This window comes from Caballeronia sp. dw_19, from assembly GCF_018449515.1.
Taxonomy (GTDB): Bacteria; Pseudomonadota; Gammaproteobacteria; order Burkholderiales; family Burkholderiaceae; genus Caballeronia.
On the sequence record NZ_JAAVUQ010000007.1, the window covers coordinates 1 to 57,671 of the forward strand.

General features: G+C 61.5%; 54 protein-coding genes, 1 tRNA gene and 1 pseudogene (1 of these 56 running past the window's edge). 9 read left to right on the top strand and 47 right to left on the bottom strand.

Features of this window, described 5'->3' with window-relative positions; all coding sequences use genetic code 11:
- Positions 1-87: 87 nt before the first annotated feature.
- On the bottom strand, positions 88-789 hold the full coding sequence (locus HB376_RS11865; RefSeq protein ID WP_213763870.1) for an ABC transporter ATP-binding protein: 702 nt from the start codon (positions 787-789) through the stop codon (positions 88-90).
- 64 nt (positions 790-853) lie between these two features.
- Between HB376_RS11865 and HB376_RS11870 the strand changes: the two genes are divergently transcribed.
- Positions 854-1,492, top strand: coding sequence for an arylesterase (locus HB376_RS11870; RefSeq protein WP_255631312.1), 639 nt, complete (start codon positions 854-856; stop codon positions 1,490-1,492).
- 165 nt (positions 1,493-1,657) lie between these two features.
- A complete protein-coding gene (locus tag HB376_RS11875; RefSeq protein ID WP_213763872.1) occupies positions 1,658-1,996 on the top strand; it encodes a hypothetical protein in 339 nt (112 codons plus the stop codon).
- 138 nt (positions 1,997-2,134) lie between these two features.
- On the opposite strand, the gene HB376_RS11880 is transcribed toward HB376_RS11875, so the two are convergent.
- From HB376_RS11880 to HB376_RS11895, 4 genes are all read right to left on the bottom strand, one after another.
- On the bottom strand, positions 2,135-4,063 hold the full coding sequence (locus HB376_RS11880) for a SurA N-terminal domain-containing protein (RefSeq protein WP_213763873.1): 1,929 nt from the start codon (positions 4,061-4,063) through the stop codon (positions 2,135-2,137).
- Between the two features lie 90 nt (positions 4,064-4,153).
- Positions 4,154-4,230: transfer RNA gene (locus HB376_RS11885), tRNA-Asp, on the bottom strand.
- Between the two features lie 404 nt (positions 4,231-4,634).
- Positions 4,635-5,927 (bottom strand): MFS transporter, encoded by a 1,293-nt coding sequence (locus tag HB376_RS11890; protein ID WP_213763874.1) that lies wholly within the window; start codon positions 5,925-5,927, stop codon positions 4,635-4,637.
- 298 nt (positions 5,928-6,225) lie between these two features.
- Positions 6,226-7,473: an NAD(P)/FAD-dependent oxidoreductase gene (locus HB376_RS11895; RefSeq protein WP_213763875.1), complete on the bottom strand. Its 1,248-nt coding sequence runs from the start codon at positions 7,471-7,473 to the stop codon at positions 6,226-6,228.
- Positions 7,474-7,636: 163 nt separating this feature from the next.
- Between HB376_RS11895 and HB376_RS11900 the strand changes: the two genes are divergently transcribed.
- Positions 7,637-8,374 (top strand): methyltransferase domain-containing protein, encoded by a 738-nt coding sequence (locus HB376_RS11900; protein WP_213763876.1) that lies wholly within the window; start codon positions 7,637-7,639, stop codon positions 8,372-8,374.
- 87 nt (positions 8,375-8,461) lie between these two features.
- Here the strand turns inward: HB376_RS11900 and HB376_RS11905 are convergent, their stop codons facing one another.
- From HB376_RS11905 to HB376_RS12060, 32 genes are all read right to left on the bottom strand, one after another.
- A complete protein-coding gene (locus tag HB376_RS11905; RefSeq protein ID WP_213763877.1) occupies positions 8,462-9,706 on the bottom strand; it encodes a beta-ketoacyl synthase N-terminal-like domain-containing protein in 1,245 nt (414 codons plus the stop codon).
- Entirely contained in the window at positions 9,703-10,929 is a 1,227-nt protein-coding gene (locus tag HB376_RS11910) for a beta-ketoacyl-ACP synthase (RefSeq protein ID WP_213763878.1), read from the bottom strand. The genes HB376_RS11905 and HB376_RS11910 overlap by 4 nt, the downstream gene beginning before the upstream one ends.
- Positions 10,929-11,654: a 3-ketoacyl-ACP reductase FabG2 gene (locus HB376_RS11915; protein ID WP_213763879.1), complete on the bottom strand. Its 726-nt coding sequence runs from the start codon at positions 11,652-11,654 to the stop codon at positions 10,929-10,931. Before HB376_RS11915 ends, HB376_RS11910 begins: the two co-directional genes overlap by 1 nt.
- Entirely contained in the window at positions 11,651-12,166 is a 516-nt protein-coding gene (locus HB376_RS11920; RefSeq protein ID WP_213764124.1) for a hotdog family protein, read from the bottom strand. The genes HB376_RS11915 and HB376_RS11920 overlap by 4 nt, the downstream gene beginning before the upstream one ends.
- Entirely contained in the window at positions 12,166-13,350 is a 1,185-nt protein-coding gene (locus tag HB376_RS11925) for a beta-ketoacyl-[acyl-carrier-protein] synthase family protein (protein WP_213763880.1), read from the bottom strand. The genes HB376_RS11920 and HB376_RS11925 overlap by 1 nt, the downstream gene beginning before the upstream one ends.
- Complete coding sequence (locus HB376_RS11930; RefSeq protein ID WP_213764125.1) at positions 13,347-15,755, bottom strand: MMPL family transporter; 2,409 nt, start codon at positions 15,753-15,755, stop codon at positions 13,347-13,349. Before HB376_RS11930 ends, HB376_RS11925 begins: the two co-directional genes overlap by 4 nt.
- Positions 15,755-16,348 carry an outer membrane lipoprotein carrier protein LolA gene (locus HB376_RS11935; protein WP_255631314.1) on the bottom strand — a complete coding sequence of 198 codons (594 nt, stop codon included), beginning with the start codon at positions 16,346-16,348 and terminating at the stop codon, positions 15,755-15,757. Before HB376_RS11935 ends, HB376_RS11930 begins: the two co-directional genes overlap by 1 nt.
- A 41-nt stretch (positions 16,349-16,389) precedes the next feature.
- Positions 16,390-16,827 (bottom strand): thioesterase family protein, encoded by a 438-nt coding sequence (locus HB376_RS11940; RefSeq protein ID WP_213763882.1) that lies wholly within the window; start codon positions 16,825-16,827, stop codon positions 16,390-16,392.
- The gene (locus HB376_RS11945) at positions 16,820-18,409 is read right to left on the bottom strand and encodes an aromatic amino acid ammonia-lyase (RefSeq protein ID WP_213763883.1); all 1,590 of its coding nucleotides are present in this window, start codon (positions 18,407-18,409) and stop codon (positions 16,820-16,822) included. The genes HB376_RS11940 and HB376_RS11945 overlap by 8 nt, the downstream gene beginning before the upstream one ends.
- A complete protein-coding gene (locus HB376_RS11950; protein ID WP_213763884.1) occupies positions 18,396-20,123 on the bottom strand; it encodes a glycosyltransferase family 2 protein in 1,728 nt (575 codons plus the stop codon). The genes HB376_RS11945 and HB376_RS11950 overlap by 14 nt, the downstream gene beginning before the upstream one ends.
- Positions 20,120-21,808: an AMP-binding protein gene (locus HB376_RS11955; protein WP_213764126.1), complete on the bottom strand. Its 1,689-nt coding sequence runs from the start codon at positions 21,806-21,808 to the stop codon at positions 20,120-20,122. Before HB376_RS11955 ends, HB376_RS11950 begins: the two co-directional genes overlap by 4 nt.
- Positions 21,805-22,479, bottom strand: a complete 675-nt coding sequence (locus HB376_RS11960) for a hypothetical protein (RefSeq protein WP_213763885.1) — start codon at positions 22,477-22,479, stop codon at positions 21,805-21,807. Before HB376_RS11960 ends, HB376_RS11955 begins: the two co-directional genes overlap by 4 nt.
- Positions 22,479-22,730, bottom strand: coding sequence for an acyl carrier protein (locus HB376_RS11965; protein ID WP_031359256.1), 252 nt, complete (start codon positions 22,728-22,730; stop codon positions 22,479-22,481). The genes HB376_RS11960 and HB376_RS11965 overlap by 1 nt, the downstream gene beginning before the upstream one ends.
- Complete coding sequence (locus HB376_RS11970) at positions 22,727-23,032, bottom strand: phosphopantetheine-binding protein (RefSeq protein ID WP_213763886.1); 306 nt, start codon at positions 23,030-23,032, stop codon at positions 22,727-22,729. Before HB376_RS11970 ends, HB376_RS11965 begins: the two co-directional genes overlap by 4 nt.
- Complete coding sequence (locus tag HB376_RS11975; protein ID WP_213763887.1) at positions 23,007-23,816, bottom strand: 1-acyl-sn-glycerol-3-phosphate acyltransferase; 810 nt, start codon at positions 23,814-23,816, stop codon at positions 23,007-23,009. Before HB376_RS11975 ends, HB376_RS11970 begins: the two co-directional genes overlap by 26 nt.
- Positions 23,800-24,528: a beta-ketoacyl synthase chain length factor gene (locus tag HB376_RS11980; protein WP_213763888.1), complete on the bottom strand. Its 729-nt coding sequence runs from the start codon at positions 24,526-24,528 to the stop codon at positions 23,800-23,802. Before HB376_RS11980 ends, HB376_RS11975 begins: the two co-directional genes overlap by 17 nt.
- Before the next feature lie 663 nt (positions 24,529-25,191).
- The gene (locus HB376_RS11985; RefSeq protein ID WP_213763889.1) at positions 25,192-26,094 is read right to left on the bottom strand and encodes a polysaccharide deacetylase family protein; all 903 of its coding nucleotides are present in this window, start codon (positions 26,092-26,094) and stop codon (positions 25,192-25,194) included.
- Between the two features lie 170 nt (positions 26,095-26,264).
- On the bottom strand, positions 26,265-27,323 hold the full coding sequence (locus tag HB376_RS11990) for a HoxN/HupN/NixA family nickel/cobalt transporter (RefSeq protein WP_213764127.1): 1,059 nt from the start codon (positions 27,321-27,323) through the stop codon (positions 26,265-26,267).
- A gap of 57 nt (positions 27,324-27,380) precedes the next feature.
- Positions 27,381-28,334, bottom strand: coding sequence for a hydrogenase nickel incorporation protein HypB (hypB, locus tag HB376_RS11995; protein WP_346730478.1), 954 nt, complete (start codon positions 28,332-28,334; stop codon positions 27,381-27,383).
- Between the two features lie 38 nt (positions 28,335-28,372).
- On the bottom strand, positions 28,373-28,702 hold the full coding sequence (gene hypA / locus HB376_RS12000) for a hydrogenase maturation nickel metallochaperone HypA (RefSeq protein ID WP_213763891.1): 330 nt from the start codon (positions 28,700-28,702) through the stop codon (positions 28,373-28,375).
- Positions 28,703-28,739: 37 nt separating this feature from the next.
- Positions 28,740-29,786, bottom strand: coding sequence for a hydrogenase expression/formation protein HypE (gene hypE, locus HB376_RS12005; RefSeq protein ID WP_213763892.1), 1,047 nt, complete (start codon positions 29,784-29,786; stop codon positions 28,740-28,742).
- Positions 29,783-30,967, bottom strand: coding sequence for a hydrogenase formation protein HypD (gene hypD, locus HB376_RS12010; protein WP_213763893.1), 1,185 nt, complete (start codon positions 30,965-30,967; stop codon positions 29,783-29,785). Before hypD ends, hypE begins: the two co-directional genes overlap by 4 nt.
- Positions 30,964-31,671, bottom strand: a complete 708-nt coding sequence (locus tag HB376_RS12015; RefSeq protein ID WP_213763894.1) for an SIS domain-containing protein — start codon at positions 31,669-31,671, stop codon at positions 30,964-30,966. Before HB376_RS12015 ends, hypD begins: the two co-directional genes overlap by 4 nt.
- A complete protein-coding gene (locus tag HB376_RS12020; protein ID WP_213763895.1) occupies positions 31,664-31,993 on the bottom strand; it encodes a HypC/HybG/HupF family hydrogenase formation chaperone in 330 nt (109 codons plus the stop codon). Before HB376_RS12020 ends, HB376_RS12015 begins: the two co-directional genes overlap by 8 nt.
- Entirely contained in the window at positions 31,984-34,398 is a 2,415-nt protein-coding gene (gene hypF, locus HB376_RS12025; RefSeq protein ID WP_213763896.1) for a carbamoyltransferase HypF, read from the bottom strand. The genes HB376_RS12020 and hypF overlap by 10 nt, the downstream gene beginning before the upstream one ends.
- Before the next feature lie 112 nt (positions 34,399-34,510).
- Positions 34,511-35,074: a hydrogenase maturation protease gene (locus HB376_RS12030; protein WP_213763897.1), complete on the bottom strand. Its 564-nt coding sequence runs from the start codon at positions 35,072-35,074 to the stop codon at positions 34,511-34,513.
- Complete coding sequence (locus HB376_RS12035) at positions 35,071-36,477, bottom strand: hypothetical protein (RefSeq protein WP_213763898.1); 1,407 nt, start codon at positions 36,475-36,477, stop codon at positions 35,071-35,073. Before HB376_RS12035 ends, HB376_RS12030 begins: the two co-directional genes overlap by 4 nt.
- Positions 36,474-37,169, bottom strand: a complete 696-nt coding sequence (locus tag HB376_RS12040; protein ID WP_213763899.1) for a DUF6084 family protein — start codon at positions 37,167-37,169, stop codon at positions 36,474-36,476. Before HB376_RS12040 ends, HB376_RS12035 begins: the two co-directional genes overlap by 4 nt.
- Positions 37,162-37,818 carry a DUF5947 family protein gene (locus tag HB376_RS12045; RefSeq protein WP_213763900.1) on the bottom strand — a complete coding sequence of 219 codons (657 nt, stop codon included), beginning with the start codon at positions 37,816-37,818 and terminating at the stop codon, positions 37,162-37,164. The genes HB376_RS12040 and HB376_RS12045 overlap by 8 nt, the downstream gene beginning before the upstream one ends.
- Complete coding sequence (locus tag HB376_RS12050) at positions 37,815-38,354, bottom strand: NifU family protein (RefSeq protein WP_213763901.1); 540 nt, start codon at positions 38,352-38,354, stop codon at positions 37,815-37,817. Before HB376_RS12050 ends, HB376_RS12045 begins: the two co-directional genes overlap by 4 nt.
- Positions 38,351-40,177 (bottom strand): nickel-dependent hydrogenase large subunit, encoded by a 1,827-nt coding sequence (locus tag HB376_RS12055; RefSeq protein WP_213763902.1) that lies wholly within the window; start codon positions 40,175-40,177, stop codon positions 38,351-38,353. Before HB376_RS12055 ends, HB376_RS12050 begins: the two co-directional genes overlap by 4 nt.
- 89 nt (positions 40,178-40,266) lie before the next feature.
- Complete coding sequence (locus HB376_RS12060; protein WP_213763903.1) at positions 40,267-41,325, bottom strand: hypothetical protein; 1,059 nt, start codon at positions 41,323-41,325, stop codon at positions 40,267-40,269.
- 854 nt (positions 41,326-42,179) lie between these two features.
- On the opposite strand from HB376_RS12060, the gene HB376_RS12065 reads away from it, so the two are divergent.
- The gene (locus HB376_RS12065; protein ID WP_213763904.1) at positions 42,180-43,088 is read left to right on the top strand and encodes a glycosyltransferase family 9 protein; all 909 of its coding nucleotides are present in this window, start codon (positions 42,180-42,182) and stop codon (positions 43,086-43,088) included.
- A 4-nt stretch (positions 43,089-43,092) separates the two neighbouring features.
- On the top strand, positions 43,093-44,025 hold the full coding sequence (locus HB376_RS12070) for a glycosyltransferase family 9 protein (protein WP_213763905.1): 933 nt from the start codon (positions 43,093-43,095) through the stop codon (positions 44,023-44,025).
- 46 nt (positions 44,026-44,071) lie between these two features.
- On the opposite strand, the gene HB376_RS12075 is transcribed toward HB376_RS12070, so the two are convergent.
- Entirely contained in the window at positions 44,072-44,872 is an 801-nt protein-coding gene (locus HB376_RS12075; RefSeq protein ID WP_213763906.1) for a response regulator transcription factor, read from the bottom strand.
- 1,024 nt (positions 44,873-45,896) lie between these two features.
- Positions 45,897-46,262: a DUF2866 domain-containing protein gene (locus HB376_RS12080; RefSeq protein ID WP_213763907.1), complete on the bottom strand. Its 366-nt coding sequence runs from the start codon at positions 46,260-46,262 to the stop codon at positions 45,897-45,899.
- 188 nt (positions 46,263-46,450) lie between these two features.
- On the opposite strand from HB376_RS12080, the gene HB376_RS12085 reads away from it, so the two are divergent.
- Positions 46,451-48,223 carry an ATP-binding protein gene (locus tag HB376_RS12085; protein WP_255631298.1) on the top strand — a complete coding sequence of 591 codons (1,773 nt, stop codon included), beginning with the start codon at positions 46,451-46,453 and terminating at the stop codon, positions 48,221-48,223.
- Complete coding sequence (locus HB376_RS12090; protein WP_213763908.1) at positions 48,220-48,912, top strand: response regulator; 693 nt, start codon at positions 48,220-48,222, stop codon at positions 48,910-48,912. Before HB376_RS12085 ends, HB376_RS12090 begins: the two co-directional genes overlap by 4 nt.
- 47 nt (positions 48,913-48,959) lie before the next feature.
- Here HB376_RS12090 and denD read toward each other — a convergent pair whose 3' ends face one another.
- The 6 genes from denD to HB376_RS12120 form a co-directional block, all read right to left on the bottom strand.
- Positions 48,960-49,925, bottom strand: coding sequence for a D-erythronate dehydrogenase (gene denD, locus HB376_RS12095; protein ID WP_213763909.1), 966 nt, complete (start codon positions 49,923-49,925; stop codon positions 48,960-48,962).
- A 7-nt stretch (positions 49,926-49,932) separates the two neighbouring features.
- Entirely contained in the window at positions 49,933-50,730 is a 798-nt protein-coding gene (otnI, locus tag HB376_RS12100) for a 2-oxo-tetronate isomerase (protein WP_213763910.1), read from the bottom strand.
- 180 nt (positions 50,731-50,910) lie between these two features.
- Entirely contained in the window at positions 50,911-51,564 is a 654-nt protein-coding gene (locus HB376_RS12105; protein WP_213763911.1) for an aldolase, read from the bottom strand.
- Positions 51,565-51,566: 2 nt separating this feature from the next.
- The gene (gene otnK, locus HB376_RS12110; protein ID WP_213763912.1) at positions 51,567-52,859 is read right to left on the bottom strand and encodes a 3-oxo-tetronate kinase; all 1,293 of its coding nucleotides are present in this window, start codon (positions 52,857-52,859) and stop codon (positions 51,567-51,569) included.
- Positions 52,859-53,761, bottom strand: a complete 903-nt coding sequence (gene ltnD, locus HB376_RS12115) for an L-threonate dehydrogenase (protein WP_213763913.1) — start codon at positions 53,759-53,761, stop codon at positions 52,859-52,861. Before ltnD ends, otnK begins: the two co-directional genes overlap by 1 nt.
- Positions 53,762-53,785: 24 nt before the next feature.
- The gene (locus HB376_RS12120) at positions 53,786-54,490 is read right to left on the bottom strand and encodes a FadR/GntR family transcriptional regulator (protein ID WP_213763914.1); all 705 of its coding nucleotides are present in this window, start codon (positions 54,488-54,490) and stop codon (positions 53,786-53,788) included.
- Positions 54,491-54,811: 321 nt separating this feature from the next.
- Between HB376_RS12120 and HB376_RS12125 the strand changes: the two genes are divergently transcribed.
- A complete protein-coding gene (locus HB376_RS12125; protein ID WP_213763915.1) occupies positions 54,812-55,750 on the top strand; it encodes a DMT family transporter in 939 nt (312 codons plus the stop codon).
- Between the two features lie 47 nt (positions 55,751-55,797).
- Here the strand turns inward: HB376_RS12125 and HB376_RS12130 are convergent, their stop codons facing one another.
- Positions 55,798-56,151 carry a DUF1428 domain-containing protein gene (locus HB376_RS12130; RefSeq protein ID WP_213763916.1) on the bottom strand — a complete coding sequence of 118 codons (354 nt, stop codon included), beginning with the start codon at positions 56,149-56,151 and terminating at the stop codon, positions 55,798-55,800.
- A 387-nt stretch (positions 56,152-56,538) separates the two neighbouring features.
- Here HB376_RS12130 and HB376_RS12135 point away from each other — a divergent pair, with 387 nt between their 5' ends.
- Complete coding sequence (locus tag HB376_RS12135; protein ID WP_213763917.1) at positions 56,539-57,600, top strand: hypothetical protein; 1,062 nt, start codon at positions 56,539-56,541, stop codon at positions 57,598-57,600.
- A 13-nt stretch (positions 57,601-57,613) separates the two neighbouring features.
- On the opposite strand, the pseudogene HB376_RS12140 reads toward HB376_RS12135, so the two are convergent.
- Positions 57,614-57,671 (bottom strand): annotated as a pseudogene (locus HB376_RS12140) (MFS transporter); its annotated part runs 111 nt beyond the window's last position; the annotation flags it as partial.

The following is a 57,671-nucleotide window of genomic DNA, read 5'->3' on the forward strand; positions in this document are numbered from 1 at the left end:
TGACCCCCGACCGCTAACGCAGAAACCACCAACCCCGACACCAACCCCAACCACTACGACCACCCCCGAGTGCGAACGAAACCAAACCTACACACTCAGACCATTCACAAGGCGCCCTGCTTCTATTGTCACCGTCGCATCGCATCGCTCGGCCAGTTCGGTATCATGCGTAACGAGGATGAGCGTAGCGCCATTGCGCCGGTTCATCTCGAACATCAGGTCAATGATTGCATAACCTGTTGCCGCATCAAGACTGCCAGTGGGTTCATCGGCGAAAAGCACCGCCGGATGCGTGACAAACGCGCGCGCAAGCGCCACGCGTTGTTGCTCGCCGCCGGATAACAGCTTGGGATAGTGCCCAGTCCGCTGACCGAGGCCGACTTGTTCAAGCAGGTCACGTGCACGAATCACGATCTCCTTGTGCGGCACGTCGCCGCGCAATTCCAGCGGCAACATCACGTTCTCGAGTGCGCTCAGATGCGGCATCAACTGGAACGACTGGAACACGAATCCCACCGAGCCGCTGCGCAATGCCGCGCGTTCGTCTTCGTTCAGCGCGCCCAGGTCGCGCCCGAGCAAGCGAACCGTGCCCGCCGTCGCGCTGTCCAATCCCGCAAGCAGACCGAGCAGCGTGGACTTGCCGGACCCCGATGCGCCGACTATGGCGACACTGCTGCCCTTTTCGATCGACAGGTCGATCTGATCGAGGATGATCAATTCGCCCGTCGCGTCCTTCACCCGCTTGCTTAAACCCCGTACTTCAATGACTGGTTCGATATTGTTTTGCATGGAGAGACTTAAGGTGAACTGGACAACGCGCGCCACGCTGGCACCGCTGGCATTGGTTGCATGCATGAGCGCTACGCCGGCTTATGCGGCGCAAGACGCGGCTGTGGCTACGATTGCAGCGACCGCCACGGCCACAGCCCGCAAACCGTCGATCGTGGTCCTCGGCGACAGCATTTCCGCGGAATACGGCCTGCCCCGCGATACAGGCTGGGTAGCGTTGCTGCGCTCGAAGCTTCCGCAAGAGCACTTCGATTATAGCGTCGCCAATTCAAGCATCAGCGGCGACACCACCAGCGGCGGCCTCGCCCGCCTGCCCGCTGCGCTCAACCGGCTCAAGCCGAACATAGTCATTGTGGAACTCGGCGCCAACGACGCGCTGCGCGGCGTGCCGCTCGCGACCACCGAGGCGAACTTGCGGACCATCATCGAGAAATCACAGGCCGCCAACGCGAAAGTTTTACTCGTGGGGATGTACGTTCCGCCTAACTATGGCCCCGACTATTCGCAAAAGTTTCACGGCGTCTATGAACAATTGTCCAAAGAAAAACAGGTGCCGCTCGTCCCGTTCCTGCTGGCTGGCATTGAAAACAAGCCCGAAATGTTTCAGGCAGATCAGATTCATCCGACCCCTCAGGCCCAGCCTTTGCTATTGAACAACGTCTGGCCAGTTTTAAGACCTTTGCTGGGCGCGCCATCGAAATGACGGGGGATTTAACTGATTGAAGCAATTCATCGATATAACCCTGTCAGCGCGTCGCCTGGTTGGCTTTTAGCCATGCGCGGAATACGGCCACGATTCAGTAATCAAGATTTTCGCGTAACCCTGAAAAACCCCGGCTCCGCTGTGAGCGCATTGAAAGGAGGTAACGTGAAATATTTACCAATTCTCGCTTTGACCGTCGCGATCTCGGCTTGCGCCGCTCCGTCCCCTGGCGTTAGCCAGGTCGGCACGAGCCAGCAACCGCCGAAGGTTGTCGCACAATGTATCGCGCAGAAATGGGCCGATAAATCACAGCAACAAGTGGTGTCTCAAGACACGCTCGCGAACGACATGGCATCCAATGTCTACGTTCCGGGTCAGCAACCGCCGGACGGCGCAGCTGCCATCGTTCGCCCCAACTATTCGGGCCCAGGTACATGGGTCGGTTTCCACACTGCGGGCTCGGCCGGCAGCGATGCTACCGGCGACATCCAGGCATGCCTCTAATCTCGGTGCAGGTCTCGTAACGCTTGCATCGGACGCCTTCTGTTATTTTCCTGGACTCTCAGAAGAAGCCCGATATGAAAAAACCCCGCTGGTTTTCACCGGCGGGGTTTTTTTATTGTGCGGATCAAATTGCACGGATCATTGCGACTGATCGGACGTGGTGGGCACGTTGGTTATCTTCACCTTCGAGCGCGCCTTCAATGACTCGAGGTACGACTCCATCTCGGCTTGCGCGTAGACCTGCGCGACTTGCTGCTGCGCGCCGGTAAGACGGTCCGCAGTCACCGGATCAGGCTTCTCGATACCATTCACGCGATAGATAGCGTACCCGTCCGCGCCAAGATCGACGCCAACATAAGCCGGCAGCTTCGACGAATCGGCCTTGAAGATAGCGGCGAGCGCGGCGGGCGGCATGCCCTGCGCGTCGTTACGCGACACCTTCGATACCGACGAAAAACCGGCAGTCGAGTTCGACTTCTGCAGCTCGGCCAGCTTGGCTTCGCCATCTTTGCGAGCGGCCTGGGCCGCTTCTTCCGCCACAACCTTCGTGCGCACCGCGTCCTTGATGGTGTCGAGTGCGGGCACGGCCGCCGCTTTATAGTCTGTCACACGGCCTGCGATCAGCGTGCTGTTGCCGATATCGATAGCCTGCGTGTTGTTGTGCTGCTTCACCGCGTCCGGCGCGAATATGGCTGCGAGGAACTTCGAATTGTTCAGCGGGCTGTCAGGCGGCAGCTTCGGATCCGGCTTCGATCCAAGCGTCGCAGTCTGGATTTGCAGCTTGTATTTGTCGGCGGCGGGTTGCAGCGACTTCGACTGTTCGTACACCGTCGAGGTGAAGCCTTCCGCGTCGTCAGCCAGGCTTTTCGCCGCTTGCTGCGCGACCACTTCCTTCGTGATTGCGTCTTTCACTTCGTCGAACGGCTGCGTAACGGACGGCTTCACGTCGGTTGCTTCGATGATGTGATAACCGAAATCCGTCTGCACAATCCCACTGATTTCGCCCTTCTTCAGGCCGAACGCGGCGTCGTCGAATGCCTGGCCGCCAGCGATCATGCCGCGGCTGAAATACCCCAGGTCACCGCCTTTTGCCGCCGATCCCGGGTCCTGCGAATTCTTCTCCGCAATCTCCGCGAACTGGTCCGGATGCGCCTTGACTTGCGCGAGCAGTGTTTCGGCTTGTTGCTTGGCCTTCGCTTTGTCGGCGGCGCTTGCGTCTTTCGGCGCCGTGATCAGGATGTGGCTGACCCGCACTTGCGCCTGCGTCTTGAAGCGCGCGATGTTGTCGTCGTAGTACTTCTTGAGGTCCGCGTCAGACGGCTTGAGTGCTGCCGACAACGTAGCCGGCGACATCACCAGATACTGGATGGTCGCAGATTCGGGCGTGGCGAACTCAGCACTGTGCGCGTCGTAATACGACTTCACTTGCGCGTCGGTGGGCTGGATCTTTGCGGTGTAGTCGACGGTACGGAGCGCGAGACCTTGAACGTCGCGGCGCTGCTCGGCGATCTCGGTCAGCGTTTGCGCCAAGGTCTTCGACGTGAACGCCGTGGACTGGATGCTCGCCGGAATCTGGTCCGAAGCCAGGCCATAACGTACGCGCTCGTCGTACTGCTCAGGCGTCATGCCCTGCATCGCGAGCAATTGCTTGTACTGGTCCACGTCAATGGAGCCGTCAGGCTTGCGCAGCGAAGCGATGGTCGGATCGGCCAGCAATGCACGGCGTACCGCTGCGTCGGAGGCGGTCAGGTGAAGGCGCTGGGTTTCGTCGGCGAGCATGCGCTGTTGCACGAGGCTGTCGATCAGCGACGCGCGCATTTCCGGCGTTTCGAACATCTTCGGGTCGAACTGGGCGCCGAGCATCTGCCGCGCGCGATCGACTTGCTGACGCATCGCGCCGTCGTACTCGACACGCGTGATCTTGTGGCCGTTGACGCTGGCGACGTTGGCGTTTTCGTCGAAGAAACTGCTGAAGCCCTGGATACCCACAATTCCCAATCCTGGCACGACGATCAGGATCAACAGGGCCATCATCAGGCGTTGGTGATTACGGAAAAAGTCGAGCATGCGTGACGATTCTGCCTAATACGAAACGCCCGATGTTACAGCAGCGGGCAATAAAAAAGGCGAACCGGAGTTCGCCTTTCTCGTGAATGCTGGCGGAGTGGACGGGACTCGAACCCGCGACCCCCGGCGTGACAGGCCGGTATTCTAACCAACTGAACTACCACTCCTTTTTTACATCTTTTGCAACGATCCAGGCCCGAGTCCGCGCAGCCGATTATTTCAATCATTTGCAACAACCCGCGGGCCGATTGAACTGGAAAACGGTGTGCCGGAAGGTTTGATCAACACCCTGCCAGCCTTGTTCCACAACCGTTTGCTCAATCGGGGACGAAGTATACAACGAAAAATCATACGATGCGAAATTTTCTCATGCGACGCAGCAAAGACTGCTTCCGCGAGAATCGCTCCAGTGGGATTCCACCGGGCCGCGAAGCTAATCGCCGTTGGCACCCGCTGGGCCGTTGAAGCCCGTTGAGGCCGATAGCGACGGTGAAAAGAGAAGATTCCAATTAGCTCGCGGGGGGGGCATTTCATGGCCATCGCGAAATGCACCCCCGGCACGAACGCTGCGTCAACGTCCCCCCACTCCCTGCGACGCGGCTACGTCGAGCGACGGGGCGCCCGGAATCTGAAGCGGCTCGATCTTGCCCACGATCACCAGATAACTGAACGCGCCGAGGAAACAGAAACCGCCCGCGACGATCAGCGGAATGGTGAACGACCCTTTGGTGAGTGCCAGCATGAGGCCGGTGAACGTGGTGATCACGATGCCCGCGAGGTTCGACGCAAAGTTCTGGATGCCGCCGATAGACGCGACATAATCCGGCGTGGGCGCCACGTCGCCGGGAAGCGACCAGATGCTCGCAGCGGCGAATGCAAGGCTGCCATAAGCAATTCCAAACGATGCAAGCATCACATACGTGCTGGTCGTAAACGCCGACAGCGTGATGATCGACGAAAGCAGCATGCCGCCGACCATGCAGGTCTTGCGCGACTTCGTCAGGCTCCAGCCGCGCTTATAGAGCGCGTCCGAAACGATGCCGCCGAGCCAGCCGCCCGGAATGGAAATGAGCGCGGGAATCATGCCAAGGGTGCCGAGCGACTTGAGCGAAAAACCGCGCGTCTGCACGAGATAACTCGGGAACCACGTGATGAAAAAGTAGATCACGAAGTTCAGGCAGAAGAACCCGAGCATCATGCCCCACAGCGTGCGATGCCTGAAGAGCGAGGCCCACGTGACGTTCTGGCCAGACGTTTTTCCGCGCGGCGCAGGCGTTGTGTTTTCCGCGCCGGTCAGATCTCCACGCGACGGATTGCGGTAGATCAGGAACCAGCCAAGCACCCACAGCAGGCCGACCGCACCCGTCGCGACGAACGATGCTTCCCAGCCGAAGCCGCTGATGATCAGCGCGACAATCGGAATGGAGAGCGCCGAGCCGACCCGCGAGCCGCTATCGAAGATACTGGTAGCGAACGCGCGCTGCGCCGGTTTGAACCATTGCGCGACCAGCTTCGTACACGCCGGATAAGCGCCCGCTTCACCCATGCCGAGCATCAGGCGGCAGCCGAACATGCCCGCCACGCTCGTGGTCGCCGCCGTGAGCGCGGTGAACACCGACCACCAGCCAACCGCAAGCGGCAATGCAATGCGCGCGCCGGCTTTATCGACGAACCAGCCGAACGGCATTTGCATCAGCGCGTAGGTCCAGAAAAAGCCGCTCATCACGAGGCCCATTTGCGCCGGGCCAATGTTGAGCGCCTTCTCTATTTGAGGGGCGGCGACTGCGAGGTTCGCGCGATCGACATAGTTGATCGCGATTGCCAGGAAGCATAGAAATATGACCATCCAACGCATCTTGCGCATGCTTTGTCTCCTCCGGTACGGCTCGTTTTTTATCTACGATGCTCGGGTCCTGGCGATGCGGCGAGTGAACGCAGCATCGGCCCGGTCAAGCATGGTGTGTGCGCTTGGCCGGGGCGTTACATGCTACTCGGTAAATGCGGGTGTTTGCACGGTCGGCGCTATCGGTCAGGGTGTTCCCTGACCGATGCCCGAACTCTTACAACAAGAAAGCTTCATTGCATAGCAATGGCTGTTCGCGCCAACAAGCCGCATGCATGGCGACAACGGACGTCCTGATTTCAGTGCGATTTGTGTCCCCTCAGGACCCCTTGCATACCGCATGAAGCGCGTTGAGCCTTCGCACCGGATCGGCCACGTACGGATTCGATTCATCCCATGCGTAACCCGCCAGCACGGCGCTGATAAAACGCTGAATATGCGGTGTTTTATGCGGATAAAAGATGATGTCCTGCAACTCGCCGGTGTACCACCGCTCGACGAATGCACGGAACGTATCAATCCCTTTTCGTAGCGGCACATCGTACGCTGCCTGCCAGTCGGGCGTCTCTCCGTTGAGCTGCCGCTCGAGTGTTTGTACCGCCAGATGCGCGGAGCGCAGCGCGATGGTCACACCCGATGAAAACACCGGGTCAAGGAACTCGCCGGCATTACCGAGCAGCGCGTACCCGGGACCATGCAGCCGCTCGACGTTGGCCGAATACCCGCCGATATGCCTTACCGGCATCAGGAACGGCGCCTCCCCGATGAGCCCATTGAGCGTCGGCTCCTGCTGGATCAGCGCGCGCAGTTTTGCATCGCGTTCGTTCTCGGGACAGTCGAGGAAACTCGCTTCGGCTACGCACCCGACCGACGAGCGTCCGCCTGCCAGCGGAATCATCCAGAACCATACATTGTGATGCTCCGGATGCGTCGCAACACAGATCTTGTTGCGGTCCGTCGCGCCTGCCGGGATGCCGTCTTGCACATGCGTAAAGATGGCCGCACGCGTGGGCATGCGAGTGGGCGCCTCGAGATTCAGGAGACGCGGCAATACACGGCCGAAGCCGCTTGCATCGAGTACAAAACGCGCTTGCACCTGGTACTCGACTCCCGCTTCATCGATCACGTCCAGCACGGGCGCGGTGCCGGTTTGCATCGCCTGCACGGTGTGGCCGAAACGCACTTCGGCGCCCTGGTTTGCGGCGCAGCGGATCAGCAGATCGTCGAATACCGCGCGTTCGACCTGGTAGGTCGTGCCCCATCCCGGCGAATGTTTATCGCGGAAATCGAAGGACGACGACTGGTCGCGATAAATAAAATGCGCGCCGTTCTTGTACTGGAACCCGGCCTCGACGACGGCCTGCAGCATGCCGGCCTCCTCAAGGTATGCCATGCTCTGCGGCAACAGGCTCTCGCCGACCGAAAAGCGCGGAAAATGCTGGCGTTCGAGCACGAGCACCGAACGGCCCGCCTTTCTGAGCAGCGCAGCCGCGACCGCCCCCGAGGGGCCTGCGCCGATGATGGCTACATCGACGGTCGTGTCTTGTTTCGAAGAATCAGTATTCAAGTGTGCCTCGCTTAGGCCCTGGGGCTGTCTGTGGAATTTCTTGCGGCGCACGTTGCTGGATCATTTCCGTGGATCAGTTGCCCGCTCTTGCTTCAATGCGTGTCATGCTTGCGATTACAATGACGTGCGCCCTGCTCGCATCCTTTGTTGCCGGAGAGAAATCGTGTCGTTATCCGAAATATCCAGCGTTGCATACGTGCCGGAGACAGCCTTCGGGCTCTGGTTTCTGCGTACCGCCACGTGGGAGCATCACGTGCTGCGCGTAGCGATCAATGATCTCAAGCGCCTGGTCGATACCACCCTGCCCGTGGCTCCGGTGATCGTCGATGTGGGCTGCGGGCAAGGTCAGTCGTTCCGGCTGCTTGGCAACGCGTTCAGGGCCGGCCGGATCATCGGAGTCGATTTCCATGAGCCTTCGCTCGTGGAAGCCCGGAATGCGGCGCAGGCTTGCTCGCAGGACGGCGACTGGGCGACCGAGATCGAGTTGCTGCGCGGCGACTGCGCACGCCTGCCCTTGCCCGATGCAAGCGCCGACATCGTGTTCTGCCATCAGACCTTTCATCATCTCGTGGATCAAGACCGCTCCCTGAGTGAATTTCGCCGGGTACTGAAACCCGGCGGGGTTTTGCTGTTCGCTGAATCCACCGATGCGTATATCAAGTCCTGGGTGATCCGCTTGCTGTTTCGCCATCCCATGCATGTGCAAAAAAGCGCCGACGCTTACCTCGACATGATCCGCAACGCCGGCTTCGCATTCAGTTCACAAAACGTTTCCATGCCCTACCTGTGGTGGAGTCGTGCGGCGGACTTCGGGCTCCTTGAACGGCTTGGGTTGCATCGGCCGCTGCCGGGCAAGCGCCGTGAAACGCTGGTCAATGTGGCTGCGATCAAGGCCGGTTGAATCCACTGATCGCAGCTTGCTTCAATTTCAGGGTTGACGCGCGCCAAGCACAACACCATCCCCACGCACTCGCAAGGCCACCGCTTTTCAAGCACCCTGCCACGCATCGAAGATCAGGCTGGCGCAACTGCCGCCGAAGCCGAATGAAATCGACATCGCGGTGTCTATCTTCATCGGTCGCGATGTGCGCACGAGCGGCATGCCACTCACGCATGGATCGGGCATTTCGATCGGCCCTGTCCCGGCGACAAAACCATCGCGCATCATCAGCAAGGTGTAGATCGCTTCGTGCACGCCACAGGCTCCAAGCGGATGGCCGGACAATCCCTTCGTCGATGAAAACAGCGGGATGTCATCGCCAAATACATCACACAACGCATTCAGTTCTTCAACGTCGCCAAGCGGCGTGGCGGGCGCGTGCGTGTTGATATACGACGGACGTGTGCCAGCTTCGTCGAGTGCGCCACGCATGGCGCGCGCGATGCCCGATGCATGCGGACTCACCATGCCCGCGCCGTCCGTGCAATGGCCGAAGCCTGTCAGTTCGGCGTAAATGCGTGCGCCCCGCGACAACGCGTGGTCCAGCGACTCGAGCACCAGCACGCCGCCGCCCGACGCAATCACGAAACCATCGCGCGTGCTGTCATAAGGACGCGAAGCACGTTCCGGCGCGTCGTTAAAACGCCTCGACAATGCACCCATTGCGTCGAACAACAGGGTCATGTTGTCGTGCAAACCTTCGCTGCCGCCCGCGAGTACGATCTGCTGGCGGCCGGTCTGGATCAGTTGCATCGCCTGGCCGATCGCCAGGGCAGATGTGGTGCAGGCCGACGACGGCGAATAGGTCATGCCCTCCAGCCCGAACACCTGGGCCACGTTCGCCGATGTGGTGCTGCCCATCACTTGCGGGACCGCATACGGCGGCACTTTCTCGATACCGCGCGCGTGGGCAATCGTCATGGCTGCGTCATAGGCCGAGATCGTACCGGTGCCCGAACCGATCACCGCGCCGGCACGCGGCGAACGCAACAGGGAGAGATCGAGGTTGGCGTCGTGTATTGCCTTGTGCGCTGAATGGCATGCAAAACGCGCCGTATCGCCCATGAAACGCTCGAGCTTGCGATCGAACGGCGGTTCGCCTGCAGTCGATGCCACGCCCGCCACCTGACTTGCCAGACCACGTTCACGCCACGCCTCGACGCGGGTAATGCCGCTTCGCCCCTCGCGCAAGGCAGCGGAGACTTCATCGAGCGTATTACCCAGGCACGACACAATGCCCATGCCCGTCACGACCACGCGTGACAAGCCACGGGGGGCAGGCACAACGCTCATGGCACGCGCCTGAAAATCAGCGACGTGTTGATGCCGCCGAACGCGAAGTTGTTGCTCATGACATATTCGGCGTCGATCGTGCGGCCGCTATCCACGATGTAGTCGAGCGCCGCGCAAGCCGGATCGACCTGTGTCAGGTTCAGCGTCGGCGCATACCAGTTGCGCTTCATCATCTCGATGGTCCACCACGCCTCCAGCGCGCCGCACGCGCCCAGCGTATGGCCGACATAACTCTTCAGCGAACTGATCGGCAAACGCTCGCCGAAGGTCTGCGCGCTCGCGTGGCTTTCGGCTACATCGCCGCGATCCGTCGACGTCCCATGCGCGTTGACGTAGGCAATGGCTTCAGCCGGAAGCTGCGCGTCGCGCAGCGCGAGCTGCATGGCGAAGGCCATGGTCCCGGCCGATGGCTGCGTCATATGCGCGCCGTCCGAGTTGCAACCAAAGCCTACGATCTCTGCATGAATGCGCGCCCCGCGTGCAAGCGCGTGTTCATACTCTTCGAGCACCAGGGTCGCCGCGCCTTCACCGACCACGAGACCATCACGGGCGACATCGAAGGGGCGCGGCGTCAGGTGCGGCTCGTCGTTGCGCGTGCTGGTGGCATAGAGCGTGTCGAACACGGCGACGGCCGGCCCCGACAACTCCTCAGCGCCGCCCGCGAGCATCAGCGTCTGCTTGCCGGCGGCAATCATCTCGTAGGCGTAGCCAATTGCCTGGCTGCCCGATGCACACGCGCACGATGTCGGCACAATGCGACCCTTCAGGTCCCAGAACAGGCTCACGTTGACGGCCGTGGTATGCGGCATCATCTGCACATAGCTATTCGAGGTCACGTCGCTCATCGAACCGGTTTCGACCATCTTGCCGAATGCGCGAATCGGCTGGACCGATCCGGACGACGATCCGTAGGCCACGCCCATGCGGCCGTCCTTGATCGTGAGGTCGTCGGCGAGACCCGCATCGGCCAGCGCCAGTTCGCTCGCGCGCACCGAATACAGGGACACGGGGCCCATCGAACGGGTTTTCTTGCGCGGGTAATGAGCTGGCGCGGTGAAGGCGGGCAAGGGGCACGCGAGTCGCGTATGCAGCAGCTCGAAGTAGTCCCACTCGGGCATCCGGCGCACGGCGTTGCGGCCGCTTCGCAAGTTTGCCTCGATCTCGTCCCAGGCGTTGCCGAATGCCGTGACACCGCCCATGCCAGTAATGACGACGCGCTTCATCAGATCATCCCGCCATTGACGCCGATCACCTGCCGCGTGATATACGAGGCCGCATCCGACATCAGGAAGCTGACCACGGACGCCACTTCGGCCGGTTGCCCGACGCGGTTCATCGGTACCGTCTTCAATGCCTGTTCGAGCGGTACACCCTCAAGCATGCCAGTGTCGATCAATCCGGGGGCCACGCAATTGACGGTGATGTTGCGGGTCGCCAGTTCGACGGCGAGCGCCTTCGTGGCGCCGATAAGTCCGGCCTTCGCCGCGCTGTAGTTCACCTGGCCGCGATTGCCCATCACACCCGAGACAGAGGCGATTGTCACGATGCGGCCGCCCTGCTTCGCGCGCACAAGCGGCATGGTCAACGGATGCACGACGTTATAGAAAGAGTCGAGACCGGTTTCGATCACGATGTCCCAATCCTCTTCGGTGAGCGCCGGGAACGCCGCGTCACGCGTCACGCCCGCGCAACAGACGATGCCGTAATACGCGCCATGGGTGGCCACGTCGGCTTCGAGCACTTCGCGGCATGCGGCGCGGTCTCGTACATCGAATTGCAGCACGCGCGCCGTGCCGCCCTGCGCGGCAATGCCGGTCGCGACCGCTTCGGCTTCGGCGCGGCCGCTGCGGCAATGCACGGAAACCGTGAAGCCGTCTGCCGCGAGTTGATACGCTATCGCGCGGCCGATGCCGCGACTTGCGCCCGTTACAAGAACACGCCGGCTCATGATCCGAAACTCCCTTCGATGAATGACTGAAAATCAGCCGGTTGATACACCTTGATGACGGCCTCGGCGCAGCACACGCTGCCGCGATTCTGTTCGTGGTCGTGTTCCTGATCGTGATGGATCGAGCATTCGTACGCGCCGTGGCCTTCGTCGCCGCGCAGCAGTTCTTTCACTTCGATGCGCAACCAGGCACCGCGCGCGAATACCGGTACATGCGCCTCGTACCGGCGCGACCCGAGCAGTACGCCGGGACGTGCCCGACCGCCTGCGCGCATCGCGAGTAAAGCAACGTGCGCGGCGATTGCCTGCGCCATCAGTTCGATGCCGATCCACGCCGGCATCGCGCCGTCGGCATCGGCGTACCAGGCATCCGCGCGAACGCTTGCGTAAGCGGTCAGGGTTTCGTCCGTGCAGGCGCTGACGCCGTCGAGCAGCAGCATCGTGCCCCGGTGCGGCAAGATCGTTTCAATGGGGCCGAAGCCGTTGTCATTCATTTGGGTCGTCATGGTCATCATCGGCCGAGAATCAGACTGACATTGCTGCCGCCGAACGCAAACGAATTGCTCATCACGTACTGCGCGCCCGCCATGCGCGGCAGATAACGCTCGTTTTCGACCAGATCGAGCGGCGGCAACGCAGGGTCGACTTCTCCGTCCCACAGATGACGCGGTAAAGCGACGTTGTCGCGTGCGAGTGTAAGCCACGCGAACCCCAGCTCAGTCGCGCCCGCTGCGCCGAGTTGATGCCCGGTCAGCGGCTTGGTGCCGCTGACCGCGACGCCATCCTTGAACACCCGCGCCATCAGGTGCGCTTCCATGTCGTCGTTCTTGCGCGTCGCCGTTGCGTGGAGGTTCACATAAGCAATGTCAGCCGGAGCAAGACCGGCGTCCGCCAGTGCTGCGCGCAGTGCGATTTCACCGCCCGCGCCGTGTGGATCGGGTGCGGAAATGTGATGTGCATCGCTTGATTCACCCACGCCCGCGAGCACGACCGGGCCTTCGTCGCGGCTCATCAGGAACACGGCCGCGCCCTCGCCCACGTTGATCCCGTTGCGATTGCGGCTCATCGGATTGGAGCGGACCGCACTCGTCGATTCGAGCGACGCGAAGCCCTGCACAGTTAATTCGCATAACGAATCTACACCGCCGACTACAACCGCATCGCACAGGTGCAACTGGAGTAACCTGCGCGCGGAGACGAACGCCTTGGCGCTCGATGTGCATGCGGTCGAGATCGTGAATGCCGGGCCATGAAGGTCGAGCGCTGCGGCGGCGAACGGCGCCACCGTACCGATTTCCACTTGCCGGTAGTCGAAGCCCACGGGCAACTTGCCTGCTTGTGCCTGATACACAAACGCAGCCTCGGCCGCTTCAATACCCGATGTACTCGTGCCAAGCACCACGCCAATCCGATGCGCGCCGTAACGCTCGCGAGCGGCTTCTACCGCCGGCGCGATCTGGGCAAGCGCCGCGAGCAGCAGCCGGTTATTGCGGCAGTCATAACGCGCGAGTGATTCCGGGGGCGCGAGATCGAGCGGCACGATAACGCTGCCGGCGAATGCATCGCCGATGCCGGTATGGATCGTTCCCATGCCGGGCGACACGCCGGCCGCGAGCGCCGGCACGATCGAGTCGATGCCGCCTCCTAGTGCATTGATCAAGCCAAGCGCGTGTAGATAAACCCGTGGCCCGTTCATGCGGCCCTCCTTCGTTCCGATGGCATGCCGATAGGCGCAAGCAGCACTGATACCGCGATGCCCAGCGCCAGTGTCGCGCCAAAACTCTTCAGCGCGGGCATCGCGCTCATGGCGAGCAGGCCGAAGGAAAGCAGCGTGGTTGCCGCCGACAGCAGCACGCCCGTCCATACGGCACCAAGATCGGCGTCGGCGCGCGCGGCGCCTTCGCGCAGGAATACGGCGTAGTTTGCGCCCACGCCGAGTACAAGCATCAATGCCAGCCAGTTGAAGAGATTCAGCGGCACGCCGGCGTAGCCGAATACGGCGAGCGTTACGCCTACCGCCAGCAAGACCGGCAGAGTGACGATAATGCCGCCGAGCGGCCGGTAACGCGCCATCATCAACAAGAGCACTAACAGGAGCGCGCCAGCAAGCCAGATGCCGCTATCGACACGATAAGCGCCGAACAGCGTGGATACACTCGCAGCTTTATCGACGAAGGTGACGCCTGCCAGCATGTGCGCCGTGGCAATCAGCGCGGGCAGGTTCGCCGGCGTAACGCCTTGCGGAATTACGACAGAAGCGTATCCGCCCGACGTCGATGCCGGGTCAACTCTGCCGAGCCACAAGTGACGGAACGGTTGCGACCACGGCGCTGCAAGCCAGCTATCGACACTCAGTACCGCATGGTCCGACTTCGCGTAGGCTGCGAGCCACGCGTCGGCGACTTCATCGCGGAAACCGGCTTGAACAAGTGTCGCGCGCAACGCGGACGGATCGTTGAATACGCGTTGACTGAGCAGGGTACGGTCCTCGCCCTGCCGCTTCGCCGACGGAACGAATGACGTTACTGATTGCCAGCTACTCAGCCTGGCCGCGCCTGTCAAACCGTCGAGCTTCGCGCTCAGTGCTTCAGCGCGCTCCAGCACGATTTCGGGCGTCTCGCCGCGCACGACGAAGAACTGTGTGCTGTTGTCGAAGCCGACCGCGTCGCGGACCTTCTGTTCCTGCACCATGAGCACAGGATCGCGCTGGATCAGCAGATGGATGTCGTCGTCGCTCGTGAGCCGTAGCCAGCCCGGCACGGCGACGATGAGCAGCAGAGCCGCTACGCCCCATGCTCGCCGTCCGCCGATCACTGCACGCCATGCGCCAAGCAGACGTGCCGCCCCGGCGAATACGCGCTGCGGACTACGCTTGGGTGCACGGACCAGCAACGCCGGCAACAGCCACAATACCGACGCAAACGCGGTACATATCCCCACAATCGCAAAACATGCAATTTGCTTGAGCGCAGGGAACGGGACCCACGTGAGGATGGCGTAACCCAGTAGGCTTGTCGTCAATGCGACTGTCAACGCCGGCCGCACGGTGCGCGCGCCGCGCTGCGCATCCCAGTCACGCCCCGCACCGAGATACACCACAAAGTACTGGATCGAATAGTCGACCGCCTCGCCGATCAAACTCGCGCCGAACACAAGCGTCAGCAGATGCAGCTTGCCGAATATCAGCATGGTGGCGGCGAGCGCGCAGACAATGCCGAGCGCTGTCGAGACGAAGCCGAGCAGGATCAGCCGCAGCGAACGGAACACCCACAACATCAGCAACGCAATTCCGCAGAGCGATGCGATACCGATTAAATGCACCTCGCGCTCTGAAGCAGCGCGCGCCGCCTCCGCGTAGAAAACTGCGCCGGTGCGGGCTAACGTGACATCGGGAAAACTTTGTTTAAGAGCACTTTCGCCGCCAGCCACGGCTTCGTGGACCGCATGCTGGACCTTCGATTCGTACGCCGAACCCGGCAACGTCGCCATCACAAGAACACTGGTCGCATTGCCGCGATGCGCCACCAGCAAACCGTCTTCAACCTCCAGGTTCGAGGTCGCAAGCGGCAAGCCCGCAAGCCAGTGTTCGAGCCAGCCGAACGGATCGTCGGCGAGTTGGGTCGCGAGGCCGCCGCGCAGCGGGCTGTAGAGGCGTCGCGCGAGTGTGTCGTGCAAGGAGACCGTGCCGTCTGCAAGCGCGGTGCGATCGGCAGGTGCAAGCAAGCCGAATCGATACGGCATGTACAGCCCGGCGATATTCGATAAATCGAATGGAGGCAGCTCCGCCGTCACCGAGCCGAACGCTTTACTTGCCGACAACGCCGCCCCAAGCTGTTTCGCTGCGGCTTTCGCGTGCGCTGCATCGTTGCTGGTCACAAGGAAAACCGTACGATCACCCAGCGCGGTCGCCAGGGTATCGACCGCTTTTTCAGCGACCGGATCTGCTTCCGTTGCGGGCAATAACGCGAGCAGGTTTGTCTGCAGCGGCGACGGCCCGGCAAATCGCCACACGCAATAAAGCGTTGCGACGAGCGCGAGCAGCAGCCAACCGACGCGCACGCCCCACGCCGGTTTTGCGACTTGTGACTGCGGCACCTGCATCATGGCGCTCCGAACAGCGTGCGATCGGCCGGCGGCAACTCACTCACCGCCGCGCTGTTCGCAAAGTCGATGCGCGTAACGTCGCCATTCGCAAGCGTGATGCGCAGCGCCTGCAAATAATCCCCGCCGCTCATCTCAAGGCCCTTGATCGACTGGGCGAGTTGCGGTTGATTCGGCGTCAGTTGCATGCGCCATTGCGCCGGTGTGCCGTCCGCGTGCACGTCGAATTGTGCGTAGAGCGCCGAGAGATCGCCACCTAGCATCGCGCGCATCATCCGGGAAACCTGTGCCACGCCGCGCACGCCGCTGCCACTATTCGAGTTCGTCCGCTGGCCGCTGGCGTTGACCTCGCTCACACCGGTATCGGTGATGACGTAGGTCGCTTTGTACGGTGTATCGATCTGCCAGATCACGCCGCGTTCGCGGAAGAAAACCAGCGAGCCCGTGCTGACTAGAGGCTGTTTCATCGCGGAGAGCGTTTGGGTTTGCGTGAATTGCGCGCGAACGCCCAACGCTTGCGCGAGATGCCCCGCTATCTGCGAAACAAGACCCGTATTGCTCGCCAATGCGGGCTGCGCCGCGAACACCGGCATGGACAACGAGATAAACAAAGACGCAACGGCGCCAAGCCAGTTCAACGTGCCCATGCGCGCTCCAGTTTCTCGATCACCACGGGCGGCGATACGAACTGCAATTCTTGCGTCGCGGCGTGAATGGCAACCTGGATCGTATAGCCCTTGGTCAGCCGCTCGCCTGAAGCGGCATCGACAATCTCGTAACCAATCTTCAGGCGGTTTTCATATTCCAGCAACTGCGCGCGTACCTCGATCTGCTGCCCGTAGGTAGCCGGGCGCACGTACTTGAGATGCACTTCGACGATGGGCCACAGATAACCCGATTCCTGCATCTCGCGATAGTCGTAGTCGAACACCCGCAGCAGCGCGGCCCGGCCGATCTCGAAGTACTTCAAGTAGTGGCCATGCCAGCAGACGTTCATGGCGTCGACGTCGTGGAACGGTACTTCAACTGGCGCACTCGCCGTCAGGACCTTGGGGGCCGCAGCTTCACTCATGCTGATCCTCGCTACGGTAACCTGCGACCAACTCACACGCCGCGATCCGCGCAGTCAATGCGCGCAGGTCGCTTTCGAGCGCGCGGTCTTCATCGACGAACGGCGATCCGGCTGTCACGCTATCCATAAATTTACGCAACGGCGGGGGGATGGGTGTCGTATTGTTGATGCGCAGACGCAAGCGCGCCGCCTGCACAGTAGCGAGCGTATGGGCCGCGGCGACTTGCTCGGTCAGCTCCAGGATCCGCAGGCAATCACGTGCGGCGATCGTGCCCATGCTCACCTTGTCCTGGTTATGCGCTTCGGTCGAGCGCGAGAATACGCTGGCCGGCATGGTCAGTTTGAGCGCTTCCGCGGTCCATGCCGACGACGATATCTGCACCGCCTTGAAGCCGTGATTGATCGATGCCCGCTCGGGCGCCGCGCCCGACAAACTGCGCGGCAGGCCGTTGTTGAATTTATCGTCGACGAGAAGCGCTAGTTGGCGATCCATCAAATCGGCAAGATTCGCGACGGCCACTTTCAGCGCGTCCATCGCGAAGGCAATATGGCCGCCGTAGAAGTTCCCGCCATGCAGCACGCGTTCACCATCGGGATCGATCAGCGGATTATCGTTGGCGCTGTTCAGTTCGTTCTCGACATCGCGACGCACCCACGACAGCGCATCGCGCGCAACGCCGATCACGTGCGGCGCACAGCGGATGGAATAGCGATCCTGCAAGCGATGCCCCGGCGTGTCCTCGCGGCCGGCGAGATCCTCGCGAATCCATGCCGCGGCTTCGGCCTGCCCCGCGTGTGGTTTGACTTCGAACAGCATGGGATCGAAGTGCGCGGCGCGGCCGTCGAGCGCGACGGTGGACAACGCGGTCAGGCGGGCGGCGAGCCGCGTCAGATGACCGGCACGGGCGAATGCGAGGCACGCGAGGCCCGTCATGACCGCCGTGCCGTTCATCAGCGCGAGCCCTTCTTTCGGCGCGAGCGTGAGCGGTGTGTGGCCAAGCTCGGCCCAGACGCTGCGGGCATCGCATAACTCGTCGCGGAAACGGACGTCGCGCTCGCCAACCAGCGCGGCCGCTACGTACGACAACGGCGTCAGGTCACCGCTTGCCCCCACCGATCCCTCCGATGGAATCCGCGGCAGCACGCGATGATTGATCAGGTCGGCAAGCCGTTCAAGCAGCACGTGCCGTACTCCCGAAAACCCGTATGCCAGCGAATTGAGCCGCGCGGCGATGACAGCGAGCGTCTGCGCGTCGTCGAGATGCTGGCCCATGCCACAGCCGTGATAACGCAGCAATTGCAGGGGCAGGACTTCGACCAGTTCCATGGGTACATCGACCACGCACGAGTCGCCGTAACCGGTGTTGACCCCATAGACGGTTGCGCCCTGAGCCAGATGGCGGCGCAGGAATTCGGCGCCGCGTTCAATCCGTGCGCGCCACGCCGGATCCGCGCTCAAAGCGACAGGCGTTCGCCGATGGGCAATCGATACAACCTCTTCGATCGTCAGCCGCCTGCCGCCGATCACGATGGCTTCCTCGGCTATACAAGCTGGCTCGCCGCCAAGATCATGTTCGGCCATTCGCGTCTCCATTTCCGTTACCCTTGGGACGCGCCCAGAAATCGAAAAAATTGAACCATTGATAAGGCGCCTTGCGGCAATAGTGTTCGAGACGCAACGCATAACGCTGCGCCCAATCCTCGAGATGCTGCGCACGTTCCCGGCGCGGCAGCTCGATGCGCTGCGCGAACGGCTCGAAGTAGAGCCTGTAGCCCTGCTCTTCCTTCAGGCAGAAAAACAGGTACACGGGGCAACCGAGCGCGTGGGCCAGCACGTAAGGACCTTGCGCGAAAGGCGCCGTCGAACCAAGAAACTGCGCCTCGGTCGTGCGGCCGGAATCATGCGCGGGCACGCGGTCGCCGACGATCACCAGAAGCTCGCCTGCCTCCACCCGATCCTGCATCATCATCGCCGTCTCGGGGCCGAAGTCGCTGACCTCGACAAGACGTTGCGCGAACGCGCTATTCGCCGATGCCAGCACGCTGTTGAAACGACGCGCGTGCTCCGTATAGACAACCGCGGTGATCTTCGCATGCGCCCCGCGCGTGGCAAGCGCCCGGGTCATCTCGAGGTTGCCGAGATGCGCACCGATCACAAGTGCGCCGCGGCCGCTGGCGTTCAACGCTTCGAACGCGGCCGGGTCGTCGAACTTCACGTCGTCCATGCTGACGCGACCCGACCATGCAGCGAGTTTATCGAAGCCGGAGCGCGCGAACGCCAGCATGTGTTTATACGCGGACCACCATCCTGGCCGAGGCGTTCCATCCTGCGGCGCTGCCTGCTGGAGATGCATGAAATAAGTGTGCGATGCAGCGCGTGCACGGCTCCCGGTCAGCAGAAAATACGCGACGATCGGATGCAGCCACAATGCGGTGAAGCGCGTGCCGAAGAGACGGCAGCTAAGCGCAAGCAAGGACATGCCGAGATGGCTGCCGCGTTCCGCGATATGCCACCAGTGCTGCTCGTTTTCATTCGATGAAGTTTCAGAAGCGCGCGGCATCAGCTTGTGTGCAAGCAACATTGGCAGCCGCGCCAGCATGCCCACAACGAGCCGCGTGTGGGTCCGGCTGATGCGCACGTTGTCCCACAGCACGTCGAAGTGCGAAACGCCGTCGCTCGCATAGGTGACGCGCGTCGGGATCGAACGGAACACGGTCCGGCGCCAGTACAGCCGCACCAGTATCTCGATGTCGAAATCCATTCGCGTCGGCAACTTGACGTCATCAATCAACGCGCAAACCACGTCGAGCGGATACAGGCGAAAACCGCACATCGAATCGCGGATCGTGAACGAAAGCGTTTCTATCCATACCCACACATGCGTCAGATAACGGCCGTAGAGACGCGACTTCGGCACGGAGTCGTCGTAGACGGGGCGACCGAGAATCACCGCGTGAGGTTCCGCGCGCGCGGCCTCGATGAAGCGCGGTACATCGGCGCCGTCATGCTGTCCGTCCGCGTCGATCTGCAAGCCATGCGTGAAACCAGCTTTGCGCGCCGCTCGCAGGCCCGCCATCACCGCCGCGCCCTTGCCGCCGTTTATTGGCAACCGGATCAGCGTGAGCGTGTCCGCGAACTGTTGGTGAAGCGTGGCGAGTACATCCTGGGTGGCCTGGTCGCTGCCGTCATCGACGATAAAAAGTGGCAACCCATGCACGCTGAGATTCGCGACGGTCGCACCGATCGCGTCCTTGTGGTTGTAGATCGGGATAATGATGCACGGCACAAAGCTCATGCGATCCCCCGATAAACAATCACACCGGACGTGCACTCTCTGTGCCCAAGCCGATACGCAAATTGCACCCGCCAGCGCGACGCGTCATGCGTCAACGTGAGATCGAGCAGCGCGCCGGGTGGCACCGGGGCCTTGAACTTCAACTGCTCGATCGATGCCAGCATGCGTACGTCCGGTACTTGCTCGGCGGCTAATCGCATCGCCCAGTCGATCTGTACAACGCCCGGCAGGATCGGCAAGCCGGGGAAGTGGCCGGCGAAATGAACCAGCGTCGGGGGCACGCGAAGTTCGTAGTGCAGCGCGGTCTCGCTGCGCACTTCGGAGAGCACTTCCACGCCGTCCGCGCGTGCATCGAACGCAGCGGCGACGGCCGCCGCCGGCAACTTCCCACGCGCATCAAACGGAAGTGTGAAACGAAAACGCCAGAAACGCGGCAGCACGACGATATCGAAATACGCCGCAAGGTGGCGGCGCAAGATCTTGGCGAGCGCCACGCGTCCTCGTTCCAGCAGCGCTTCACTACCAGCTTCAGTGAGCACCACCACCGCGCCGACACGCTCGCGCGACATCCGTTCAAGCGACACAACCGCCCCCTGCGCCACATACGGATGCAGTCCGAGGCGCGCTTCGAGTTCGGGTAGCGACACGCGCTTGCCGTCCAGCTTGATCACGCGATCGAGACGGCCTTGCAGACGAAAGCGCCCGTCCGTATCAAACGCGATGGTGTCGTCGGTACGATACCAATCGTCATGGCCCAGATGCGGTGAACGCAGGTTGAGCACACCGTCGTCACCGCGATGAACCTCGATACCGCTCAACGCTTGCCACGCATCCGTCTGATCCTGCCGACGCCAGGCAATACCCCCCGTTTCCGTGCTGCCGTAGATCTCGACGGGCGCCGCGCCGAACGCCGCGGCATATTTGCTCGCCGCGTCCGCCGCAAGCGGACCGCCCGATGAAAAAAACACACGGGGCGCAGGACTCAAACTGGCGAAACCATCGAGTTCAGGCCAGCGCGATAGTTGCGCCGGCGTGGAGACCACGACCGTGGATTCCGGCACGCACTGTGCAATCCGCGCCTGCAAATGTTGCGGTTCGATGCTGAGCGCGCGGTCGAATGCCCGTCCGGCCGCGAGCGGCCAGAACACGCGAAACAGCAGCCCGTAGATATGATGATGCGCGACGCTGCCGAGCACGGTTGCGTCGCCAACAAGCACGCCCCACTGCGCCTCGAGCGTATGAACTTCGGCGTTGAATTGCGCGAGCGTCTTGCGGATCGGCTTCGGTGTGCCACTGCTGCCGGAGGTGTACAGCGTGAGCGGCGCATGTGGGTCGATCGAGGCAAAAGATCCGATGTACTCCGAACCAGACACCAGCGCGGGCATGTCCGCATCGGTTAGTACGGCATCGTAGGCACTCGATAGATCGGCCAGATAACCGGGCGCTGCGTGTGCTGGAATGACCGGTTCCCTGCCGCAGGCGAATAACGCAAACAGCGCGCAGGCGAAGTCGAACGGATCGTCAATGCACAATGCATAGCGTCGCGCCGGCTGCTCGCTTAAACGCGCGGCGATGGCTTGCACTCGCGCGAGGAACGCAGAGAAATCGAGCACGTCGGCGCCGTCGCGGCAAACCGGCGTGCCGGCGTCACGCCTGGCCCACAACAGCTCGTGCAACGCGATCATGCCGCCTCCGAGCGCGCGGCGCGCGGCAGCACGGCCACGTAGCGCCATACGATCTCTCCAACCAGCAGCACCCCTATCAGGCCATACGCGATTGCGCCGTTGTAGAGCGACCACGCAGCACGCGTCCAGAACAACGCGGTATAGGCGGAAAACGCACCGTTCAGCGTGAAGAACACGCACCACATTTGCGTGACCCGGCGCGTGTATCGCACGGCATGCGCGCCAAGCGCCGGTTTGCCCATGCGCGCGAATTTTTCTACCATCGATGGCCCGCGCACAAGCGTCGCGCCAAACGCGACCAGCAGTCCAAGGTTCACAAACGAGGGATACAGATGCAGCAGCAATTCACTGCCGGACAATACGATCCCCGCCGATACGCAGCTTAAAAGGCCCGCTACGCACCAGTCGGTCGCGGTAAGCTGGCGCAGCGATGTCGCGAACGTACCGGTCCCGGCCCAGCGCTGCAGCCAAAGCAAAGCAAATAGCGCGGCGCCGATGTATCGCGGCGAATCCCAACGCCACGCACACAAGATCATCAATGGGTAGGCGACCTTCAGCGCAACCTGCAGAACCGCGTGCGGCCAGCCAAGCGGCCTCGCGTGCAAACCCGGGCCGCAAGCCTCAGGCGCTGCGGCACCCTGCCCGCCGGCACGTGAATGCTCCGCTTGCATCACCCCTGTTCCGCCAGCAACGACTCCACCGCACCGATCACATCGCCGACCGTGCGTACCGACTTGAACTCTTCCGGCTTGATGCGTCGTCCGGTCATTTCCTGCAGCTTGATAGCGAGATCGACGGCGTCGATGCTATCCAGGTCGAGGTCCTCGTACAGATGCGCTTGTGGCGTCACGCGATCGGGCTCGATCGCGAAGTTCTCTTTGAAGATGGCGCGGATGCGCTCAAGGATCTCTGTCTCGGTCACGATTTGCTCCCCTTTTCTCCGATGTCGTTCGTAGCGCTCAGCCCGCCCTGCTGGCTGGCGACCAGCGCGGCGAGCGTGCTGATCGAACGGAAGTGCTCTCGCGTGCGTTCGTCGTTCGCCGCAATAGTCAATTGATAGTGTTTGCGCAGCACGATGCCGATCTCGAGCGCGTCGATCGAATCGAGCCCGATGCCATCGGTTTCGAACAGCGGCGCATCGTCATCGATGTCCGCAGGCGTCAGGTCTTCCAGATCGAGTGCATCGATCAGAAGCTGCTTAATTTCCAGTTTCAAAGAATCCATAGTCGAACAGCCGCTGGTTAATGTGCGCCTCAATAGCGCTGGTCAAAGTGCGCGCGGCAAGGGCCGGAGAAAAAGACTCATGCGATGCATCATGCGCCATGGGCCGCTCTGCCATGACGGGCTCGAGCACGCTCACGCGGATGCGGAATGCCCGCGACGGCACGTGATACCAGCGCATCTGCTTGGTGAAGGCCGGCGGGTCGCAGTCCATCAGCACGGGCAGGATCGGCGTGCCTGCCTTGAGGGCGATGTGCGCAAAACCGCGCGAGAATGCGTGCAACCGGTTCGGCGCGGGACTACGCGTGCCTTCCGGAAAAATGATCATGGTATAGCCCGCAGCGATCTGGCGGGCACTGGCTTCAACGAGTTCGACCGGGTCGACGTTGCTCACATATTCGGCGGCCCGCACGATGCCCCAGAAGCAGGGATTACCCCAGTGCGCGTTCTTGACCACGCAACAGGCGGAAGGCGTAAGCGCGAGCAGCACCACCACGTCGAGGTAGGTCGGATGATTGGCCACGACAACCACGGGGCCGGCGTCGCGCAAGGCGGCGGCTCCCGAGACTTCCAGTTCCATCACGCCGATCCACTGCAAAACGGCCACCAGCGCCCGGAAGAACCAGTGAATGATGGTCGTCACCATCCGTTGACGCGACGCGCGATGCGGCCACAACCACGCGAGCGGAAACACCAGCATCGAGAACAGCAGTCCGCAGACGCCGAACACGACGAAGCTCATGCCCGTGGCGACCAGCCGCCAGCCGTAGTTAAGCCGCGCCTTCATGCCAGCTCCAATGCCAGGTCGTACCGGCGTTTTTCCATGTAGCGGGCGCCTGTGTGTCGAGGCAGCGTTGGATCGCTTCGCTCTGCGTAAGGAAAGTGTCGGGCACGGCGAAAGGTCTCAATGAAGGTCCCAATGCCGGTTCCGGATTTCCGGAAAGGCCACCCGTAGCCGATATTGTGCATGCAAGCCGTCCTGCCGCGCGGGTGTCGAGCAGGATCGCGAGCGCACCGCCTTGCACCTCGTCTTCAATCGTGCCGTAGGCGGCATCGGCCGGCTCGTCGGCATAGACCAGCAGCACGGGGGACGACGGGTCCGCTTCGAATTGCGCGTGCGCTTCGAGCAATGCAAACCCAAGCGTTTGCGGCCCGGCGGAAATCGCGCTGGCGGGCGAACGATCGCCGCGGGCGATGCCGAAAATGCCGGTCATCGCGTTGAGGACGGACAGGCTGAAAGCGGTCGGCGAAACCGACTCGCCCGCGCTGATGGCGTGCAGGATGTCTGTCGTGCGCCGCAGTTCACCATGCCGCGATGCGAACACCACGCGCACGCGGTTCCGCTCAGCCACACAGTCATGGGCGACCTTGAGGGCGCTTCGGGACAGGCTGCTCAGACGACGGCGGACGATCGGCTCGATGAAGCTGATATCGGCGGTCGCCGCGGCAGCGGTGGCTGACCATCGGGCAACGGGCATGGTCCAGCGCAGATCGTGCATACGATTTTTACGGTTTGAAAGACACCAGCACTTCACCAGGATCCGCCTGTGCGGGCAGCACATGAATGGGCCCGCTTCAACCGGACGATCTTCAGCCCGCTGTCCGGAGATGACTGGCGGTCATACCGATGCCTGTACCGACTTAACGGCATTTTGTGCCGATTGTTAAATGCCATATGGGGTACATGAAGCGGGTAAATGGATTTCTGGATTTGGACCGGCTCCGCGTTGAGGGGCGAATCATACTGAAAATTGCTTGTTAAATCAGCCAGAAAACCCGTTCACGTCTGGATAAGTCCCACATATACGACGCAGAGCCAGAATAGATTCCATGCGCCCCGACCGAAATTCGGGCGCGATACCGCCAATCTAGCCGCCGCACCTTCATTGTCCAAATCAAAAAAGTTACGGAATGTATGTTCCGCCGCGTGCTGGCTATCACTGGCGGTGCCTCCTCTCCTCACCGGTCGTTGATCCGCTCGTCCAGGCAACTCACGCAATAGTTGCGACGATCATCAAGAACGAGGCCTCTCCCGGAGCTGTGCGGGGCTGCCGGAGCGTTGCCTATGCCTGGCGTCCTTGCAAAAAATAAGTCCGGAAATAGTGACTTGACCGGTGCATCGCTCGGCTTCGTACAATGCGTAACGTTTCTTACCTGGTTTCTTACTTGATGGGGCGACAGGACGTACTGCCGGTCTCTGTGTCGCCGTGAGACCCGAATGCCTCTCGTAAGGTAACGAACTGCAGCCCTCGTTTTTTGGCGGCGTCGAAGATCCTCGGCAATACGCAGAGCAAGACGGGTTGACCGTCGTCGGTAATGGCGGCGGCGCCATCGTGGAGCAGCAGGATGTCGCGCGGTGCCAGATCACGCAGCAATCGCCGTGCCACGATTTCGGGGTCGCGTTCGCGGGTATCGAAGCCGCGTCGTGTCCAGGCGGCCAGCCTTAGATCGAGCTTTTGCAAGACTGGCTCCAGCAGGATATTGCGCAAGCCCGCCGGCGCCCGGAAAAACGCCGGCCGCTCGCCCGTCAGTTCCGTCAGCGTGCGTTGCGCCGTATCGATTTCCCGGCTTAGCGCGCCCATGCCCGTCACCGAAAAAGTATGCACATGCTTCTGCGAGTGGTTCTCCACGGCATGTCCTCGCGCGACGATCTCGCGGGTCAACGCGGGATATCGGCGCGCGCGTTCGCCGATCAGGAAAAACGTGGCGCGAACCCGGTGCGTATCGAGCAGGTCGAGGACCTGGGGCGTGACGAGTGGATCAGGACCGTCGTCGAGCGTGAGCGCGATGGCGTTTGCGTTACGCGGGATGGCGGGCAAGCGAGTCCAGTTGGCGCCGAGCAGCGTTGAGCGCGGCCATAGTCCCGCGGCCGTCACCGTTGCATGGTTGATCGCCGTGCCGGCCAGCCACCAGGGCCACATCTCCGGCGCGGCGGCGCAGCCCGCTAGTGCCACCGCATGCCACGCCGCCGTGACCTTCAGCGCGAGGGGAGATCCGGTCACAGGCCAGCGACGCTCGGACGCTGCATCCGGATCGAGTTGCAGTCGCGGATGAAGTTTGAGCATGCGTGTTCCTTCTTTGATTCCAATAACGTTTAACCGTTTATACGCTAATAAAAAATGCCCCCGGGCAGGCCGGGTTGAGCACGACCCAAGTTTACCTATTTCCTACGGAAGGCATTCGCAGGCGTGGGCACTCATTGTGGTCACGTGAATTTTAGCGTTTCGCGGTAGCGTCAGAGCGTTTTCACGGTGATATCGTCGTAACGCCTGAGCTTGTAGATCGCGATGGAGACGATCCAGCTCACAATGAATACGCCAATGACGATGTAGCCCAACAGCCCGAAGTGCTCGTTGAGGCTGCCGATAGAATCCCAGAACGGGCCCTTGAGCCCGAAGTTGTCCTGGAGCAAACCCAGCACCTCGATGCCGCCAATCAACACCGCGACCACCACTGAGACAAACGTGATCGTGATGTTGTAGTAGAGCTTGCGCATGGGCCGGACAAAGGCCCAGCGATACGCACCGAGCATCAGGATACCGTCGGTGGTATCGACCAGCGACATGCCCGCCGTGAACAGGATCGGCAACACGAGCACGGACCAGAACGAGAGGCCATGCGACGCCTGGGCCGCCGATATGCCGAACAACGCAACCTCGGTCGCGGTATCGAATCCGAGCCCGAACAGGAATCCAACCGGATAAAGATGCCAGCTACGCGATACCAGTTTCAACAGCGGCCGAAGCAAACGCGACAGGAAACCGCGATTGTTCAGCAGGAGGTCGAGATCGGTTTCGACCAGCGGTTCGCCACGGCGCACGGCGCGAAATGTCCTGATCACAGAGGCCAGCACAATCAGGTTCGCGATGGCCAGGACGAACAGGAACAGCGCCGAAACACTGGTGCCGATCAGACCACCGATGCCTCTGAGGTCATCGAAGTGAGCCGTCAGCGCGGTCGCAGCGAAGGCTACCCCAACTGTGAGGGCGATGACCACCGTCGAGTGGCCGAGCGAGAAAAACAAGCCGGCACCGAGCGGACTGCGGCCTATCTGGAGCAGCTTGCGCGTGACGTTATCGATAGCGGCGATGTGGTCTGCATCCACCGCGTGGCGCAGCCCGAACGTGTACGCTAAAAGCGCAGTGCCCAGAAGCGCAGGCTGCCCGTGAAAAGCCGTCAGTGCCCATGTCCATGCGAGCACATTGAAGACGAGGAGGAGCGCATAGATCCCGGTGATTTTGTGGCGCAGACCCGTTGGGCGGTCATTAAAAAGCTGAGACATTTGTTTTAGCATCATGAGCCTCGCATCCTTCCGTGCCCTTCGCACAATCAACAGCCGCGCCGCTCGCGCTTAACGCACCGTTTCCCCGACCTCTGCCAACGCGGCTGCTTCCAGCCAGGCGTACCACGCCTTCATCCCCGCCCCGGTTTGCGCCGATACCTGCAGTACTTCAATAGAAGGATTCACTTGCCGCGCATACGCAATGCAGCGTTCGACATCAAAACGCAAGTGCGGCAGAAGGTCGACCTTGTTCAACAGCATCAGGCGGCTTGCACGGAACATGTGCGGATACTTGAGCGGCTTGTCTTCGCCCTCGGTCACCGACAGGATCACCACCTTCGCCTGTTCGCCGAGATCGAACAAGGCGGGACATACAAGATTGCCGACGTTCTCGATCATCAGCCATGCATGCGAGGGCGGATCGAGTTGTGCCAGCGCGCGCGAGACCATGCTGGCATCGAGATGGCAACCCGTGCCCGTGTTGATCTGTACCACACGGCAACCGGTCGCGCGAATGCGCTCGGCGTCGTTGAGGGTCGCCTGATCGCCTTCGATGACCTGGATCGACTGGGTACTGCGTAACGCCTGGAGATCGCGGATGGTACGTTCAAGCAACGTGGTCTTGCCCGCGCCCGGTGAGCTGACGAGGTTCAGTGCGGTGATATGGCGGCTCGCCAGCCAGCCACGGTTGTGTTCGGCAAGCAACTGGTTCTTCGCCAGAACATCCTGTTCGAGCGCGATTGTTGTGCCGTGGGTTGCTGCGGCAATCGCCACTTCGGATGGGGGTATGGGCGATTGTTCGGTAGCTGGGTGATCGAGGGCTACTGGCGTTTGTGCGTGGTGGTGTTCGTGAACGTGTGTTTCATGGACATGACGATGCGCCCGCGCATGCAGATGCGCGGCCACGCTCACGCCGGCGCCGCCGCCCGCCAGTTGCCGCCACGAACCCGGTTTGCGCGCCGCACCGCTTTTCCCTTCCGCCGGCGTCTCAATCCGCTCACCGGTCTCAGGGTCTGTGATCACCGTGCCGGCACCTTTCGAGCAACCGCATGTGGTACACATCAAGCCACCTCCATCTGTTTTATCTTCAGCTCGCTGCCGGCCAGCAGTTCAAGATTGACGCTTCCGCACGCGCAGTGTTCGAGCAGGTCGATCATGTCCACGCTGCCGCCGCAGTCCAGGCATCGCGCCAGGCCCGGTGTCTCGACAATCTCCAGCGCCGCGCCTTCGACCACGGTGTCTTTTGCGCAGACATCGAAGCAAAAACGGATTGCGTCCGGCATCACCGCCGACAACCGCCCGATCTCCAGCGTCACGCGCAGTACCCGCGCGCCCATCGCGCGTTCGGCGCACAACTCGACCACACTATTCGCGATGCTCAGTTCATGCATGAGACGGTGCTCCGTATTCCCTTACGTCTGAAGCTCGCTAACAGATCCGGGGCAGTTGCTCACCCGTCAGCATGTCGACGATTCGCTGTCCACCGAACACCGTATGCAGCACCACGATGCCCTCAGGCTGCGCAACCACCTCGCCGATCACAGCCGCCCGCGTGCCCGCCGGGTGCGCATGCATCGCCGCGAGCACGCTTGATGCGGCGTGTGCGGGAACGATCGCAACCAGCTTGCCTTCATTCGCCAGATACAGCGGATCCAGGCCGAGGATCTCGCAAGCGCCCTTCACTTCCTCGCGGATCGGCAGCGCGTTTTCCTGGATACGGATCGCCACACCCGACGACACCGCGAACTCGTTCAGCACCGTCGCCACGCCGCCGCGTGTTGCGTCACGCATGCAGTGGATGTCCTTGCATGCACCCAGCATTGCATCGACCAGTGACGCGAGCGGCGCGCAATCGCTTTCAATATCGGACTGCAACGCAAGCTGTTTTCGCGCGACCAGAATCGCTACGCCGTGGTCCCCGAGAAACCCGTTCACGATCACCACGTCGCCTGGCTGTGCGCGCCGCGCCGATATATTCACGCCGGGCGGCACGACGCCCACGCCTGCGGTGTTGATGAAGAGCTTGTCCGCGCAACCGCGCTCGACCACCTTGGTGTCGCCCGTAACAATAGACACACCCGCTTCGATCGCGACACGCTGCATGCTTGCCGCCACGCGACGCAGAACATCAACCGCAAGGCCCTCTTCAATCACCATCCCGCACGATAGAAACAGCGGTTTCGCGCCCGACATGGCGAGGTCGTTGACCGTGCCCGATACCGCCAGCGTGCCGATGTCGCCGCCCGGAAAAAACAACGGGTCGACGACGTAGCTGTCCGTAGTGAACGCGAGCCGGTCGCCGAGACGCGCAAGGTTCGCAAGCGGAAAAACCGCCTGGTCTTCGAGCGCGGCGAGCGTGGGGTTATCGAAGGTGGTGACAAATACGTCCTCGATCAGATCACGCATCGCCCGGCCGCCACCGCCGTGCGCGAGGTTGATCGTGACATCGCGTAGCCTGCCGATCCGGTCGTTCATGCGCCCACTCCCGGGTTGACCACTTCCGGCGTAACGGCCTTATGTGCGAACAACGCCGATGTATCGATGCGTGCATAACGGTAATGCGCCGCGCACGCGCCTTCGCTCGATACCATCAATGATCCGAGCGGCGTTTCCGGCGTGCACGCAGTGCCGAATACCTTGCACTGCTGCGGCTTGATCACGCCCTTGAGCACTTCCCCGCACTGGCAGGATTTTGGATCGGCGATCTTCAGGTTCGCGACAGGAAACTTGCGCTCGGCGTCGTAAGCAGCGAAGCATTCGCGTATCCGAACGCCCGAATGATCGATCGATCCCAGTCCGCGCCACTCGAAAAACTCGCGCAACTCGAACACTTGCTCGATCGCCGAGAGCGCCTGTGCATTGCCGTCTTCCGGCACGATCCTGCCGTACTGGTTTTCCACTTCGCAGCGACCTTCGGCAATCTGCCGCAGCACCATCCACACCGATTGCAGCACGTCGAGCGGTTCGAATCCGGCTACGGTAATCGGCCGCCTGTAACGCTCAGCGATAAACCGGTACGGCCGCGTGCCGATCACCATGCTCACGTGCCCCGGTCCAAGGAAACCGTCGAGATGCAGGTCGGGGGAGTCGAGGATGGCCTTGATCGTCGGGATAATCGTGATGTGGTTGCAAAACAGCGAGAAGTTATTGATGTGTTGGGCGTGAGCTTCCAGCACGGTCATCGCTGTGCTCGGCATGGTGGTTTCAAAACCAAGCCCAAAGAAGATCACCTCGCGATGCGGATTCGCACGCGCAACAGCCAGCGCGTCGAGCGGGGAATAAACCATCCGTACATCTGCTCCATCGGCCTTCGCTTTCAACAGGCTCTTGCGCGAACCGGGAACGCGCATCGCGTCGCCGAAGGTCGTGAAGATCACTTCAGGCCGCTCGGCGAGCGCCACGCAGTCATCCACGCGGCCCATCGGCAACACGCAGACCGGGCAACCGGGGCCATGAACGAATTCGACCTCGGGCGGCAGCATCTGGTGAATCCCGTACCTGAAGATGGAATGCGTATGGCCGCCGCAGACTTCCATGATCTGCAACGGCCGTTCAAGGCCTCCACGATCATGCACGATCCGCTCGACCAGCCGATGGATCTCGTGCGTGAGCGTGCGGGCTTTGTCCGGATCGCGGAATTCGTCGACGTATTTCATGACACGCGCTCCGCTGCCGCTGTGTCAGGGACACTCAGGCTGCCGCGTTCATCGGCGAGCAGCGTATGAACCAGGTCCCACAGGATGTGGTAAATCGCGACGTGGGTTTCCTGGATCCGATGAATGCTGTCGCTCGGCACCACGAGGCAATGGTCGAGCGCACCCGGCGCTACCATTTTACCGCCGTCATGCCCGGCCAGGCCGATGGTCACCACGCCCATCTCCCGCGCTTTTGCGAATGCGGCAAGCAGGTTGTCCGAGTTGCCGCTGGTGGATATCCCGATCAGCCCGTCGCCGCGACGCGCCTGCGCCACCAGTTGCCGCACATAGATATGCGCGAACCCGACGTCGTTACCGACGGCCGTCATCATGGCGGTATCGGCGACGAGGTTGACTGCGGTGAGTGCCGGACGCCCCGCCGTTACCGGATGCAGGAACTCCACCGCGATGTGTGCAGCGTCGCAACTCGAACCGCCGTTGCCCATCGAAAAGAGCCTGCCGTCACGGCGATAAACATCCGCAATCGCATGCGCTACAGCGACCACGGCTGTGGCGTTATCCGCGAAGAACACGCGCTTCGCGTCGATGCTCGCCTGCGCCTTCTGCGCGACCGATTCGAGCAGCACGGCATCGAGTTTCGCCGCGTCCTGATGCTCGCCGTGAAGGAATGGATACAGGCCATGTAGCGCCCTATGTTCAGTCATGGTGCACTCCGTCGCGGTGGTTGAATATGCCAGGAGGTGGCGGCTCGCCGCCTCCCTCCATCATCGCGGCCATCTCCGCCTGCGCTTCGCCAAGTTCACGCAACAGGGCAAGCGTGCGCATGGCTTCGGCTTCGTCGAGACGGCTCATCGCGAAGCCGACATGCACCAGCACCCAGTTGCCCACGCACGCGGACGGCGGCCAGTCGTCATCCACGATGAACGCGATGTTGATGATCCGCTGCACCCCGCCTACATCGACTAATGCGAGGTTATTGTCCGCGTCGCTGATCTCGACGATCTGTCCCGGGATGCCTAAGCACATGACCTGCTCCGTGGTTCAAAAAATGCGGACGAAAGAGCACGCGCTGCGGTGATTGCCGCTTGCCCGAACGCAATGCCACCGTCATTGGACGGTACCTGGCGATGTGCCAGTACATCAAAGCCGCATGCCGCAAGGCGTGCGGTGAGTTGTTCGAACAGCACACGGTTCTGCATGACACCGCCGGACACTGCGACGGTACGGACCTCGGTGGACACAAGCAAACGGAGGGTCATCTGAACGATCGCTATCGCAAGACCCTTGTGAAAGCGCGCGGCCATGACCGGTACAGATGTGGCGCGCAGCATGTCGTCGAGCAGCGCGATCCACATGGACTTCGGGTCGATCAACAGCGAAGTATCCTTTTCCGCGATTTCGAACGGATACGCCAGAGTGTCGTCTTCATCGTGGAGCGTGCGAGTATCGATCATCGCTTCGAGTTCGATCGCGGCCTGCCCTTCGTATTGAACGCGTTCGCGGCACACGCCGAGGGCCGCAGCGACTGCATCGAACAGACGCCCGGCTGAGCTTGCAACGGGGCTATTGATCCTGCCGTCGATCATCTGATCGAGCAGCGTCAATGGACGGTCGGAAAGGAAATGGTGGAGATCGAGCTTCGCGTATTGCTTCGCGAAACGCGGCCACCCGAGACTCGCGCACAGATGCGCGTACGTGTTGCGCCACGGCTCATAAATCGCGTACGCGCCTCCGGGTAGCGCGACCGGTGTGAAGCTCGCAAGACGCTTGAAATTCACGTAGCCGCCGAGCAAAAATTCGCCGCCCCACAGCGCGTTGTCCAGGCTCATGCCGAGCCCGTCAAGCACAATGCCAAGAACGTCGGTGCCCAAGCCGACATCATTTTCCGCGAGACATGCCGCGAAGTGGGCGTGATGGTGCTGGATCTCGGCAAGCGGTAAATGCCGCTGCTGTGCGATATCGATACCGAGCTTGCGCGACAGATAGTCGGGATGCAGGTCGACCGCGACGAAACGCGCTTCATGTTCGAACAGATGTTGATAACGCGCGAGCGACACGCTGTAGTCGCGATACGTCTCGCCGTTCTCCAGTTCGCCGATGTGATGCGAGATGACCGCCTCGCCATCGCGCAGCAGGCAGAACGTGTTTTTCTGCTGAGCGCCCATCGCGAGGACTGGTGGCGCAGCAGCAAAATCACGCGGCAAACGCAGCGGCGCAGGGGCATAACCACGCGAGCGGCGCAGCAAACGCGGTACGCCGCCCATGACTCGCGCGACCGAATCGTCCACTCGCCGGGCAATGTCGCGGTCGTGCATCAGCCAGGCGTCGGCCATACCTGCGAGACGCTGGCGGGCCTCGTCGTTATCGATGCATTGCGGTTCGTCAGCGAGATTGCCGCTGGTCAGCACGACCGGGCCGTCAAGCGATTGCATCAGCAGATGATGCAGTGGGGTTGAAGGCAGCATGAAACCCAGCGTCGCGATACCCGGCGCAACGCCCGGAAACGGATCGCGTGTACCTTGATCGATCATCGGCATGATCACGATAGGTCCGGCGGCGCTTTCAAGCAGGACCTCGTCTGCTCCGCTCACCAGGCAATAGCGTTCGATCATCGCCACGTCACGCGCCAGCAGCGCAAACGGCTTGCGCTCGCGATGTTTCAGCGCGCGTAATTTCGCCACTGCAGCGTGATCTGACGCGGCGCATGCAAGCTGAAAACCGCCAAGCCCTTTGATCGCGACTATCTTGCCGCGCTCGATAAAGCAGCGCGTGGTATCCAGCGGATCGCCTTCTGCAACTGAACCGTCGGCCAGCTCCACCCACGGACGCGGCCCGCACGCCGGACACGCAATCGGCTGTGCATGAAAACGGCGGTCGTCCGGATTGTCATATTCACTTGCGCAGGCGTTACATAACGGAAACGCCGCCATCGTCGTGTTCGGGCGGTCATAAGGGATTGCCTGGACTATCGACAAGCGCGGTCCGCAATGCGTGCAGTTCGTGAACGCATAACCATATCGACGGCTCGACGGGTCAAACGTTTCGTCGATACACGCCCAGCACGTGACCGCATCCGGCACCACGCCGGTATGCGCATGACCGCTTGCACTCGCGACGATCCGAAAGCCACCGGAAGGCGGCGGCGTCTCGTGCAATGGGTAACGTTCGATCGCATCTATCCGCCCGAGCGGCGGACAATCGCTGCGCAAGCGTTCGACAAAATCATCGAGCGTACTTGTGTCGGCCCACGCGTGGATCAGCACACCTTCGCTGTCGTTGCCTACATCGCCGCTCACGCCACAAGCGTGCGCAAGACGCCATACTGCCGGCCTGAACCCTACGCCCTGCACCAGTCCGCGCACACGAATGACCTCTCCGGCCGGGGATATCACGGACGGCTCGTCGCTAACCGGCGGCAGGCACAGGCTCATGGCCGTACCCTTCACATGTTGCGGATACGAATATAGCGGCGGATATCCTTCATGTTCGCCGCAACGCCAACGATCAGCCCGGACAATAACAAGTACTTCAGCAAGAGCTTCATCATGCTCTCCAGTGGCCCTGCGGCATGCTCCCGGCGTTGACCACGGTGGTCTGCGCCTGCATGCTTTCGATCATTGATTCGATGGTGTCTACTGCTTCATCTACCGCCGCCGCAACGGGTGCGCTCAGTCCCATGCGGCCCTCTTGTCCATCCTCCGTGCCGAGACTTTCCGGCTCACAACCGATTAGAACAATACGTCCGACTTCACCGCCCATCGCTTGCACGGCCTGAAAGACTGTCGCCGGATCGAGATCGTGCGGCGACAACAAGACGGGCGAAGCATCGCCTTGAAAACCTTCACCCATGTTTGTAACCGATGGCTCGATGACGTACAGCGTGCCCGGCGCTCCGTCCCGATGCGTTGCATCGACGAGAATGGCAAGGTCCACGCCGTCCAGCAGCGCGTAATACAGATCGATCCCCCGGATTCCGTAGTCGATCACCCGTAAATCCGGCGGCCACGCGTCGGTGTGTCTTTCATGCAAACGCCGCACGACTTCAACGCCGAAACCATCGTCTCCCAGGAAGACGTTGCCCACGCCCGCGACCAGGATCGACGTCATGACGGCCGCTCCTCGCGCAGCGGTTCCATCTCGTCGGGCGCGAAAAAGAAGCGATGACCCGGCATGCGCGCCAAGCCAAAATCACGCCCGGGATCGCAGTCGATCGTCACGGCCACGTGAACGTGATCCTCGAAATCGCGCTCGATCGATTCGATGGTCGCTATCTGATCGCGCAAGGCCAGGTCGAAGATATCGGCGCGTGCATGGGGATGCAGCACGACGCGCGAGCCGACCTGCAAGGCCACGCCGTTGACATTGACACAAGAAAGCCGCGGCTTCGCGTCGAGCGCGGCCCAGGGCGCCGTGTCCTCGGGGGCCTCTCCTGTTTCCTCGGACACGTCGGGACAAGCCCGGCCCATCCCGGTACCCGCGCGCACTTCACGCAATGTCCCATGGAGACGTTGCATGTCGTTCGCGGACAGATTTTCCGTGCGTTCGAGCAGCGCGCGTGAGCGTTCATCGCCTGCGGCCATCTCGCGCTTTTCGGCGTCGGTCATGGTGAGGATTCGCAGCGTCAGGATCTCGTCGATCTCGGTCGCGTCGAAGAGATCGCCCGCGCTTTCCGGCGCGACCTGCGGGTAGTCGTAGAGGATAATCGGCGCCGCGAGCATGGTGTCGTGGCGTTCACCGGAGCCGACCAGCACGGGCCATAAGCCGATGTTCTTGCAAGCCGCAACAGCTTCCGCCAATTCGTCCGGTGGCTCGATCGAGGAGACGAACGCCGCGCCCTCCAAGGCCAGTACCGCATGACACGAAAGCAAAGCGAATGACGAGGCGGCATCGCGATTCAAACGCTGCGGTTCGTCAACCGGCGTCGCGTTGACTATGCGGACCGTAAGCCTGAAGGTGCGTTCATCGATCCGCCTCGCGCAGCATTCCACCCGGCCAACGATGGCCGCCCGCGTGCGCACAAGCGCACCGCGCACGCGGCCATCCGTTTCCACGAGCGGTTCAGCAGTGCTGCTTCCGGCCAGAGAAAACGGCAGGCGTAACCCCTCGGTACACAATTCGCCAAGCGACAATACCGGGACCTCGACATGCTGCTCGCCGGCTTCCTGCCATGCGTCCAAACGCCGTCCACCCACTTCCAGCGAAGTTACCGACCTGGACGACAATTCATCTAGCCCAGTCCACGCCGCCGCGGGCTCGTTCAACTCACGCACGTCGCGTTCGATCAGATGCAGGAAGCATGGGCGCACCGTCACCCGTGCTTCATAGTCGCCTTCGATCACGCATTCGGTCTGCATCATCGATGCATCGCTGCCGGACCAGTCGGCCCACACTTGCGGATATACGCTCCCAAACGTCCAGCGCTGCCGATTCTTCACCGAGGACGGTCTATACGGGTAAAGCATATATCCCTCGTACAGCACGGCCTGAACGATCCCATCGATGGCGTTCATTGCAAGCCTGCCTGCGCGGGCCACGCCTGTTCGCTGCGGGTCTCGTCCAGCAGGGACGTAAGTGCTTCGTCACAGCCGGTCAAGCCTCGCTCGATCCGATAACGCTCCAGCCGCTCGAACACGCCGCGCTGCACGCACATCCATGCGGTGTTCGGGTAGTAGTAGTCCCGCATCGCGCGCCAGGTTGCGACCGGCAGGCGGAACGCGGTTTCCTTGTGCCACGGAACACGCGCGACTTGCAGCGTGCCATCGCTCTCGCGATAAAAAATCGTGCCGCTGAATTGCAGCATCAAAGGAATCTCTCCCTTTCCATCTGCCAGCGCATCGAAATACTTCGCCGCCGCGACATTGAAGTCGAACGTGCACGGTACCGAAAGATCGACCGTGCAGGACTCGGTGAAAGAAGGAACAGCCGCATTCGCGTGGGTCCACAGCAGGGTCCGCAACGTCTGCGACCAGCGCTGCGGTACGCCGAACAAGTCGCTAAGCCGCGCCTGATCGACCGGCTCGTAGGTGCGCCGGGTCGCTTCTATCTGGATCTGGCAATGCAGCGCGAGGCTCGCGATTTCCTCCTCGGCGGCCGGCCCGTTCGGTGCGCTCTTATTGGTCACGCGCAGCTTGAACAACAGCAACGGCGAAACCGAATGCAGCGCGACCTCAGCACCCTCGACGACGAAGGCAAGATCAGGCATTCGGCACTCCCTCGGGCAGACGCTCGCCCGCTTTCAGCGCCGCAAAACACGCGTGGATCGCGCGCCATGCATCCACGCCGCCAGACACTCCGCGCCAGCGCGCCCGGATCACGCCCGTCAGCGCATAACACTGGTCGATAGGCACGCGGTAATGCTCGCGCGCCCCTTCCACGCGATTCACCAATAGCGCTTCGACATCGGGTTCGAGGGTATCGAGGATCGGGTTGTCGGCAACCAGACGGTCCCACGCGCCCAGATCGAGCGATGACTGCATCGCGCCGGCAGCGCCCGGGTACATCGCGATCACGCGTTGCGCCGCCGAGTCCCTATAAAAAAACGCAATGCCGATCGGGATCGCCAATGCGTCCCATTGTTCATCGCTCAGATGAAACTCCCTGAGCCAGCGAACGCTTTCCGGCACTCGCTTATAACGCGCGTTTTGCTGGTTCCCGAACAGCAACGCGCATGCGCGGCAGCAGCAACGTAGCGCGTGCTGTTCCAGCTCCAGCAGATGAGGATGAGTCCCGTCGAGCGGTTCGCCGCACAGTTCGCAGAGAACAATCTGCGGCGGCCGGGCGAACGTGCGCAGCGCAGCTACCCAGCCACGTTGCCCGTGTTCCCGAGGTCGCCCATCCCCGCGCGCGTTCATGATGTTGGCAGCGTTGCGACAAACCGCAGTTCGTGGACATTGACGTCCGGCATCCCGTCAATTTCAATGCGTGCCACGTCCGGCGCCTGTTCAAAAATCGCCCGCTCGATATCGTTCTGCACATCGGCGGGGGTGACGTGCTTGCCAGTCAGCACGCCCGCCAGACGAACGCGTACCAGGTCCTCCCGCGCATCGACCAGTTCGATCCTTACGCCTTGCGCACCAAGCGGCGCCCGCAGTCCTTCGACCGCATGCGCGACGCGGCTACCCAGATCCTGTGGATGCAACCCATGCAGCAACAACAATGCGCTGACCTGTTTGTCCTGCATCAGCCGGGCGACGATCGGACCATCAGCGCCATCCGCCTCGGTCACGATCTCGGCCAGTCGCGCAAGACCGCTTGCATGCAACTCGAGCACCACCTGCAACAAGGCCTGCGCAATATCGCGCGCACGCGTGTCGTCCAGTGTCGCCAGTGCTGCAATCAGTTCGTCGATGCGCCGTTGTTGTTCTTCAAGCACGCGCGCGTCGCTCATGAGTGCCCTCCCGGCTTCATGCCCGGCGGAACGCCGAAGGTTGGCGAATGCGCGACATCGACAGTCTTGCCATCCCCGACATACATATGGACCCCGCACGGCAGGCACGGATCGAAGCTGCGCACGGCCCGCATGATGTCGATACCCTTGAACTTGTCCGGCCCGTTCTCTTCGAAGATGGGCGTGTTTTGCACCGCGTCTTCATACGGTCCGGGCGTGCCGTAGATATCGCGCGGATTCGCATTCCACGGGGTCGGCGGATATGGATGATAGTTCGCTATCTTGCCGCCCTTGATCACCAGGTGATGCGACAACACCCCGCGCACCGCTTCATGAAAACCGCATCCGATGGCTTCGTCGGGCACCTCGAACGGCGTAAATGTGCGTGTATGGCCCGCGTGCAATTCGGCCAGGGCCTTCTCCGCGAAATGCAGCGCGCACGCGGCCGCATAGGCCTGGAAATAGGTCCGCGCGCGGTCACGTTCAATCGCGTTGCTCCACTTCGGGATCTTCCATTCGAACTCGACTTCGGGTTTAAGCGCTGTCTTCGGCAAATAGATCTTCACGCTGTGACCCGTCGACTTCACATAGCCGATATCGACCAGGCCCGCGAGTGCGGTCGTCCACAGCCGAGCGATCGGACCACCGCCGGTATCGAGCGCGAGGTAATCGCCCGTGCGTTTGTCGTACCAGCGCGGCGACATGACCCACGTGTAGTTGCCATCGAACTTGCGTTTCTGCGGTCGCGGCAAGGTGGTCTGGTTCCACGGATGCTTGCGATCGATAGGATTGCCCAGCGGGTCTTGCCGGACAAAAGTCTCCTCATGATCCCAGTCTTCGTAGAACGAGCTGCCGAGCAAAATCCGGATGTTCAGGTTGATCTCGACCAGATCCGTGGTCACGAGTTCGCCGTCCACCACCACGCCCGGTGTGACGAACATGCTGCGGCCCCAGTCGGTCATCGACTTGTAGTTGTAGTCGCATACATCCGGGTCCTGGAACGAGCCCCAGCAGCCCAGCAGGATGCGCCGGCGGCCGACTTCCTCGTAACCCGGCAGTGCTTCATAAAAGAAATCGAACAGGTCGTCATGCAGCGGCACGACCTTCTTCATGAACTCCACATACTTCATCAGCCGCGTGATGTAGTCGGTGAAAAGCTGCACGGTCGGTACCGTCCCCACTCCACCGGGATACAGCGTTGACGGATGCACGTGCCGCCCTTCCATCAGGCAGAACATCTCGCGCGTATAACGGCTTACATGCAGCGTCTCGCGATAGAACTCGCCGGTGAACGGATTCAGCGCGGTCATGATGTCCGCGATGGTCTTGTAGCCGTGAATCTCCGCGTGCGGCGAGGCGGTCTTCTGCGCTTTCGCCCAGACGCCGGGGTTGGTTTCCTTGACCATCTGCTCGCAGAAATCCACGCCGACCAGATTGTCCTGGAAGATGTTGTGATCGAACATGTACTCGGCCGCTTCGCCGAGATTGACGATCCATTCCGCGATGTTCGGCGGTTTCACGCCATAGGCCATGTTCTGCGCATACACCGAGCAGGTTGCGTGATTGTCACCGCAGATGCCGCAGATACGGCTGGTAATGAAGTGCGAGTCGCGCGGGTCCTTGCCCTTCATGAAGATGCTGTAGCCGCGAAAGATCGACGACGTGCTGTAGCACTCGGCGACCTTGCGCTGCTCGAAATCGATCTTCGTATAAATGCCGAGACTGCCGACAATCCGCGTGATCGGGTCCCAGTTCATCTCGACCAGTTTGGACGGCTGTGACGCCGTCCCCGACTTCAATTCAGGTGCTGCAATGTCCGCCATGACCCCCTCCTGGATACTTCTGTCTCTCACGCAAACCGCTGCGATGCCAGCCATCAACCGCGGTTTCCATACGTGTTCCGCGAAGCCGTTCAGCGACGATAGCCAGTCGTCAGCGTGGGACGGTTATGCCGCCATTTCGGTTCCTGATTGACGGTCGAATTGGTCAGCTTGCGCAGGCTGCGGATAAGTCCGCCGTAAGACTTGATGAGATTCGACGAGAGGACCGCACCCGGGGGCTCGTCCATGAACGGCATGAACTTGTCGGGGAATCCGGGCATCGTGCAGCCGATACAGATTCCGCCGACATTCGGGCACCCGCCCACGCCGTTGATCCAGCCGCGTTTTGGAACGTTGCAGTTGACCACCGGCCCCCAGCATCCAAGCTTGACGATACAGTTCGGACTCCCATATTCCTTCGCGAACAGAGCCTGCTCGTAGGAACCCGCGCGGTCGCAGCCATCGTGCACGGTGCGCTGGAACAGCCACTTGGGACGAAGCGCGGCGTCCAGCGGAATCATGGGAGCGAGGCCCGCCAGTTGATACAGCAGGTATAGCAGCGTCTCCATGAAGTTGTCCGGTTGAACCGGACAACCCGGGACGTTCACAATAGGCAGGCCCGCCTTCGACTTCCAGTCCCAGCCAAGGTAGTCCGCCAGGCCCATGCAACCCGTGGGGTTGCCTTCCATTGCATGAATGCCGCCGTAGGTCGCACATGTGCCCGCACCGACCACGGCCAGCGCTTTAGGCGCCAGGCGATCGAGCCATTGTGGAATCGTGATGGGTTCATGCGTGTCGGGATCTGTTCCCATGGCCGCCCAGTACCCTTCTCGATTGATCTTCTCGTTCGGGATCGAGCCTTCCATGACCAGCACGAAGTTATCCATCTCACCCCGCGCCGCAGCATGAAACGGCGCCATGAATTCCGCGCCGTTTTCATAAGCCAGCACCGGATTGTGCAGATGAACCTTCGGTAGTCCGGGAATTGCGCCGAGCAGCACGTCTTCAATGCTGGGCTGCGTAGCGGCGGTAATCGATACGGAATCGCCGTCGCAACCGAGGCCCGCAGTGATCCACAGGACATGTACTTCTTTCAGTGCCGGGGCGTGTTGAGTCTTGCGGCCATAGGGAATGGCGCTTACCGGATCCATGATGGAACCTCCTCGCCTGCTGGCGAATGTGTGACTCCCCCGCGGATTGCAACGTGTCGGTTGCCGGCCGTGGCGGGGAACCGCCTTTGGCGAACAAGGCGGGCGCGGCGATCAACGGATTGTCGCCATCGGCTGTCTGTTCGCTCGTCTCTCCGGTTTGCGTTGGGGCGATAGTTCGACCGTAATTAACCCTATCGCCTGCATGGCCGTGTTTTTTTATTCCCTTAAATATAGTTCGTAACGCCGGTCAATCAACCGGTTTCTGCAAAGGTTTTCCCGGATCGGGTTGCCGGAACGCATCGGTCACGACGGAGCCGGCCGTTTTAACAGGCGATGCGTCTGTTCAATGGTTTGTCTCAGCAACTATTGCATTCGAAGGCTTTTAACGTTTGCGCGGCAGCGGCATTATTTGCCGCTGCCGCTGGTGCTATCTCGACTCAGGCGAGTGCCGGTGTATGGAATCATGCGCGGGCATCGGCAACCGGTCGCGTGGGTCCATCCGGTTACGGCCATTTTGTGAGCCGACCAAGCCGCAGGCTCCTGGTCGTTCTGACGCGGAAAGCGTGCACGCCTTCGGTCCGCACGCCCCCCCAGCAGGCGACAGCAGCCACGATCGAAACGACGATAGACATACGGCGGTCACGTGGATATCGCATGATCCGACTCGCCATCGATCCGGGACAATGCGCGCGCCACGGGTGTTTTTTGCCGCGACACATCCCGCTTCCTAAAGTATTGGTAAGTTGTGCCGTAACCCACGTAATGGAGTGTGATCTTAGACTGCCTCCGGCTCCGGGATCCATCCTGAGCGGAAAGCGCTCCCCCGACAGCGGAGCGCCTCGCCGGAAGCATGTATGCCGTACGCAATCCAGCCACTATCGAGTGTGGCATTGATCCTCTCATCGGCGCTCGGCGACTCGCTGCTGATGATGACCGTGGCACGCAATCTCGGATTGAACGGCGTGTCGGTCACGGTGTTCGGCCAGCAAATCAATAACATGCGGAGCTGGTTTCCCGGCGTGGATATTGAACCCGAACTGAAACCGGACGACTGCGCGGGGAAACTGGCCCGCTTCGACACCGTGATCCAGCTCCACGCCAACAAGCCGTTTGTGAACCTCGATCAGTTGCACCCCAGAGTCATCGTCCTGGCCCATCTGTGCAGCGCCAATTCGACGGAGTCCATGGCCGAACGCCTGACCCGCTTCTGCCGGGATGGACTGCGCCTCGCCCTCGTCGACAAGGGCAACGGCATCACGCCTGTGCCTGGTCTTACGCATCGCCAGCGCTCACTGCGCGTCGCGATCCATCCCATGGCGAGCACGACCGATAAATGCTGGCTGGCGTCACGCTTCATCGGGCTTGCGATCAAGCTGCGGGACAGCGGCTTTGACCCGCAATTCGTCGTGGCGCCCGAGGAACGCGCGCACTGGACCCATATTGAACAACTCGGGCTTACGCTCGCCGATCTCGGACCGCTCGATCAGGTCGCCGCGTGGCTCTACGAGTGCGGCTGGTTCATCGGCAATGATTCGGGTGTGGGTCATCTTGCGTCGAGCCTCCAGATCCCCACGCTATCGCTTTTCATGCGCCGCGGCACCGCTCGCACATGGCGTCCGGGCTGGGGCGTGGGCCAGGTGCTGATCGGCAGCGCGTATCTGCCGACCGGACGGCTCAAGGAGCGTTACTGGAAATACATGCTGTCGGTCAACAAGGTGTCGAATGCATTCGACCGGCTGCGTGCACTCACTGCCAACGCATGAACGCATGACCAACCCCACCCGTCCCTCGTCACTTCCGCTTGGCCCCTTCGGGCGGGTCGCGTTCGTCACGTCCAACGCGATAGGCGACACGCTGGTATCGATGGTGATCGTCAGGAACCTGATCGACAACGGTATCGATGTCACCGTGTACGGCACGCCCGCCCATGCGCTTCGGAACTGGTTTCCCGGCGTCACTATCCTTGCGCTGCCGCAGGACAACCTCGCCACTGCGTTCGCTCAGTACGACACGGTCTTTCAGATGCAATGGAACCAGCCGCTGCGCGATCTTGTCGATGTCCATCCTCACGTGATCACGCTGCATGACGTCGAGTTCGGCGACCGCCCGGGCTGCATGGCGCAGCGCTTCGCTGACTTCTGCCGGGACGATCTGGCGTTGAATGCACCGGTGCTGGATAACGGGATTACAGCGCCTGCGAGCCTCGAGCATCGCAGGAACGGCAAGCGCGTGATGATTCATCCCGAGGCCAGCACCGAGGACAAACGCTGGTTCTCGCACCGCTTCGTGAGGCTCGCTCAGCGCCTGCGCAAGCGCGGTTATGACGTGCAGTTCGTGATCGCGCCGCATGAGCGCGAACGCTGGCGCGATCTCGCGACGCTGGATATTCCGGTGCCCCATTTTGAGAACCTGCACGAGCTTGCTTGCTGCATGTACGAGTCGGGATGGTTTATCGGCAACGACTCGGGCATCGGCCATCTCGCGTCGAATCTCGGCATTCCGAGCCTGAGCCTGTTCCGGCGTCGGCGGGTAGCCGAGCGGTGGCGGCCCGCGTGGGGTGTGGTCGATGTGGTGTTGCCGTGGCAGTGGGTGCCGAGCGCGTATCTGAAAGAGAAGCTATGGCGGCAAACGCTGACGTGCAACCGCGTGCTGGCGGCATTCGCGCGGCTGACCCGGCAGGCAGCGCGCACGCACGGCTAGAGGGAGTGGTTGGGGGAGTGGTTAGAGGAAGTGGACAACGCAGTGTCTAAGCGTAGCGGCTCACCGCAGAGAGTTGCTTCCACGGTGGCTCCGGCGGCATGACATCGAGTTCGTCGCGATCCATGGGAGCGGCGCTCATCCCGGACGGGGTGAAGACATAACCGCGCCCGCGGATGGTCTGGATCAGGCGAGGCGTCGACGGGTCGGGTTCGACAATCCGTCGCAACCGGCAGACCAGCACGTCCAGCGAACGGTCGCAATGCCCTTCGCCGGCGCCGCGCAATTTGTCGGCGATGGTGCGTCGGGACAGCACCTCGAGCGGGTGTTCCGCGAAGAGGCGCAGCAACGCGAACGTGCTCGAATGGAGGGCAACGGGCACGCCGTGGCGGGTCAGAATGCGGGCCCGGAAATCGAAGACAAAATCGCCGATGTTGCACTGTCCTGTGGCATTCGCTGGCGTCTTGGATTTACGCGGTGCGCGGCGCAGCACGTTCTCGACTCGCGACAGCAGTTCGCGTGGATTGCAAGGCATCCTTACGTAATCATCGGCGCCCAGTTCAAGGCATACGATCAGTTCCACCGAGTCGATCGTGCTCACCGAGTCGCCGATCACGATCACGGGCGTGTCGTGGCCCGCCTGTTGCAGAGCTCGCAGGACGGCTGACGCTCGCATGTCGGGCAAGCCGTCGCGCAGAACGATCAGCGCCGGGGCGTCGTGCTCCATGCGCTGGATTAGCGTGCTGCCGCTGGTGAGCGTATGGACGTCGATGTAGCGGCTTTCCAGGGCATCGCGAAGGTTGCCGTGGATCGACGGATTTGTCTCGACAAAAAAGATGCGTGTTTTCATTTGTGTGTTGCTCAGCGGCGGGAGGGGGTCGGGGCGGGGTGAGTGCCCGGGTGTAGGTTGTAGGGGTTAGTGGTCGGGGTTGATGCCGGGGTGGTCGGTTCTGGGGTTAGTGGTCGGGGTCAATGCCGGGTTGGTGCTTTCAGTGTTAGTGGTCTGCGAGAGTTGGATTTTCTCTTTATCACTATTAGCCACTGTGCGTGGCGGCACGTCATTTCTTTGTCCAAAGCGACAAAGAAACGAAGCAAAGAAAGCGCTTTAACCGCTCTACCCTAAGTGTCCACAGCGTGCAGTTTTGATTCATAGGTGCCCCAAAAGCACGGTGCTCGCCAGAGCCACGGATGTGTGAACCCCTCCTTCTCCGAACACCGATACCCACACGCTTCGCCACCAGTGATTGAACCTGCCCAAGGAGCACCCCGCGCTATCCGCGTGAACCACCCACCGAATTTTTACGCATAACGAACCATGTAGCCAACCCGGCAAGAAACAATGCGGCACAATGCGTAAGGCCGTAACCGACGAAAATAGCTGTACAGAACGCGCAGCCAATTCACAAAAACTGAAGCAGTAAACACAAACACGCATGAAACTGTGGCGGACGAATACGGTCGCACAGACCAGGTACCTAACCTGTCAAAAAGCCGCAGCCGTAAATACCTGTAAGACCGTATGGGTTCCTTAGCAATTGTGCTTGCCCGAGAGCGTACGGGGCGAAGCGTGTTCGTGTCGGGATTCGCGAGAAGGAGGGGTTCACACATCCTTCGCTCTGGCGAGCACCGTGCTTTTGGGGCACCTATGAATAGAAACTGCACGCTGTGGACACTTAGGGTAGCGTGGTTTAAAAGCGCTTTCTTTGCTTCGTTTCTTTGTCGCTTTGGACAAAGAAATGACGTGCCGCCACGCACAGTGGCTAATAGTGATAAAGAGAAAATCCGACTCTCGCAGACCACTACCGCCGAAAGCACCAACCCGGCATCGACCCCGACCACTAACCCCGGCACCGACCACCCCACCCCTGCCCCCCCTACCCCCTCGGCAATACCACCCGCACCGGCAACTCCCGATCATCCATCACGAGGTACTGCTGTCCGTTCCTGTGCGAACGCATACGCCGACGAATTTCATCCTCCGACGCGTCGCCCGGCACCGCCATACACGAGTATTGCCCTTCGCGATTGACCCATTCCACAATCCTGCAGCATTCGCCCCACGCCAGCGGCAGCGTCTCCGACACCCGTGCACCACGCAGCTTGATGACCGGTTGCGCAGCGCTCGCGGAGGCGGCCTCCGGTGCCTTCACCACCGGCCGGTAACCATCATCACGAGACGGCGACGCGATGCGCCCAAATACCTTCGACGAGGTACGCTGAACGCTCGAAGCGGTTTGCATGTGTTCTCTCCAGAATCGACAATGAATCGGCAACTGAGGGAATCGGTTCGAATGACCCCATTGACAGGATCGAATACTAGTCAGGCATCACGCACTGACAATGAACAAAAGAAGGAGAAATCGTGGAGGTTGCGCGGGAACGTCGCACGAACGTGAGTCAGCTTCCCTGTTTCCACTAGAATCCGCGAATGCACAGCGAAACACATAGCGAACCACTCGGCACGACGGCAGGCTCCATCACCCGCCCAACACCACGCCGCAGCTCGCGTAACATTTTGAAAGCACTTGGAACCCGCTCCCGCGCGCGGGCAGGCAAGATTCGCTTCGGCATTACGTGGAAGATGTTCCTCGCGGTGCTGATCGCCTGCCTGACAATTTCCCTCACCATGGGATACGCGCTGCGCCTGAGTTTCGAGAACGGCTTCCTGCATTACGTCCGCGCGCGCGACGCCGGGCGGCTCAACGCCGTCATGGCGAAGGTGACGGCCGAATACGCCGCCCACGGCAGTTGGAATTTCCTGCGTCAGCATCCCGAAGAATGGATAACGCTGCTCGACGCCGCACATGATCAGGCCCTCAGGCAGGAAATGGTCGAGGCGCAAACGAACAAACTTCCAAGCTGGCGCACCTTCCCAGGCAGCGCCAGCGTGCAGCAAATGCTCGGGCCGCTCTCGGGCAACGAAGAAGGTTCGCACTGGGGCATGCGCCTGCCTGTCCCCGCGTTCGCCGACTCGGGCGTGGCGGCAAGCCGCGACCGCAGCGCCGGACGGGACGTGCCATTCGACGAACCGTCCTACGAACGCCCGCCGCGCCCCCTGATGGGTCGCGGAGGACGCGGCGCTCCCCAACCCGCCACGCTCTACGACGCCAACCATGACCTGGTCGCCACGACTGACTCGGAGCCGCCGCCCGACGACGCCCTCAAGCCAGTGGTCTACAACGGCAAGATAGTCGGCTGGGTCGCGGCCAACGCGCCCAATACGCTCTCCGATGCCGCCGATATCGCGTTCCAGGCCCAGCAGGCCCGTGCGACCTGGGAAATCGCCGGCGTGGCCGTGATCGTGGCTGCACTGGTTGCCATGCTGCTTGCGCGGATCGTGCTGGCGCCGGTCAAGCGCCTGATGATCGCGACGCACCGGCTGGCAGGCGGCGACTACACCACGCGTGTTGCCGCCGGGCGCCGGGATGAACTGGACCGGCTCGCGGGCGACTTCAATGTGCTCGCGGATTCGCTGCAGCGCGCGGAACGCTCGCGCCGGGATTTCATCGCCGATATCTCGCACGAGTTACGCACGCCCCTGGCGGTATTGCGCGGCGAACTGGAAGCGATCGAGGACGGCGTACATGCGTTTGATCGCCATTCGCTGGCCTCGCTGCAAACCGAAGTCGCGATGCTGAACAAATTGATCGAAGACCTGTACGAGTTGTCGCTGAGCGATGTCGGTGCGTTGAGCTACCGGAAGGTGCCGGCTGACATCGGACAGTTGGTGCACGCATCGGTCGAAGCGATGCGGGAATCATTCAGGGCCAAGCAAATCGCATTGAGCCTGACGCTGCCGGAGCCGTCGGCGCAAGAATCGGCAAATGGCGCGGCCGGCATGATCTTTCAGGTCGACCCTGCGCGCTTTGTGCAGTTGCTTAAAAACCTGCTGCTCAATTCGTTGCGTTATACCGACCCGGGCGGAAGCGCGTGCGTCTCGGTGACGGTCGGCCCTCGCGGCTGGCAACTCGATATCCAGGACTCTCTGCCGGGCGTACCCGCCGAAGCGTTGCCGCATTTGTTCGAACGTTTATATCGAGTCGATGAATCGCGTAGTCGCCAAAGCGGTGGCGCGGGCCTCGGTCTGGCACTGTGCCGCGCCATCGTGACCGCCCACGGCGGGACCACGATTGCCCGGCCATCACCGCTTGGCGGCGTCTGGATCACCGCGCATTTTGAACCCGAAGGAGGCGTGGCATGAGTACCGAGCGACGCGGCGTTCGAATCCTGATCGTCGAGGATGAGCCGAAGCTGGCGGCGGTCATGGCGGACTATCTGCATATCGAAGGATTCGAAACAACATCGATCAGCGACGGCGCCGAAGTGATCCCGTTCATTCGAACCACCCCACCCTCGTTGATGCTGCTCGACCTGATGCTGCCCGGGCGCAACGGCATGGATATATGCCGTGAGGTGCGGCAGTTCTCGACGCTCCCGGTGATCATCCTGACGGCGCGCGTGGATGAGGCCGATCGTCTGCGCGGCCTCGAAATTGGCGCCGATGACTATGTCTGCAAACCCTTCAGTCCACGCGAGGTCGTTGCGCGAGTGAAGGCCATCCTGAGACGTGCGGCGCCGCCCGCGGCGACAGCCGCACCCGTTGCAACGGGCCTTGAGGTGGACCAGCAATTTCATACCGCACGGCTCGACGGCGAGGAGCTCAAGCTCACGCCGGTTGAACTGCGCATGCTGGCATTGCTGATGAAATCGCCGGGCAGGATCTTCCCGCGTGATTACCTGCTCAACCAGCTTTACGACGATCATCGGGTCGTGACCGACCGCACCATCGACAGTCACATCAAGAACCTGCGCCGCAAACTGCAAGTCGTGCGTCCTGACAGCGAACCGATTGTTTCGGTATACGGCGTGGGGTATCGGCTCGAACTTTAGCGGGCGCTGTTCAACGCCCGCTCCGACCCGGTATGCGTCGTAAGCATTCAAGCACCAGCGGATTTGCTCTCTTCAATGAAGGCGCGAATGACGTCGCTGAAATTGCGATCGGCCGCCAGCCCCAGCCTTTCGCCTCGCTCCGTGTCCCAGGCGCCCGGCCAGCTCCCGACAATCTTTTCGATCTTCGGATCCGGTTGCCAGTCGATCAGCGCGGCCACCTGTTCTCCCGCCACTTCCTTCAGTGCATCGACCATTTCCGTCACGCTGACCGAGAGTCCCGGCATGTTGACGACCGGCCACGTGCCGAGCTCGGCCTGCTCAAGCTCGCAACCAGCGATCAGCGATTCAATGGCCCGCTTCGGTGACAGCAGCCACAAACGCACATCGCCTCTCACTGGACACACTGCTCGTTCGCCATTCAGCGGCTCGCGAATGATGCCGCTGGCAAATGACGATGCCGCTGCATTCGGCCGTCCCGGACGCACGCTGATGGTCGGCAGGCGCAGCACGCGGCCATCGACAAAACCGCGTCGCGAGTAATCGCACAGCAGCAACTCCGCGATCGCCTTCTGCGTCCCATAGGATGACTTAGGATTCAGTGCGGTATCGTCGCGTACGACCTCAGGCAGCGTGCCGCCATACACCGCGACCGAACTGGTGAACAACACCCGCGGCGCGTGTCCAAGCGCGCGGCACACATCGAGCAGCAGGCGCGATGCATCCAGATTAATGCGCATACCCAGTTCGAAATCCGCTTCCGCCTGGCCGCTCACGATAGCGGCAAGATGGAAGATCGCGTGAGTGTCCACGCCGATGCACCGTTCCAGCACGCTGCGATCCGCAATATCGCCAGTTTCGGCTCGCACGCGCTGGTCGCCTAGATCCGGCGGACGCACGACGTCCAGCAGCGTGAGCCCGGTGATCGGCTTACCCATCAGCGTGCCGCGTTCGAGAAGACGGCGCGCGAGCCGTTGTCCGAGAAAACCAGCACCGCCGGTAATGAGAATGTTCATGTCGCCCTCAAGCACGTTGCAGATAAGGTTTGATCCAGCCGAGCCCGTCGGACGTCGCCGCTTTCGGCCTGTATTCACAGCCAATCCAGCCGTCATAATCGAGCGAATCGATCAGGTCGAACAGGTACGGATAATTCAATTCGCCCATGTCCGGTTCATGCCGCTCCGGTACACCTGCAACCTGGATATGTCCGATGCCCGCATGTGCGCGTTTCATGTCGCGCCGGAGTTTGACCGCGAGGTCGCCCTCCACGATCTGGCAGTGGTAACAATCAAATTGCACCTTGAGGTTCGGCGCGCCGATCGCCTCGCAGATCGCTTGCGCGTCGTCCTGGCGGTTGAGGAAAAAGCCGGGGATGTCACGGGTATTGATCGGTTCGATAACGACCGTGATACCGGCTGCGCGTGCGGCGTTCGCCGCCAGTTCGAGGCTCTTCAGATACACCGCACGATGTTTTTCACGCGACTGTTCCGGCGTGATCAGCCCCGCCATTACATGCAGGGTCTTGTTGCCGAGTATGGCGGTATATTCCAGCGCTTTATCGAGTGCACGCGCGAACTCTTCCTCGCGCCCCGGCAGCGAAGCGATCCCGCGCTCGCCCGCCGCCCAGTCGCCCGGCGGTGCGTTGAACAATGCCTGCGTGAGGCCATGTTCGTCGAGCCGTGCCTTGATGTCGGCTGCGGCGAAATCATAGGGGAACAGGAACTCCACGGCCTTGAATCCGTCCTTCGCTGCAGCGGCGAAACGGTCGAGGAACGCGTGCTCGGTGTACATCATCGTGAGGTTGGCGGCGAAACGGGGCATAACATCGACTCCTAAAATGAGTTCAGCGATTCATGAGCTTGGGCAGGCACGAGCCATGTTGAGATATCAACGATTACAAGCATGCCCGTCAACATGCTGTGCGTCAGATCCCTCAGGTAACCATCATGTAAGAGCTCGCAAAGCCCGCCAGATTGCGGATCGACCTGGGGGCCGTAGGCACTACCAGCGCACGTTGAAGGTCTTGCGCAGATCTTCGATGGCGGGCTCGTCGAGCGGCTCAGGAGGCGGTGCGTTGGTCGAGCGCGCGAGCAGCCAAAGCCGTGCGGTTTCCTCAAGCTCTTCCAGCGCGTACGACGCATGGCTGACCGATTTTTCCCAGACCACAGGCCCCAGCCTTTCCAGCAGTACGGCACGCACCTTCGACGCCAGCGCCGCGACTTGTTCAGCGACAATGGGGTCGCCCGGACGCCGGTAAGCGATCAAGGGCACATGGCCGACCTTCATCACGAAGTACGGGGTGATTGGCGGCAAGACGTCGTCGCGGCGCCAGATACCGGCAAGCGTCAAAGCGACCAGATGCGTGGAGTGCGTATGGACAATACCGTGCGCGTTGCTATTGCTCTCGTAGATCCTTCGATGCAGCGCCAGCGTCTTCGATGGCTTACCGCCTGACACGTGATTACCCGCTGCATCGACCTTGGCGATATCGGCCGGATCAAGGCGGCCGAGGCAGGCATCGGTCGGCGTGATCAGCCAGCCGTCGTCGAGCCGTGCGCTGATGTTCCCGGCCGTGCCAACGGTATAACGGCGCTCATAAAGACTCGCGCCCGTCTCGCAGATTTCCTCGCGAATGCGGTTCTCGTTCGTCGACATGGTCACGCGGCTCCATCGAGAGACTTCAGCGCCTTCACGAAGAAATCCTTCGTGCCGAAATTGCCCGACTTCAATGCGAGCGCCAGCGGTTCTTCGCCGATAGACTGCGTCGCCGGCACGCCGGGATCGATCTGTGCGCCAATCCGCAGCGACTTCACGCCAAGCGCCTGCACGACCGCGCCGGAGGTCTCGCCGCCCGCAACAACAAACTTCCGCACGCCTGCATCGCGAAGCCCGCTTGCAATCGATGCCAACGCTTGTTCGACCAGATGCCCGGCTTTCTCGACGCCTAGTTCCTTCTGCACGACCTTGACTTCGTCGGGCGTGGATGTGGCGTAGATCAGCACGGCTTCATCGGCATGTTTCGCCGCGAATTCCATGGCCTGTTCAACCACCGGTTCGCCGCGCGAAAGCGCTAGCGGATCGATACGAAAGCTCGGCTTCGTCGCCCGCCACTCCGCCACCTGCTCGTTGGTCGCCTTCGACGCGCTGCCCGCTAGCACGACCGATTTACCTTCGATCCTGGGCAGATCCGATGCATGGCCCGCTTCAGTCAGCAAGTTCGCCGAGCGGAAATTCTTCGGCAAGCCGAGCGCGATACCTGAGCCGCCTGTAATCAGTTTCAGATCCGCGCACGCTTCACCGAGCACGTAGAGATCGGCATCCGAGATTGCGTCTGCAATAGCCATACGCACGCCATCATTGCGCAACACCGCGATCCTGTCGCGCACGGATTGTGGCCCTTTCGCGATCACGTCGTAAGCGATCAATCCGACCTTCGATTTCGTCTGGCGTTGCAGCACACGCATAAGGTTAGGATCGGTCATGGGCGTGAGCGGATGGTTCTGCATGCCCGACTCATTCAGCAGCACATCACCCACGAACAGGTTGCCTCGAAAGATCGTGCGGCCGTTCTCCGGAAACGCGGGACACGCGACTGTGAAGTCCTCGCCCAGCGCGTCGAGCAGTGCATCGGCGACCGGGCCGATGTTGCCTTTATCGGTGGAGTCGAAGGTCGAGCAGTACTTGAACAGGAACTGACGGCAGCCTTGTGCGCGCAGCCATTCGAGCGCCGCCAGCGATTGCGCGACCGCTTCTTCCGCGGGGATGGTGCGCGATTTCAACGCGACGATCAGCGCGTCCGCTTCAATCTTCGTGTCCGATGCGTCCGATGCGTCCGATGCCGGCACGCCGATGGTCTGCACCGCGCGCATGCCGCCGCGCACGAGCATGTTGGCGAGATCGGTTGCGCCGGTGAAGTCGTCGGCAATGCAGCCAAGCAGTGCTTTGGTCATTATTTGGCCCCCTTCGGTACGTCGATGCCCGGGAAAATCTTGATCACCGCCGAGTCGTCTTCGCCACCGTGTCCGGCCGTCGACGCCATCATGAACATCTGGTGCGCCGCGGCCGACAACGGCAGCGGAAACTTCGATGCGCGCGCGGTATCGAGTACGAGGCCCAGATCCTTCACGAAGATATCGACGGCTGACAACGGCGTGTAGTCTCCTGCAAGAATGTGCGGGACGCGATTCTCGAACATCCACGAGTTACCCGCGCTATGCGTGATGACGTCGTAGAGCGCGTCCGGGTCCACGCCTTCGCGAAGCCCAAGCGCCATCGCCTCGGCCGCCGCGGCAATATGCACGCCCGCCAGAAGCTGGTTGATGATCTTCACCTTCGAGCCCGCGCCATGCTCATCGCCTAGCCGATACACCTTGCCTGCAATCGCTTCGAGCACGTCCTCGCAGGCTTCATAGGCGGACGCGGGGCCGGAGGTCATCATCGTCATTTCGCCGGATGCGGCGCGTGCCGCGCCACCGGATAGCGGCGCATCGAGCATATGCAGGCCAGCCGCTTCCACGCGCTTGCCGAGTTCGATGGCAAACGCGGGAGATACCGTCGCGCAGGCCAGAACGACACCGCCTGGTTTCATCGTGGAAACAGCGCCGGGTTGAGTCTCTGAGCCGAACAGCACGGTCTCCGTTTGCGCCGCATTGACGACAACGGTCACCACGACGTCGCACTGCCCGCCCAACTCAGCCGGCGTAGCGCAGGCAACGCCGCCCTCGCCCGCGAACGCATCGAGCACTTGCGTACGCACGTCGCAAGCATGAACCTTGAAGCCCGCGCGCAACAACGAACGCGCGACGCCCAGGCCCATTGCACCCAAGCCGATCACTCCCACGTTTCTGGACATTTCGTTATCCTTCCAATCAACTGGTCAGCAAATGCCGGCTTCCGCGAGGCGGCGGGCGGCGTTGTAAAGGTGGGTCTGCGCGGCATTGCGCGCAGCCATGGGGTCGCCTGCGCGAATGGCAGCCGCGATCCGCGCGTGTTCCTCGCGGACCTGCCGCGAAAAGTCTTCTCGCAGCGATTCATTGCGGCGAGTAACGAGCGTGCCGGCCTCGAGATACTGGTTCAGGAATGCAAGCGTGGTCAGGAAATACGGGTTGCCGGTGGCACTGGCAATCGCCCGATGAAACTCGACGTCTTCAGTCACGCCGTCCTCGCCTTGCGCGACGGCGACATCGATCTGCGCCAGCTTCGCTTCGATCACGTCCATTTGCGCGTCGGTCCGGCGCATGGCTGCCTCTGATGCGACCTCTGCTTCGATCGCCCGGCGCAGCGCCAGAATCTGCACGACCGCGCCGGGTTCGACCGCTTGCGCGTAATCGATCCGCAGGGGCCTGATCCCCGCCCGCTCGACGATAAACACGCCGCTGCCCTGGCGCGGCTCGACCATACCTTCGTTCTTTAGCCGCGAAATCGCCTCGCGAATCACCGTGCGGCTCACCCCGAACTCCTGCGCGAGCACGGCCTCGGTGGGCAACTTGCCGCTTTTTACGAAGCTGCCCTTTTCGATTTGCAACTGAATTTGCTGCGCGACCGTGTCGCTCAAGGCTTGCGCAGGAATCTTGTCGAACATGCGGCCTCGGATTTGTTGGGTGATGTGGTCATCATACAAATTTCCACACTTATTGAGGCACTAGAGATAACCCTGAGGACGCGCTGTGGCGTTAGCCGATACACCTCGCCGTGTGGGCCGATCGTAATCTTTCTCACATACGCGTGAGAATTGTTCGTTTGGAGGTCGCATGACCACAGCCTACGATGGCAGCCATACAGCGAACCAAGACGGTTGCTCAATTGTCCTCATTTGTCATTTCACGCCGGACTGAAGCATCTCGCGCTGCGGCGCCTATACGATGGCTCCGCGTCGCGACTCCACTGCGCTCGACGCCCTAAAATGAATCCTATAAACATCGTCCAGTTGCTTATCCTCGCCGCGTTATGGGGCGGGTCGTTCCTTTTTATCCGCGTCGGCGTCACCGACTTTGGCGTCGCGCCACTAATGGCGCTGCGGGTGGGTATCGGCGCGTTGTTCCTGCTGATCGTGCTGGTCACGCGCAGGTCCGCGAGCGGCTCTTTTCAGCTACTGCGTACCCATGCATGGCCGCTGTTTGTGGTTGGCATTCTGAACTCGGCCGCGCCGTTCTGCCTGTTCGCTTACGCGGAACTCACGCTGTCAGCGGGCGTGACGTCGGTGATCAACGCGACAACGCCGCTGTGGGGCGCGATCGTTGCGTTCCTGTGGCTGAAGGATCGGCTGAGCGGGCTACGCATCGCCGGGCTCGTGATTGGTTTCGCCGGCGTGGTCGCGCTGGTCTGGAATCAAATGGACGTGGGAACAAGTGCAGCGGCGAGCGTGACGCCGGCAACCACCGCACTTGCCGCGGCCGCTGCGCTCGGCGCCACGCTGCTGTATGGGATCGCGGCGAGCTACACCAAGCGCCACCTCACGGGTGTGGATTCGCTCGCCGTCGCCGCCGGCACGATGACGGCCGCGACCGTCGTGCTGCTGCCGTTCGCCGTGTTCTGGTGGCCGGCCACGCCCATCTCGACGCAGTCCTGGGGAGCGGTCATCGCGCTCGGCGTAGCGTGTACTGGTATCGCTTATATGCTGTTCTTCCGGCTCATCGCGGCAACCGGCCCCGCGCGTACGATCAGCGTTACGTTCGTTATCCCGATCTTCGGCATCCTGTGGGGCGCGCTGTTTCTCTCGGAACACGTATCGCCTGGAATGATCAAGGCGTGTGCCACTATTCTTGTGGGGACAGCCCTGGCTACGGGTGTAATCAAGCGGCTTCCAGGCATGGGTGCGCGACGCGAGGCTCCGGTGAAGTAAGCGCGGGCGGTGGGGGTTTCCTGGCAACCGCGTCGCCCGGAGGGTACTCACGCGTTCACGATCACCTCGAAACCGCCGTAGATCATGCGCTTGCCGTCGAAAGGCATCGCATTGGTGTCGGGCTGCAACCGAGGGTCGGCCATCACGGCTTTCATTCCTTCATCCCTCACCTGACGCGACGGCCAGACGATCCATGAGAACACCACCGTCTCGTCGTCCTTGCGTTTGACCGCCATTGGAAACGACGTCAGCTTCCCTTCCGGCACGTCATCACCCCAGCACTCGACTACATTCAACGCGCCGTTCTCCTTGAAGACCGCCGCCGCCAGTTCAGCATGTTTCCTGTATGTCTCGCGATTCGTCGTTGGCACCGCGACGACAAATCCATCTACGTAAGTCATGAACGCTCTCCGTTTCGTTGTGAATAATTGAGGGGTGAATAGGGACATTGTTCGATCAGATCGCATTGCAACGCCAGGTCACCGCTCTATCCACACGACGTGCAGCGCGTTAGGGAATCGACATGGCTCGCCCACTATTTTCTGAAACGTCGGGGAGGTACGTGTTCCAAGATCCGGTGGCGTATGCTTTCCCGGATGCCGTTTGCTCAGAATCGGCTGGTCGAGCGTGACGGCACGCGCGGCATACACAACATCGCTGCGCGCGCCGAACAACGTATCGCAGACAGGAAACGTCAGGAATGGTCAAACCCCGTTCGAAACAGCGAATTCGCTAGCCGATGAAGCGGACGTGCCGCGTTAAAGTAACGCTTTAGAGCGAAAATAGGCGTGGAGTCGCAGGCAAGCCATTACGGTACGACCCTGTATTCCCAATCGCTGCGAGGCAAGCTCAATCTGGGGCGATCGCTTCAACATCGATCTGCACCCGCGCAGCTAAGAAAACACCATGACCTGCATAATGCTTTTCCAAGCCTTTTGATGACCGAGTTAAACGTGCGTACCCAAGAAACCGCCAGCGATTGTCCCGTATGCGGCAACCTGCTGGCATCGCGTGATGCGGTGTGTCCGCGATGCAAAACGAAACCCGCGGCCGCAAGTGCAGCCGAGTCACCCTCGCCTGAAGCCATGCCGAAAGCGGTATTGCCCGACCGGAACGACGAAAAGCGGACCCCGGTGGATTCGCCCTATCCGAGCGTGTCTGAACCGGAAACTTCTACTTTCGCCTCACAAAGCTCGTCGCACCGGCGCGTCAAATTTGCCGGGGCCGCCGTCATAGCCCTGACTGCATTGATTGCAGGCGCTTCGTACCTGTATAGCGGGTCCGCGCATGACAACCACGACAACCAGGAAGCGAAGCCCGGGACCGGGCCGCTCGCTGAGAGCGGCTTGGCTGTTGCCGGTCAGTCGGGCAGCATCAATGTCCCGGTCACCGCAAAACACGCCTCGATCGATGTGATGGGAACCATCGATGCGGTGCGTTCAGCCATGGTGCGAGGCGAGCTGAACACCGCTCGGCAGCAACTGGCGATGCTTCCACAAGGTGAGGATCAACGTGCCGATGTCCAGCGGATCACCGACGAACTGGTCCAGCGCGAACACGCAAGAGATTCGGCCCTGGGCCTCGCCCGGGCCTGCGAGCAGGCAGGCGACGTGCCGTGCGTCTTGCGATCGGCAGGCGACGCGCTGGCGAGCGACATCTCCAATTCCGAAGCGCGCGACATGCTTCTACGTGCCGTGACGGAGACGGGTTCAACCCAAGCCACTGCCATGAAGGTCAACCAACGGGGCGATTCTCCGATCGTGGCGCATCGGCAATCACTCGAAAAACGTAAGATCCGACGCGAACCGCAGATAGCCGCGAACGACAACGACATCTACGGGAAGCATTGAGTCACGCGCAGTCCGATGCGAGCTGAGTGAAAAACTGCACGATCGCGACAATGAACAGACAACCAAGCACC

Excerpts from the sequence above, each read along its gene's own strand:
- HB376_RS11865 (WP_213763870.1), bottom strand. The coding sequence starts at position 789 with ATGCAAAACAATATCGAACCAGTCATTGAAGTACGGGGTTTAAGCAAG.
- HB376_RS11870 (WP_255631312.1), top strand. The coding sequence starts at position 854 with ATGAGCGCTACGCCGGCTTATGCGGCGCAAGACGCGGCTGTGGCTACG.
- HB376_RS11880 (WP_213763873.1), bottom strand. The coding sequence starts at position 4,063 with ATGCTCGACTTTTTCCGTAATCACCAACGCCTGATGATGGCCCTGTTG.
- HB376_RS11890 (WP_213763874.1), bottom strand. The coding sequence starts at position 5,927 with ATGCGCAAGATGCGTTGGATGGTCATATTTCTATGCTTCCTGGCAATC.
- HB376_RS11905 (WP_213763877.1), bottom strand. The coding sequence starts at position 9,706 with ATGAGCGTTGTGCCTGCCCCCCGTGGCTTGTCACGCGTGGTCGTGACG.
- HB376_RS11910 (WP_213763878.1), bottom strand. The coding sequence starts at position 10,929 with ATGAAGCGCGTCGTCATTACTGGCATGGGCGGTGTCACGGCATTCGGC.
- HB376_RS11915 (WP_213763879.1), bottom strand. The coding sequence starts at position 11,654 with ATGAGCCGGCGTGTTCTTGTAACGGGCGCAAGTCGCGGCATCGGCCGC.
- HB376_RS11920 (WP_213764124.1), bottom strand. The coding sequence starts at position 12,166 with ATGACCATGACGACCCAAATGAATGACAACGGCTTCGGCCCCATTGAA.
- HB376_RS11925 (WP_213763880.1), bottom strand. The coding sequence starts at position 13,350 with ATGAACGGGCCACGGGTTTATCTACACGCGCTTGGCTTGATCAATGCA.
- HB376_RS11930 (WP_213764125.1), bottom strand. The coding sequence starts at position 15,755 with ATGCAGGTGCCGCAGTCACAAGTCGCAAAACCGGCGTGGGGCGTGCGC.
- HB376_RS11935 (WP_255631314.1), bottom strand. The coding sequence starts at position 16,348 with ATGCCGGTGTTCGCGGCGCAGCCCGCATTGGCGAGCAATACGGGTCTT.
- HB376_RS11940 (WP_213763882.1), bottom strand. The coding sequence starts at position 16,827 with ATGAGTGAAGCTGCGGCCCCCAAGGTCCTGACGGCGAGTGCGCCAGTT.
- HB376_RS11945 (WP_213763883.1), bottom strand. The coding sequence starts at position 18,409 with ATGGCCGAACATGATCTTGGCGGCGAGCCAGCTTGTATAGCCGAGGAA.
- HB376_RS11950 (WP_213763884.1), bottom strand. The coding sequence starts at position 20,123 with ATGAGCTTTGTGCCGTGCATCATTATCCCGATCTACAACCACAAGGAC.
- HB376_RS11955 (WP_213764126.1), bottom strand. The coding sequence starts at position 21,808 with ATGATCGCGTTGCACGAGCTGTTGTGGGCCAGGCGTGACGCCGGCACG.
- HB376_RS11960 (WP_213763885.1), bottom strand. The coding sequence starts at position 22,479 with ATGCAAGCGGAGCATTCACGTGCCGGCGGGCAGGGTGCCGCAGCGCCT.
- HB376_RS11970 (WP_213763886.1), bottom strand. The coding sequence starts at position 23,032 with ATGGATTCTTTGAAACTGGAAATTAAGCAGCTTCTGATCGATGCACTC.
- HB376_RS11975 (WP_213763887.1), bottom strand. The coding sequence starts at position 23,816 with ATGAAGGCGCGGCTTAACTACGGCTGGCGGCTGGTCGCCACGGGCATG.
- HB376_RS11980 (WP_213763888.1), bottom strand. The coding sequence starts at position 24,528 with ATGCACGATCTGCGCTGGACCATGCCCGTTGCCCGATGGTCAGCCACC.
- HB376_RS11985 (WP_213763889.1), bottom strand. The coding sequence starts at position 26,094 with ATGCTCAAACTTCATCCGCGACTGCAACTCGATCCGGATGCAGCGTCC.
- HB376_RS11990 (WP_213764127.1), bottom strand. The coding sequence starts at position 27,323 with ATGCTAAAACAAATGTCTCAGCTTTTTAATGACCGCCCAACGGGTCTG.
- hypA (WP_213763891.1), bottom strand. The coding sequence starts at position 28,702 with ATGCATGAACTGAGCATCGCGAATAGTGTGGTCGAGTTGTGCGCCGAA.
- hypE (WP_213763892.1), bottom strand. The coding sequence starts at position 29,786 with ATGAACGACCGGATCGGCAGGCTACGCGATGTCACGATCAACCTCGCG.
- hypD (WP_213763893.1), bottom strand. The coding sequence starts at position 30,967 with ATGAAATACGTCGACGAATTCCGCGATCCGGACAAAGCCCGCACGCTC.
- HB376_RS12015 (WP_213763894.1), bottom strand. The coding sequence starts at position 31,671 with ATGACTGAACATAGGGCGCTACATGGCCTGTATCCATTCCTTCACGGC.
- HB376_RS12020 (WP_213763895.1), bottom strand. The coding sequence starts at position 31,993 with ATGTGCTTAGGCATCCCGGGACAGATCGTCGAGATCAGCGACGCGGAC.
- hypF (WP_213763896.1), bottom strand. The coding sequence starts at position 34,398 with ATGAGCCTGTGCCTGCCGCCGGTTAGCGACGAGCCGTCCGTGATATCC.
- HB376_RS12030 (WP_213763897.1), bottom strand. The coding sequence starts at position 35,074 with ATGACGTCGATCCTGGTCGCGGGCGTGGGCAACGTCTTCCTGGGAGAC.
- HB376_RS12035 (WP_213763898.1), bottom strand. The coding sequence starts at position 36,477 with ATGAACGCCATCGATGGGATCGTTCAGGCCGTGCTGTACGAGGGATAT.
- HB376_RS12040 (WP_213763899.1), bottom strand. The coding sequence starts at position 37,169 with ATGCCTGATCTTGCCTTCGTCGTCGAGGGTGCTGAGGTCGCGCTGCAT.
- HB376_RS12045 (WP_213763900.1), bottom strand. The coding sequence starts at position 37,818 with ATGAACGCGCGCGGGGATGGGCGACCTCGGGAACACGGGCAACGTGGC.
- HB376_RS12050 (WP_213763901.1), bottom strand. The coding sequence starts at position 38,354 with ATGAGCGACGCGCGCGTGCTTGAAGAACAACAACGGCGCATCGACGAA.
- HB376_RS12055 (WP_213763902.1), bottom strand. The coding sequence starts at position 40,177 with ATGGCGGACATTGCAGCACCTGAATTGAAGTCGGGGACGGCGTCACAG.
- HB376_RS12060 (WP_213763903.1), bottom strand. The coding sequence starts at position 41,325 with ATGGATCCGGTAAGCGCCATTCCCTATGGCCGCAAGACTCAACACGCC.
- HB376_RS12065 (WP_213763904.1), top strand. The coding sequence starts at position 42,180 with ATGCCGTACGCAATCCAGCCACTATCGAGTGTGGCATTGATCCTCTCA.
- HB376_RS12070 (WP_213763905.1), top strand. The coding sequence starts at position 43,093 with ATGACCAACCCCACCCGTCCCTCGTCACTTCCGCTTGGCCCCTTCGGG.
- HB376_RS12075 (WP_213763906.1), bottom strand. The coding sequence starts at position 44,872 with ATGAAAACACGCATCTTTTTTGTCGAGACAAATCCGTCGATCCACGGC.
- HB376_RS12080 (WP_213763907.1), bottom strand. The coding sequence starts at position 46,262 with ATGCAAACCGCTTCGAGCGTTCAGCGTACCTCGTCGAAGGTATTTGGG.
- HB376_RS12085 (WP_255631298.1), top strand. The coding sequence starts at position 46,451 with ATGCACAGCGAAACACATAGCGAACCACTCGGCACGACGGCAGGCTCC.
- HB376_RS12090 (WP_213763908.1), top strand. The coding sequence starts at position 48,220 with ATGAGTACCGAGCGACGCGGCGTTCGAATCCTGATCGTCGAGGATGAG.
- denD (WP_213763909.1), bottom strand. The coding sequence starts at position 49,925 with ATGAACATTCTCATTACCGGCGGTGCTGGTTTTCTCGGACAACGGCTC.
- otnI (WP_213763910.1), bottom strand. The coding sequence starts at position 50,730 with ATGCCCCGTTTCGCCGCCAACCTCACGATGATGTACACCGAGCACGCG.
- HB376_RS12105 (WP_213763911.1), bottom strand. The coding sequence starts at position 51,564 with ATGTCGACGAACGAGAACCGCATTCGCGAGGAAATCTGCGAGACGGGC.
- otnK (WP_213763912.1), bottom strand. The coding sequence starts at position 52,859 with ATGACCAAAGCACTGCTTGGCTGCATTGCCGACGACTTCACCGGCGCA.
- ltnD (WP_213763913.1), bottom strand. The coding sequence starts at position 53,761 with ATGTCCAGAAACGTGGGAGTGATCGGCTTGGGTGCAATGGGCCTGGGC.
- HB376_RS12120 (WP_213763914.1), bottom strand. The coding sequence starts at position 54,490 with ATGTTCGACAAGATTCCTGCGCAAGCCTTGAGCGACACGGTCGCGCAG.
- HB376_RS12125 (WP_213763915.1), top strand. The coding sequence starts at position 54,812 with ATGAATCCTATAAACATCGTCCAGTTGCTTATCCTCGCCGCGTTATGG.
- HB376_RS12130 (WP_213763916.1), bottom strand. The coding sequence starts at position 56,151 with ATGACTTACGTAGATGGATTTGTCGTCGCGGTGCCAACGACGAATCGC.